Below are 40,774 nucleotides of genomic sequence, written 5' to 3' on the forward strand. Positions count from 1 at the left end.
TTTAAAGGAATTTATTCTTTTTTTCTACCCTTTCCGTAATAATTTTACTATATCTTTTAATAAAAATCATTGCTTTTCTACATTATTTATGCTAGAATGGAAATATAAAAGAGAGAGCCGTTTTAAAGACGGTAGCTCCAGTTAATTGATTATAAAAATAACCATCTAACCTGCTAAAGTTAAAGATGGTTATTTTTTATTGTCTTTTTTTAATGCTACAATACATGCACTAACTACTGAAACAATCAATAGATTTATTCCAATAATCGTCTGTACAATTTCGTAAGCTGACAACTTGCTACTCCTTTCATCCAGATTTCGATACTTATGAGCATAAGCATCATCCCCTTTCATATTGAAGTAGCCACCATCTTTATCGAAAACTAATGTTCTCTAACTTCTCTCTCCAATTTTGATTATATCAAATTAAACTGTGATAATCAACTATTTGTGGATACGCTTTACAGCTAGTATTTTAAATGTTAATTCCAAAAGTAAATTCCAGTTCAAATAAAAAACTGGAATTTAACCTAAAACTATTTTTTAAACTGAAACTTAAGTTGAGACTTCAATGGTGTCATTCCCAGTATCCTAAAAAGAGCTAGATAACAAAATACTAATAGATTTCTTTATTATTTACTACAATTTTTCTAAAAGTCCTTTGATTTTAATTCTTAATTTAAAATTGACCAATAACAACAGCAGTAGCTCTATCTAATGTGATTGAATCCACTGCATCTAATAATTCATTATAGTAAAAACCATCTTCTAAACCTGTTTTATCTGATAATGCGAAAACTTCAATTGTGTATCTATGATCCTTATCAGGTGGTGTGGGTCCAACAAAAATTGAATCAATTTCAGTAAAATCCATCCCCAATAGTGGACTAGAAAAACTATTTTTCCCCTGTTTAATAGAATTTTTATAGTCTAAACTATAGTTTTCAGGAATAATAACCTCATTATCCACTACCTCTATATCAGTGACAAGCCAATGAATCCATGGGAACGAACAAACTGGAATAGCATCATAGTCTATTAATGTAATAGCTACATACTTTGTTCCTTCTGGCAACTCTGTTATCTCAAACGGAAATGAACGTACTGGATTATTCTTAATAACATCACCAGGTTCTGCTTCTTTCCCAAATCGTTTAGGTAAAATATTTTCATTAAAAGGTAAGTTAATCTTCATTTTCAATCTCCTTTACAGATAAAATTAAATAATATATGAATTATATTATAAATTCAATAAACATGTCAAGGGTGAAGGAAATTCGCCAAAAAGCTAGACAAACTTATTAATTCCTCAAATAATAGAGTGATTCTAAAAAAGCTTTTATAAAGTTGTACTTACATATCAATAAACCACTGCGTCTATGAATTCTCATAAAAATTTTGAATCAAACACTTTGTTTTTTCACCTAATCATATCATACTTTTAGACGATTATTGAAAATTTAGGTGATTACTTATATTCTTTACTTTGTACTTCTGAGTTAGTCCCATCAGTGAAATTTCTCCTTGATGTCTAATCAATGACTTTCTTACTACATTTCCTCATATTCAGCATTCTTATCCTTTTCTTTCCATCTAGCACTAGCAACCGCAGCTGAGACAAAACCTAATATTAAGAATGCAGCTATAATAATTTTTATCATAATTGTCCTCCTAAATATTTTTATTAACTTCTAATTTACTCAAATTTTAGAACTTCTTTATTCGTAATGTTTATAACCTTAGTTGCAACATTATCGATAAATTCCATATCGTGACTCACCATAACTAATATACCAGGATATTTCTTTAATATCTTCTCTACCGCTTCTATCGCAACGACATCTAAAAAGTTAGTTATCTCATCTAATAACAGTACATCTGTTTTTCTAAAAAGTAAACTTACGAAATAAAGTTTAACCTTCTCCCCTTTACTTAAAACTGATGTCTTCTTATTAATATCATCACCTCTAAAATTTAGTAAAGCTAGTATATTTCTAAGTTCTATATCATCTAGTGTAGTAGATTCTTTCACGAATTCAAACAGTGTCTTCTCTTCCTCAAAAATATCAAATCTATTTTGTTCAAAATATGCTACTTGCAAAGAACAAGGAATAGACTTTCTCACATATTTCAGAAAAGTAGTCTTCCCTGAACCGTTTTTTCCTTTAATTAAGATTTTATCACCACTAGCAAAAGTAAAACCAGGTGATGTCCAAAGAATTTTACCATCTATTTCACAGCTTTTCGCGTCAATACAAAAACTCTTGTTATGAGTTTCCTTAAATATCTCTAAAAATTCAATATCATATTTATCTTTTAACGGCTTAGGTTTAATATTAGCCTGCAACTTATCTTCTTGTCTTGATATTTTTTTCTGTAATCTCTTTTCGTTTTTTGAAATTTTATTTTTTACACTTATAATTCTATAATCTGATCCACTCATGTTCTTTGGCTTTCCAGATTTTTTCCCCTGTTCCTCTTTCATCTCTTGGATGCTTTTCTTTATCTTCTTAGCTTCTTTATTGTACTTTTGTAATTCAGCTTCATACTCAGTAGTTTCAATTTCTTCTTGAAACTTGTACTCATGATAATTTCCATTAAATTCTCTCACAGTATTATTTTCGATTATCCATAACTTAGTACAAACATTATTTAGAAAATTTCTATCATGACTTGCTATACAAAAAGTCGCTGGAGTTCTTTTTATAAGATTAGCTATTTTGTTAGCATTATTATAATCTAAGTAAGTTGATGGTTCGTCTAGTAAATATAGCTCCACATTAGATAATAAACTACCCCTAATCTTACTTACAACAACTTCTCCTCCACTTTTTTTAAGAAGAGAATTTTCTCCAAATTCTAAAAACTCTGATGAAATATTATTTTTGTCTTTAACTAAATCATCAATATATTTTAACAGAGTTGTCTTTCCTGAACCGTTTTTCCCTATTAAACCAATAATGTCACCAGTATTTATACTCAATTTTTCTATTTTAAATAATATCTTCCCTTGTTTCTCAAACTCTATGTTTTTAATATTTAATATTTGCATACATTAACTCCTTTTTAATAAAATCTCTCTATTAATCTAATGTATCCATGCTCCCACCTCCGAATTGAGTTTTACTAGTGTCTATTTATCTCATATTATATCAAAAATAAAAATAATTGAAAACATTTTCTTAAACTATTCTCTATTTATTAAAATATTTATGCTATAATTGTATTTATAATTAAAAAAGTAATCTGGAGGTTTTTATGATTGAACAAATTATACAAAATGAACTTGATAAATTTTATCCAGAAATGATTGAACTTCGCCGCTATATGCATATGCATCCTGAAGTTTCATTTAACGAAAAAAATACAGCGAGATTCATTAAAGAATATTTAGAAAAAATTGGAATTACTAATATTAAAACAAACGTCGGCTTAAATGGTGTAGTTGCAAGAATAAAAGGACAAGATTCTTCAAAAACAATTTCTTTTCGAGCTGACTTCGATGCTCTACCTATAAATGACGCAAAAGAAACTCCATACAAGTCTACAATCCCCAATGCAATGCATGCTTGTGGTCATGATGGACACACTACAGCATTACTTGCAACGTGTAAAGTATTAATGAATAATCAAAAAGAACTACCACATGATGTTGTAGCAGTTTTCCAATACGGTGAAGAACAAGCTCCAGGTGGAGCAAAACCTATGATAGATGCTGGTTGTTTACAAGGTGTTGATGCAATATTTGGAGCTCATCTTTGGACACCCCTTCCACTTGGAACTTTAGGATATAGTTACAAAGAACTATGTGCCGCTGCTGATAGATTCGAAGTGAAAATTAACACTAAAGAAAATGCAAATATTATTGCTGCAGAATTTGTTAGTATGACTCAACAAATAGTTTCACGATTTTCTAAACCAAGAGAAACACTTGTCATTACTTTAGGAAAACTTGAAAGCTCTGTTAAAGAAGCAAGTATTACTGGTACGATAAGACATTTTAATAAAGAACTTCATAAAATGGTACTAACTAAACTTCAAAATTTATGCAAAACTCTAGAAAATGAATATCCTAGCACTACTATAGAATTTATTTACTACGGGGGATATCCTCCTCTTATAAATCATAAAAAAGGAACAATAGAAATTCAAAAAGCAACTTCTAAAATTCTTCCAGATATTAAGCAGATGGAAATTGAACCACTTATGATTGGAGAAGATTTTGCATATTATGTTGAAGAAGTTCCCGGAGCATTTTTCTTAATCGGTGCAGGAAATTCTACATTCGCTAAATATCCACATCACCACCCAAATTTCGATTTTGAAGAAGAAGTAATGAAACAAACAGTTTCAATATTTTTAACACTAGCATTTGATTCTACCAATGTAATAAAAAATCTTAAGGGGGAACAATAGATATGAATACATATTTAGTTACTATTTATGGTAAAGGTGGACACGGAGCTGAACCTCATGAAGCCATCGATACAACAATTATCGCTGGTGAATTTGTACGAAAAACTACAAAATATAAAAATATAGAAATAATCTCTGTAAAGAGTGGTGATGCTTTTAACGTAATCTCTGGTAAGGCAGAAATTATTTTAAAAACCGATAATTTAGAACAGTTAAAAACAATACTATCTTCACTGCTTATATATTACGGTGAGCAGACTAGATTTGAAATAATAGAAAATTAAAGAGACTGAGGTAACTCGAAATCATGATTTCATAGAAATCTTCAAGTTACCTCAGTCTTTATTTTTTAATGATTTATTTCTGTAATATTTCCTTCACCCTTTTTTGTAATTCCGGTACTACTTCTTTAATAAACCATGGATTTTTATTATGCCAACGAAAATTCAATGGTGACGGGTGAACAATTGGAAAATAACGTGGCAAGTACTGTTTATAATTATATACAGTTTCTGTTAGATTCTGTTTTTTATCATTTCCCAAGTAATAATCTTGCGCATATTTTCCCACAAGAATAATAAGTTCGAGATTAGGCATAAGTTCTAAAACTTTTGAATGCCATTTTTGGGCAAAGTTTTTTCGAGGTGGTAAATCCCCACTCTTACCTTTACCTGGATAATAGAAATCCATTGGAACTACACCTATTAAACCAGATTTATAAAATATTTCATCATCTACTCCCATCCACTCGCGAAGTTTAATCCCACTTTTATCATTGAAGAAGATTTTACTTTCCTGAGCTTTAATACCAGGAGCTTGACCTATGATTAATATTTTAGCTGTGTTTGGAGTAGAAAATAAGGGTTCAATTCCTTTATCCGTGTATTTTTCATTATCACTATCTGCCATTATTTCTTTTTTCAATTGTTCAAAACTATCCATATTTTTCCTCTGAAAATTATTTTCTAATCAATTCAACTACCGCTTCAACTGCCGCTGTTCCTGGGAACATGTCTACTGGTTGAATACGTCTAATTTTATATTTTCTTGTTAAAACTTTTAAATCACGTGCTAATGTAGATGGATTACAGCTCACATAGACAATCTTCTTAGCATCAACCGCTAATAGATTTTTAGCTAATGGTCCAAGACCTACACGCGGTGGATCTACTATTGCTACATCAAAGTTTATTCCTTTTTTCTTCCAACGTAGAACTATTTTATTAGCATCTCCTGCAACATAAGTACAGTTTGTTAAATTATTTAATTTAACATTGTCATTAGCGTCTTCAATCGCAGCTGGAATAATATCTACACCATATACTTCTTTACAGTTACGGCTAACATATTGCCCAATTGTTCCAACTCCACAAAACGCATCTAATACAACATCTGTTTCTTTTAGTGCGGCGAATTCTACTACTTTATCATAAAGTTTTTTAGTTGCTGGCGGATTTAATTGGAAGAATGATTTAGCTGAAAGTTCGTACTTAATATCTCCAATTTTTTCAACGATATAATCTGAACCGTATAAAGTTACACTTTCTGTTCCCATCACTAAATGATCTTTATCATTAGTGATATTTAATATAATACTTTTTACAATTCTTTCACGCTTAAGTTCATTAACGACCTTATCCATGTTTTTAATCTTATCAGTATTCGCTACAAATGTTACTTGAACATCTCCATTATAGAATGAAGTTCTTGTAGAAATGTATTTCACACCATAATTCTTTTTATTTGTAGAGATTTCTACTTTATATTTTCCTAGTAATTTCTTAGCTAAGTTTGTTATTTTATTACCATTCTCATGTAATGCTAAATCTTCATTAATTTCAACTAAATCGTTAGAACCTTCTTTATATAACCCTGCAATAACTCGTCCATTTCTAACAGCTAGTGGAAATTGGTTTTTATTACGATACCCTTCTGTTACAGGACTAGCTAATGTTTTTAGCACTAATTTATCGGGTTTTGGTAGTCTATAATACTTATCAAATGCATCTAATAAAATTGTACGTTTATATTCTAATTGTTTTTCATAACTAACATGAGCTAAGCCGTATGCTCCACTTTCTGCATACTCTCGTTTAATTTCTACTCTATATGGGCTTGGTTCTTTTACTTTGACAAGTTTTCCAATTATATATTTTTGTGTCTCCTCAACTATTTCACAAACAATAACCTCATCAGGTAAAGTACCTTTTACAAAAGTAATTTTCTTTTTATAATACCCTATCCCCTCACCATTAATACCAATTTTTTTAATTGTAAGTAAGACGTTTAATCTTTTTCCGTTTTTATTTTTCATCGTATCCTCATTCATGAAGATAAGCTGAGTAAAAGCAAAACACTCCCACTTCAGCTTATCCAATTCTACTATTATTTTATAGTTTTAATTTCGTTATCTAATTCTTCTACTAATGCAATTAATCTATCAATTTGAGTTAAATCAACTTTTTCAGGTTCAATATTTTCTAACTCACTTGCAAAATCTTCAAATTTCATTTTTAATTCTTCTAAAATATTATTAGGCATAACATTCTCCTTTTTTGTTCTCTATTCCATTATAATATAAATTTATAAAAATTCAACTCATAACACAAAAATTAATAAATTATTTTATAAGTATAATATTTTATATTTATTCAAAATTACTCTATTTTTTTCATTTTAGTGTCAAATAAATTATTATCTGCTAAAAGAACATATTGTTTATGTAAATAATATTAATAGACATTTCAGATATTTTAAGGTACTATTAAGTTAGGAGTGATATATTATGAATTATATAAATTTACAATTATTAAATATTAATATTTCTAGTATTTTTTATTATATAACTTCTATTTTTAATGATATAAATTTTGATATAGTTTTGACAATCTTTTTAGTAATTAATACTTTATTGGCATTTTCAATCGTCTTTTTAGAGTATCAAACTACTACGTCATCTTGGGCATGGATTCTAGTATTATTTTTAATACCATATCTAGGATTCATTCTATATTTAATATTTGGAAGACCTATATATAGGGAGAAAATATTTCCTTGTTCAGATGATGAAAAAATTAGATATCAACAAAACTTGTTAAAGAGAACTGTGCCCTATGAAATTACAATAAATGAACAAGTAATTCATAAACACAGAAATTTAATAGAACTAAATTTTGAAACTGATAAGTCATTTTTATCTAAAAACAATAAAATTCGAATTATTACAGATGGAAAAGAAAAATTCAGATTACTTTTTGAAGATATAAAAAACGCTAAGAGCTACATTCATATTCAATATTATATATTAAGAAAAGATGGCATCGGAAAACAACTTTTCTCCCTTCTTGAACAAAAACTTCTGGAAGGTGTTGATGTATATATTCTTTACGATGATATTGGATCAAGAAAATTAAGTATTTCTTCTTTGAGACAACTCACAAAAAACAATGCTAAAATAAAAAAATTCTTCAAATCAAAATTGCCGCTTATTAACTTTCGTATGAACTATAGAAACCATAGAAAAATTGTTATTATAGACGGTAATATCGGTTATACAGGTGGTTTCAATGTTGGGGACGAATACTTAGGATTGGATAAAAAATTCGGATATTGGCGTGATACTCATCTCCGTATTGAAGGTGAAGCAGTAGGTTCTTTAGAATATCGTTTTATAGATGATTGGAATTCTCAAACAACTAAAAAAACAGAACAACTAAAACTAACCTCAGAACATGTTTCTACACCAGTTAATAATTATTTACCGATTCAACTAGTTTCAAGTGGACCAGATAATAAACTTCAAAAAATAAAATATAGCTATTTATACATGATATCTAGGGCTAAGAAATATATATACATTCAATCACCCTACTTCATCCCCGATGAAAGTGTTATGGATGCACTAAAGATGGCTATATTATCAGGAATAGATGTGAGAATTATAGTACCTAATAAACCTGATCATATATTCGTATATTGGGCTACATACTCATTTATTGGTGAGCTTGCAGAATTAGGGGCACAAACATATATCTATGAAAATGGATTTATTCATACTAAGATGATTATTATAGACGATGAAGTTTCAAGTTTAGGTAGCGCTAACTTCGATTACAGAAGTTTCAAATTAAACTTCGAACTAAACGCATTTATGTATGATGATAAAACTACAAAAGAGTTTAGAGATATTTTCCTAAAAGATATTGAAAAATCTACCCTAGTTTCTTTTTCTGAATATCAAAAGAGAAGTTTACTTATAAAAATCAAAGAAGCGTTCGCAAGATTGATATCACCGATTCTTTAGTTGTTTTATATTAAAAAATATGATATATTAATACATATGTACACATAGGAGGACAAAATTTAATGAAAAAGTTTAAAAAAGCTATTTTGCCTATAGCACTTAGTATCTCTGTTATAGGATTAGCAGGATGCTCTGCTGGAGGAACTAAATATATCTCTAGTAAAGCAGGAGACGTTACAGAAAAAGATATCGTAGAAAGCATTGGAGCTAGCCAACTTTCTAAAACAGCTACAAGTATGATGATCCAAAAAGTACTTTTAGATAAATATAAAAACAAAATTGATCAAAAATCAATCGATGAGCAACTTCAAAAAGCTCAAGAACAATACGGTGGAAAAGATAAATTTGAACAACTTTTAAAACAACAAGGATTTACACTTGATAAATATAAAGATGGATTAAAAGTTAAAGCTGCTCAAACATTATTAATCAATGATTACGCAGGAACTAACGATGATAAACTTAAAGAAAGTTACGAAAAAAATAAACACCAATATCACCTAGCACACATTCTTGTAAGTGTTAAAAGTGAATCAAATCCAAATGGATTAAGTGATGAAGAAGCTAAGAAAAAAGCAGAAGAAGTACTTAAAAAACTTAAAGATGGTGGAGACTTTGCTACACTAGCAAAAGAAAACTCTAATGATACTGCAAATGCCTCTAACGGAGGAGACTTAGGATGGTCTTCTAAAGAAGATAACTCATTCGTTAAGGAATTCAAAGATGCCGCATACGCATTAAGTAAAGATAAAACATCTGATGTTGTAAAAACTTCATTCGGATATCACATTATTAAAGTACTAGATGAAAAAGACTCATCATTCGATGAATTAAAACCAGCATTAGCTGAAAAAGCGGCTGAAGAGGCTGTTAAGAAAGATAGTACAATCGTAAGTAAAGCTCTTAAAAAATTATTTGAAGAGTACAATGTTAAATCAAGTAACAGTGACGTTGAAGCATATATTAAATCTATGCTAGAAGGTACAGCCCCAGCTCATTAATAATTATAATTTAAAGACGACTAAAATCAAAACTTACCTTTAGTCGTCTTTAAGTATATATAAATGAGTAATTCAAAAGTCATTTCTAAACGATACGCCTTCTAATTACCCACTTTTAATTATTTAACTTATGTCATATCTTGCACCTAAGATTTCGATAGCATTTTTTATACGATCTTTTGTCGGCGGATTAATATCATTCAATTCATATTCTATTCCTAATTCTTTATATTTGAATTTCGCCATATCATGATAAGGTAGGACTTCAACACGCTCTACACCATTTAATGTATCGATATACTCACGAAGTTTTTGTAGATAATAATCATCATCAGTCCATTTCGGTACAAGTACATGTCTTATCCACATTTTTGCACCATTATCACTTAAAAAGTTAGTAAATTGAATAATATTTTTATTTGTTCGTTTTGTTAAACGCAAGTGTTGCTCATCGTCTATATGTTTTATATCGACTAAGAATAAATCCGTTAAAGAGATTAATTCTAGTACTTTTTTATTCATAGTTGGAGTGTTAACATAGAAACCACCACAAGTATCAACGCAAGTATTGATTCCTAATTCCTTTAGTTTTCTAAAAAGCTCTAAGATGAAATCAATTTGCAGTAGCGATTCTCCCCCACTTACTGTAACTCCTCCTCCATCACTTGCTTCAAAAAATTCACGATACTTTACTATTTCTTTCGTTAATTGATCTACTGTCATAACTTTAGCATCAGGATTATGCATTTTCCATGTATCTGGATTATGGCAATATTTGCATCTTAGCATGCAACCTTGAAAGAATACCACATATCTAATTCCTGGTCCATCGACATTACCAAATGACTCAACTGAATGTACATTAGCTGTCAATTCTTTTTTCTCTTCTATAGCTATTCCTTCTACTTTTTCCATTTCCATATGCGATTTCCTCCTTTTGCTATTCTATAGTTTTTTTTATCGTATTCTGAAAATATAATTATTTTAATCTAAAAAGTGGAGGCCTTTCGCCTCCACCTTCTTTTAATTATTTACTTAATTACATGAATTGGTGCATTGTACGGCTTAATACATCACGTTGTTGCTCTGGAGTTAAGCTGATTAAACGTACTGCATATCCTGATACACGAATTGTGAAGTTTGGATAATCTTCTGGAGATTCAATAACTTTAAGTAATGTTTCTTTATTAAATACGTTAGTATTTAAGTGGAAACCACCTTTTTTGAAGTATCCGTCCATCATTGCTGTTAAGTTTTTAATTTGATCTTCTTTAGTTTTACCTAATGAATTTGGAGTAAATGCAGCAGTTAAACTGATTCCATCACGGCTGTATTCATAAGGTAATTTAGCTACTGAGCTTAAGCAAGCTAGTGCTCCACTTTGGTCACGTCCGTTCATTGGGTTAGCACCTGGAGAGAATGGTTCTCCTTTACGACGTCCATCTGGAGTGTTACCAGTTTTCTTACCATATACCACGTTTGAAGTAATAGTTAAGATAGAAGTTGTAGTTTCATCTGCACGGTAAGTTTCGTGTTTTTTAAGTTTCGTCATGAACACTTTTAATAATTCAACAGCGATTTCGTCAGCACGGTCATCGTTGTTACCAAATGTTGGGAATTCCCCTTCAACTTTGTAATCTACAGCTAATCCATTTTCGTCTTCAATTGGAGTAACTTTAGCATATTTAATAGCTGATAAACTGTCCACTGCTACTGAGAATCCAGCGATACCAGTTGCCATAAATCTTCTTACGTTAGTGTCGTGTAACGCCATTTCTAAGCTTTCATAAGAATATTTATCGTGCATGTAGTGGATTACGTTTAATGTATTGATGTATAGTTTACATAACCATTCCATGAATACATCAAATTTAGCCCAAACTTCATCGTAGTTTAATACACCACGAAGAGATTCTGTTTTCGGTCCAACTTGCTCACCAGATAATTCATCACGTCCACCATTGATTGTGTATAGTAATGCTTTAGCTAAGTTAGCACGAGCTCCGAAGAATTGCATATCTTTACCAGTAGTCATACCAGATACACAACATGCGATAGATTTATCACAAGTTCCTAGGAAGTCTGCAAGTAACTCATCACTTTCATATTGGATAGCACTGTGGTTAATTGAAGATTCAGAACAATATTCTTTGAATCCTCTTGGTAATTTAGTTGACCAAAGAATTGTTAAGTTTGGCTCTGGAGAGTTACCCATGTTATCTAATGTGTGGATGAAACGGAAGTCTGTTTTTGTTACTAATGATCTTTCAGCGTCTAACATTTCCCCAACAATTAATGTAGCCCAGATTGGGTCTCCTGAGAATAATTGGTTATAGTCTGGAGTACGAGCGAATTTAACACAACGTAGTTTTAATACTAAGTGGTCAATTAATTCTTGAGCTTGAGACTCGTTAATTGTTCCATCTTGTAAATCTCTTTCAATATAAATATCTAAGAATGTAGCAATGTTACCGATAGACATCGCAGCACCATTTTGTTGTTTGATAGCTGCTAAGTATCCGAAGTATAGCCATTGAACAGCTTCTTTAGCGTTTGTAGCTGGCTCAGAAATATCAAATCCGTAGATTTTAGCCATTTCTTTTAATTCACCTAAAGCACGAATTTGTTCGTTAACTTCTTCACGGTCACGGATAACGTGTTCAGTCATAACTCCATCAGCACCGATTTTAGCTAAGTCATCTTTTTTCCAAGCGATAAGTTGATCTACTCCGTATAATGCCACACGACGGTAGTCTCCGATAATACGTCCACGTCCGTATGCATCTGGAAGCCCTGTAATAACACCAGATTTTCTTACTAGACGCATTTCTGGAGTATAAGCATCGAATACACCTTGGTTATGAGTTTTACGGTAGTCAGTGAAGATTTTAATAACTTCTTCATCTACTTCATATCCGTATGCTTTACAGCTGTTAACTGCCATGTTAATACCACCAAAAGTCATTAAAGCGCGTTTAAGTGGTTTTTCTGTTTGTAATCCTACAACTTGTTCTAAATCTTTTTCAATGTACCCTGGTCCGTGAGAAAGAATAGTTGAAGGAATACTAGTATCCATATCTAATGTCCCACCAGCTAAACGTTCTTGACGCATTAAATCATTGAATTTTTCTACTAATTTAGTAGTAGCTTCTGTTGGCCCAGCTAGGAAAGAAGAATCTCCTCTATACTCTGTATAGTTAGACTTAATAAAATCTACTAAGTCTACCTCTGTTTGCCATTTACCACCAACGAATGCTTTTTTTTCTGCAACTGTTGTCATAATTTAGTCACTCCTTAAATTTTTTTTGTATATATTTATTTATTGGTTTTAATTTTTTGTTACACTCATAGTTTACATACAACTCGCTTTTTTAACAATATTTTTTCATATTCTATTTGTGTACATTTTGTGAACTGCAGTACTAGTACAATTTTTTTATTTCTGATAATTTATTTTAAATTTTCATAGAAATTTAAATATTCAAAATGAAAACTTTACTGTAACGATTATGAAAGCGTGATATTTTAAAAACTTCTATTTTAAGAATATTTATTACCCATTATATAACTGTTATTCAACTGAGTAAAAATGATGTAGCTGTTATCATTATAAATATATCAAAAAATAGTATTATTTTATGATAAAATAAATAGATAATCGATACTTTCTATCAATTACCTATTCTAAAAATACTATTTGAATAAACTTAATAAGTCTGCATATCCTTCTTTTTCTAAATCTTCTTTCTTAATAAATCTTATTGACGCACTATTAATACAGTATCTAAGCCCACCTGACTCAGTAGGACCATCAGGAAATACATGCCCTAAGTGTGCATCGCCAACTCTACTCCTTACTTCTATACGCTCAACATAGTGAGAATTATCTTTATAATACTTAGTTACCTCTTTTTCTATTGGTTTAGAAAAGCTTGGCCATCCACAACTAGATTTAAACTTATCTTTTGAAGAAAATAGTGGCTCACCTGTTGTAATATCAACATAAACTCCTTCTTCAAAACTATCCCAATATTGACCTGTAAAAGGAGTCTCCGTTGCACTTTCCATAGTAACTGCATATTCTAAATCAGATAATTCTTTTTTTAATTCATCTTTTGATTTTCTTTCAAATTCTTCTGGATTAATTTTAATTTCTTCACTCATTTTATTTCTCTCCTTTATAACTTATATATTCTTTTAAATTTTCTATAATATGTTTTCCGTCTTTCACCCCTAAATTATACACGTGGTTTAGTTTTTCTGTATCTTTTTCAAGTCGTTTTACAGTAATATCTTCACTAGGTCTTATAACAAATACTTTCCCCTGTTTTTCCAACTCAAGTATCCTTTCAACCGTTTCATTATAATCTTTATATCTATTCTCTAATTTTTCAACTAATTGCGGATATTTTTTATAGAACATTTTAAATTGTATACTTGTTGACTTTTTCTTTCTATATGAAATAGGTCTTGTTAATATAACAATTATTTTATCGTAATTTTGTTTTTCAAAGAAGTCTATCGGTATGCTATTAGCTATTCCCCCATCAAGATACTTTTTCCCCTCTACTTCTATTATTTCCGAAATAAAAGGTAATGCAGAAGTTGCCCTCAAAGTCTCCATTTGCAGATACGGATCATGGATTTTTATAAACTCCGCTTCTCCATTTTCAATATTAGTTACTGTCGCATAAAAATCAGTCTTAGACTCTTTGAACGTTTTATTGTCAAATACATCTAATTGAAAAGGAAGCCTGTAATATGTAAAATCCTTATTAATCAAGTTTCCAGTTTTTATCCAACTTTTTAAACTCATATATCTCTTATCATTTATATAATTAACATTGTAACGAAGTGCTCTTTTAGGTTGTTTAGAAACATAATTCACCCCAAACAGCGTTCCTGCTGAAACACCTACGATATCTGTAACCTCTATATTATTTTCCAAGAACACATCAAGGACACCAGCTGTAAATAGTCCTCTCATTGCTCCACCTTCTAATACTAAACCTACTTTCATTCAATCACACTCCTTTTAAATTGATACTATTATATCATCTTTTATTAATTAGTTTAAATAAATTTACTTGAGAATTAAGTTATGTTAATATGAAAAAACAACATAAATTCAAATGAGGTACTTATGAACATATTAATAATCGGTGGCAATGGCTTTGTAGGTCAAGCATTAATTAAAGAATTTAAGAAATACAAAGTAGAAGTTAGCTATTTATCTAGAAACCAAAATCACTCTATTTCTAAAGATAAAGTAACATGGATACAGGGAGATATTTTCGACCTTGACACTATAATAATTAAAAAATGCTACGATATAGTCATTCATCTAATTGGAACGATTAAAAATAAAAATCTATATTCAAAACTTAATACAGAAAGTGTGGCACAGACAATTAAATTATGTCAAAAACACAATATCAATAAACTCGTCTACTTTTCTGAAAATGGTGGCTTTAAACAATATTTAGAAAGCAAGCTTGCTGGAGAAAGATTAGTGAGAGATTCAAAACTAGATTATCTAATAGTCCGTCCAGGTCTTATGTACGGTAAAGGCAGACTTACCTCTTATTTCAATATATTACCGATTAAATTCTTTTCAAAATTAGGTATAACATTTTTCAAAAATGTGTATCCTCTTCCAGTTGAAAAAGTAACAGAGTCAGTAGTTAAATCTATTCTCGATAATACTGATTCAACTATTATTGAAATAAAAGATATGAAATAATTATATACACCGACTTAAAGGGAGTGACTCAAAAATCGTGATTTCGAAGAAATCGATTTTGTCGAGTCACCCCCGCAAAGTTTATTAGATATCAATAAACCACTGCATCTATGAGTTTTCATATACACTTTGTTAAAATTTAGGACTTTTGGGTTCTCCCCTTAAGTCTATTTTTTATGACATTTGTCATATTACTTCGTGACATTACCTACTAAAAAGACACTCTCCTACTTTGATATAATTTAATTATCAAAGGAGAGGTGATCTAAATGTCATTAAATAATATTATAAAAGTAAAAAATATAACAAAAACAATTAAAGGGAAAAACATCTTAAATAATATTTCTTTTGAAGTGAATTCTGGTGAATGTATTGCTTTAATCGGACCAAATGGAGCTGGTAAGACTACTCTAATGAACTGTCTATTAGGAAATAAATTTATCAACTCAGGTTCAATAAAAATTAATTCTCTAAATCCAGGCAACCAAAAACTAAAAGAATTTCTTAACATACTTCCTCAGGAAAATGTTGTTCCTGAAAAACTAAAAGTAAAAGAACTACTCGATTTCATACAGAAATTATATAAGAATCCCTTAACAAATGAAGAAATCGATGCACTGCTAAGATTTGATGAGTCTCAAAAAGATAATTTTGCTTCTAAATTATCAGGAGGCCAAAAAAGATTATTATCTTTTATTATTACATTAATAGGGCGACCAAAATTAATTTTCTTAGATGAACCAACAGCTGGCATGGATACATCAACACGTATCAGATTTTGGGAAATTGTGAATAACTTAAAAAATAAAGGTTTAACTATTATTTATTCATCACACTACATTGAAGAAGTAGAACATACAGCAGATAGAATCTTAGTTCTAAATAAAGGAAAACTAGTTCGTGATACTACTCCACATGCTATGCGTGCTGAAGAAATTGAAAAATACTTCACACTACCTATAAAATATCTAGATTTATTGAAAGATAGTGATATTATAAATAATTTAGAAATAAAAACAGATAATATTAATTTCTTAACAAAGAAACCAGATGAAATATGGAACATATTACACCAAGCTGGTTGCACGTTTAAAGAAATTGAAATTCAAAATAGAACTTTATTAGATAGTATTTTTGTAACTACAAAAGAAAACGGAGGAGAGAAATAATGAGAAATCTTACCAACTTATTAAACATAGAATTTATATTCATAAAAAGAAACTTAACTAATTTTATTATGGGATTAGGTTTTCCAGTTATCTTCTTTATCCTATTTTCTGGGATGCAGCAATTCGATGATCCTGAAACAAAGGTACGCGTAGTAAAAGATATGCTTATTTCAATGACTGCATTCAGTAGTATAAGTTTCGCTCTTTTTTCTCTTCCTATTTCTATAAAAGAAGATGAAAAAAATAACTATCTGCATATATTAAATAATTCTCCCGTAAAAATATCTGAATACTACCTTGCTCGTTTTATTCGTCTAATAATTACATTTATTATATCAATAGTTGTTGTGTTTGCTGTTGGTCATATCTTTAGAGACGTTAATATGACAGCTCGCGAATGGATTATGTCAGCTGTTCTAATGCTTATTGGAAGTATTACATTTTTAGGTATGGGATTACTTCTATCCCTTATTAAATCAGAAGAAAAACTTTCGTTACTTGCTAATATATTATACCTAGGACTTGCTATGTTAGGTGGACTTTGGTGGCCTGTTTATCTTTTCCCAGAATGGTTGCAAAATATATCTAAACTGACACCAACTTATTATTTATTAGAGTTCGTTAATAAATATATCAAAGAAGATATTTTCTCTTATAAAGCTCTAGCTATACTTCTAGCCTACTCAATTGTATGTATAATTGCTACATTGGTAATAAAAAACAGAAGAGAATCAAAATAATAATAATAATAATATAAGAGTGAGGATAAATTATTCACACTCTTATATTATTGTGGTATTATTAAAGAATAAGGAGGCTGAAATGTATAAAAAATTACTAAATTTATTAAAGGGAAATTATGGATTTTATTTATCATTGGTATTTTTTATATTCGCATTTGTATATGTTATCGATGGAAGTTATCCTAAATATATATTACCCTTAACTATTCTCGCCATTGCTTCATATATAGGAATGTTATATACAAAAAATAAAATTCTTGTTTTTACAGAATGGTTTTATTTAATTGCTTATATCAGTTACATGACCATTGTTTTACATCCAACTAATATTCTATTTAGTTTTTATCTGAGTAATTTGCTCGTTTGGCATTTTCAAGATAAATATTTTACTTATAGGACAATTAGTTTTTTCATAACTATAAATTGTCTAACATTGTATATAATTGCTAATCCAAAAATAAATATTGGAGATAGAATAATCCTATTTATTTTTTCTTCTATGTGTGTTATAACTTATTTTTTCCAAAAATATGCTTATGAAAGATCTAAATTAAAGAATGAACGTTTAAAACACAATGAACATATTAATCTGCTTCTTGCTGAAAATGAAAGAAATAGAATTGGACGCGACTTACATGATAGTATCGGCCATACTTTTGTAATGTTAAAATTAAAAGCAGAACTAGCTGAAAAATATTTAGAAAAAAATAATATTGAAGAAGCCAGAAATGAACTTAAAGAAATCAGTGAAATCAGTAGTTCTTCTATGACAGAAACGCGATCTATAATTAATAAGCTTAAATATAGAAGTATTAATGAAGAATTAAAAGTTATTTCAGATATTATGACCATGGCTGATATTTCATTAGATATCGTTAATAATATGACTGCACTACCATCTCAGCTAGTAGAATGGACTATTACAATGGTACTAAAAGAATTAACGAATAATGTCATTAAACATAGTAATGCTAATAAATGCAATATTGAAATAAATGAATCTAGTAACAACTACACTGTTATTATCTCTGATAACGGTAATGGCTTTGAAAATATTAACGGAACAGAACTTTCTTCTATAAGAGAAAGAATAAAAATAGCTAATGGAGAGATTGAAATAGTTTCAAAAAAATCTCCCACAACTATTAAAGTAACAATCAATAAATAAAAAACAGGAGGACAATATGAAATTACTAATCGCTGAAGATCAAAGTATGTTACGAGACGCAATGGCAACATTATTATCAATGGAAGATAGTATTGAGAGTGTACTTCAAGCTAAAGATGGAAAAGAAGCAATAGATTTAATTTCTACTAATGATATAGATGTAGCTATACTCGATGTAGAAATGCCTGAAGCAACAGGATTAGACGTACTAGAATACATTCGTAATAATAACATACATTGTAAAGTTGTTATTGTGACAACTTTTAAACGTATGGGATATTTTGAACGCGCCATAAAAAATAACGTAGATGCCTACGTCTTAAAAGATCGCTCAATAGATGAACTTATGAAAACAATTAACAACGTCTTAGCAGGCAACAAAGAATACTCACCTGAACTGATGGAAAATATATTCAATAGTCATAATCCATTAACAAATCAAGAAAAAATTATTCTTTTAAAAATTAAAGAAGGATTACCAAATAAAGAGATTGCTAATGAGCTGTTTTTATCCGAAGGAACTATTAGGAATTATATTTCTAACATCCTAACAAAATTAAACTGTAAAAACAGAACAGAAGCTGTAAAAAAATCTACTGAGGAAGGATGGCTTTAGATGACAAGAAAACTTGCTATTAGATTATCATTACTTTCATCAATTATATATATAATCTTAAGTATTTCCTACTTTTCATATAGTATTATAAGTTCATTAGATTCATCTTCACCTAGCGCTGGGGCTGGAATAGGATTTCTACTAGCAATTCTTATTCCCCACTACTTTATGTATCTAATAGCTACTATTTTCAATCTAATGACAGTATTAAAGAAAAATACAAAAAATTATTTAATTGTTATAAATATTATATTGTATATCATTGCTGGCGCATTAGGAATTTATATCGGAATCTTTTTCATAATCTCTATTATTTTCCAAATAATATTCCTTATAGTTGCATGCAAGAAATAAAATAAGAGGCTGCCTCAAAAGTCCTAAATTTTTAAAAAAGTGTATATGATAACTCATAGACGCAGTAGTTTATTGATATCTAAATTCACTTTATAAAAACTTTTTAGATATCTAATAAACTATGCGGGAGTGACTCAACAAAATCGATTTCTCCGAAATCACGATTTTTGAGACACTCCCATTATTCTATTTAACTAAAGAATGGCTTATATCGATTAATTCTTTTATTTTTTCCAATTTGATATTTTTATCTATCACTATGCTAATCCAATGCTTTTTATTCATATGATATGCTGGAAAAATATTTTTATTATCAATAATTTCTAAAATTTTATTCGCAGGATATTTTACATTTAAAATTTTCACCTTAGTTGTAATATCAGTATTTTTATTCAATTTATTATACTCTACGTCCAGAAACAAGGAATACCATTTATTTTTTTCATTTACCATAGCTAATATATCTGGATGTTTTTTAAAAGGATTAACACGATTTCCACCGTATTTATTATTGTAGTAGTCGATGATTTCTAAACTTATTTTTCCTGATTCATCAGCTAAACCTAATATAGAACTTAGTAGTTTCTCTACATGTTCTCTAATATTTTGAACCGTTTCACCTACAGCACTATCTACACTAAATAATGAATAAATCTCATCAAATTCTAAATCATAGACTTCTATTGTTAGTTGATTATTAGCAAATACAATTTCTATTAAAAAGTTACTATCTAAAATTTCTTTTTTATATACTAGTTTGTCCGCTTCTTCCTTAAATCCAAAGCCCTTTAGCTGTTCCTTAGAAAAGTTATATTCCTCTACATCTATAATCTTCATATTTATTATTCAAATCTAGCTCTATCGTGACTTTGGTTCCACTTATCTACTTCTGGTCCTTTTGGCACAATAGTTTTACCTGCTGATACATAATATCCGACCTTAATTGCTTCAAAGTCTGTTGTAGATCCGAATCCTGGTGTTTGATATAAATCTTTTAAGTAGTTGAAAATGTTAGGATATTCCTCAATTCTCTTTTTATTCGCAGAATATAATCCATAATAAACGACATCAAAACGAATCATAGTAGTATAGAAACGAATATCGGTTTCTGTTATCGTATTTCCATGGAAGTATCTTTGATTTGATAAACATTTCTCAAATACATCCATCATATCGAAGAATCTATCGAATGCCTCATCATATTTTTCTTGGCTTTCAGCAAATCCCATTCCATATACACCATCATTAATAGCTACAGCTAATTTTTCATTCCACTCATCAATTTGATCAGCAAGATGTTCAGGATATAAATCTATTCCGTCTTTCTTATGTAGTTTTTTAAAAACTGTCGCAAATTCGTGCAGTAACTCTGCTGATTCTTTTCTAACTACTTTTCCTGTAGTAACATCAACAAGCACTGGTACTGAATATGGTCCTTCATAGTCTGAATCACTATTTAAGTATACATCTTTAATTTTTGATTGTTTTAAAACTGGATCTAGACCATCTTTATCTAAGCTAAATTGCCACCCTTCTTCTCCACGACGATAATCCAATGTTCCTAAACTAATTGTATCATCTAATCCTAGTATCTCTCTTGCTATAACTGCTCTATGTGCATATGGGCAGACTGCAGTCCAAAACAATCTATATCTCCCTTCCTCTATGGGTTGTTCTTCTGTTCCAAATGGTTTACTAAAAAATTTTTTCATGTGATTTTCTCCTTTTTAATTTTCTATAAATTTTTTCGCTTTTTCATAAATATACATAACATTTAAAGTATGTTCTTTTTGATTATTCATAAATTTAAAATCTTTATTATTTATAACTTCAACGAATTTTTTAAACTCAGCAAACATTCTGTGTGAATGAATATTATTATTTTCATTTATAAAATTATCTTTTGTTCGAATACTGTAACTAGGAACTTCATTTGTAGGACCAATAACTTTAATTATACCTTGATCACCTTGAATATTGACATAACTATTATTAAAAGTATCTTTAGCTGCAATGCACACTACTTTAAAGTTATCATATTCTAATAGAAGAATACCAGAAGTATCCACATCATTGACTATATTAGGTGAATAATATACTTTATTAGGTTTACCAAACAATCCAACAACAAAATGAATATTATAAATATTTAAATCACCAAGCACTCCTCCACCTTTACTCTTATCAAAAACAGGAGCTATTACTCCATTTTTAAATGCTTCGTATCTTGAAGAAAATTGAGAAAAATTACACTCAACAAGTCGTATTTCTCCTATATTATCAATATTGTCTTTTATATCAAGATAATTTTTTTGATATTGATTTGTTATTGCTTCTATTAAAATTAATCCTTTGTCTTCAGCAATTTCAAACAATTCTACAGCTTCATCATACTTTAACGTAAAAGGTTTTTCACAAATAACATTTTTACCAGCTTCTAGAGCCTTTTTAGCAACTGTATAATGTAAATTATTTGGAACTGCAACATAAATCGTATCAATCTCTTTATTTTCTAGACAAAGATCAATATCAGTATATATTTCCTTAATATTATATTTAGACTGTAATTCTTTTAAATTTTCAATATTCCTAGCTGTTATAGCTTCTAATTTAATTTCTGGAAGTTCATGAGCAAAAGATAAGAAATCTTTAACTATCATTCCAGAACCAATAATTCCTAATTTCATGTTTCCCTCCAAACTACTCAACATAGTTCTTTAATTATAACTTGTTAACATCTAGCTAGCAACTTTTCTGCATAAAAACTCTTCCTTAAAACTTTCACGCAACAAGAAGATTCTTATCCTTTAGCTTTGTATTCATGTTCCGGATTATTATAATAGTATACCATGTATTTAATTTTCTACCGATTCTTAATTTTCCTCTTTAAATATGTATTACTTTCTCTCCGACTCATTACCTCTCTCATAATAACTACTCAATATCTTCCTAAAAATAGTAAAAAATATTTTCATTATCTTTCATATTTTTTCATTTTTTTGTTGACTTATATGTACTTTATATGATATATATATATATTTCACAATGGAAAGGATTACACTATGACTAAAAAAATACTTGTTACAGGTGGAGCTGGATTTATCGGGTCTCATACTTGTATAGAATTATTAAATAATGGAAATGAAGTAGTTGTCGTTGATAACTTATATAACGCAAATAAAAAGAGTTTAGAAGTAGTTGAACGAGTTACTGGTAAAAAGGTAACGTTTTATGAAGTTGATGTTCGTGATGAAGATAAATTAAATGAAGTTTTCGAAAAAGAAGGAAATATTTATGGAGTTATTCACTACGCTGGATTAAAAGCAGTTGGTGAATCTTGTGAAATCCCATTAGCATATTATGATAATAATATAGCTGGAACTATTACTTTGTTCCGTGTTATGGAAAAACACAACTGTAAAAATATAATTTTTAGTTCATCAGCTACAGTTTATGGGGATCCTCATATATTACCAATTAAAGAAGATTTCCCATTATCTGTAACTAACCCATACGGACGTACTAAATTAATAACTGAAGATATTTTAAAAGATGTTTATAAAGCAGACAACGAATGGAATATTGTTCTCCTTCGTTACTTTAATCCAATCGGAGCACATGAGTGTGGAGATATCGGAGAAGATCCAAAAGGAGTACCAAACAACCTAATTCCTTACATTATGCAAGTAGCTGTAGGTAAATTAGAAAAAGTTCAAGTTTTTGGTAATAATTTTGATACACATGATGGTACTGGAGTACGTGACTACATCCACGTAGTAGATTTAGCTCGCGGTCACGTTTCTGCTCTTAAGAAATTAGAAAAAGATAGTGGCTTAACTATTTATAACTTAGGAACAGGTATTGGTTATTCTGTATTAGATATTATTAAAAGTGCATCAGCTGCTGTTGGGCGTGATTTACCATATGTTATAACTCCACGTCGTGCAGGAGATATCGCTGCATGTTATGCTGATGCTACAAAAGCAAAAGAAGAACTTGGATGGGAAGCTCAATACGATATAAAACGTATGTGTGAAGATTCTTGGAGATGGCAAAGTAAACATCCAAATGGGTTTGCTGATTAATATACTTAAACAAGAAAATAAAAGTCTAAGAGACTGACCTAAAAGTCCTAGAAATAAAAAGTTAATATAAGAGCTTATAGGCGCAACGGGAATGACTCAACAAAATCAATTTTTCCAAAATCATGGTTTTTGAGTCACTCCCTCTTTTTATATAATAACACTTATTGAATTAACCACTCTTCTTATTTCCATAATAAAAAATCATCTAATCTTTACTATACAAAGAATAGATGATTTTTAAATTATTTTATTCTTATATCTTAATCTTAATAGTGAGATTTCGTTTGTTTTGAATTATTTATTTAGAAAAGAGACTCAAACGAGTCTCCTTCCTCATAAATTATGCTTTTTTTCTAGCCTTAATTGTCCCTACTATTATCGGAATTAAGCTAATTAAAACAATAGCAATTACTACTACTGAAAAGTTTTTCTTAACATATGAAATGTTTCCAAAGAAGTACCCTACTGATATAAATAATGTACACCAACAAAGGCCTCCAAAGAAGTCTATCACTCTAAACTTAGAATATTTCATCTTACCAGCTCCTACGATAAATGGAACTATTGTACGAATAATCGGGAAAAATCTAGCTAAGAAAATAGATTTTCCTCCATGTTTTGCTACAAAGTTTTCAGCGTCTTTTATATTGTCATCAGACACGAACTTTTTAAACCATGCTTTACTCTTTAAATAATCAGAGAAGTTTCTTCCAATAAAATAGTTACAGTTATCACCGATTACTGCAGCACTTATACATAAGAATAATAATAAAAAGATGTTATTCCCTGTTGCTGCCCATAATGCTCCACTAGCAAATAATAATGAGTCACCCGGTAAAAACGGCATGAATACAACACCAGTTTCGATAAAGATAATCAAGAAAATTATTCCATACATCCACCATGGACCGTGTTGAATCATTAATTCACCAAGATGCTTGTCAATATGCAATACAAAATCAATTAATAATTTAATTGTTTCCAATGTAATCCTCCTAAAATTAATATTTCCTAATGATTATACCATAGAGAACATACCTTGTCTAATAATCATACAATCAGTAGATTAATCTCTAATAAATTTTTTCATTTCAGCAATGTAGTCCTCATTACTTTCATGTTTTCTAAGATGATTAAGAACTCCGATTGTTGGTTCACTGACATCTTCAAGTTTTCTACGTGTTTGCCATAAAATTTTCACTTCGTCTTCTGTTAGCAATAGATCTTCTTTTCTTGTAGAACTCTTCAAGAAATCAATAGCCGGATAAACTCTTCTCGAAGCTAACTCTGGTGATAAGACAATTTCCATATTCCCTGTTCCTTTGAACTCCTCGAATATTAAATCATCCATTCTAGAACCCGTATTAATTAAGGCAGTTGCGATTATAGTTAAACTTCCTCCACCTTCAACATTTCTCGCTGCTCCAAAGAATGCCTTTGGCTTGTGAAGACTCGATGGATCTACCCCTCCACTTAAGACTTTACCACTACTTGGCTCTACAATATTATATGCACGTGCAAGTCTCGTTATACTATCCATAAGTATAATTACGTCTTGACCAAGTTCTACACGACGTTTTGCATGCTCTATTACTAGCTCAGCAACTTTAATATGATTTTCTGAAGTTTCGTCAAATGTAGAACTTACCACATCTGCACCTCTTACAGATCTTTCCATATCTGTTACTTCTTCTGGTCTTTCATCAATTAAAAGAATAATCAACTTTTTATCAGGATAATTTTTTCTAATTGAATTTGCTATATCTTTTAGCAGTGTTGTTTTACCAACTTTAGGTGGTGCAACAATCAATCCACGTTGTCCGAATCCAATCGGTGCTACCAAATCAACAAATCTTGTAGATAGTTTCTCCTTTGTTGTCTCTAAAACAATCTTCTGATTTGGATAAATTGGTGTTAATGCTTGGAAGTGAGCTCTACCCTTTGCAACCTCTGCATCTACATCATTAACCTTATCTACCTGTAATATACCTGCAAATCTTTCACCTTCACGTGGTTTACGAACTTTACCAAAGACTTCATCACCCTTTTTCAGCTCAAAACGACGAATTTGAGAAGCAGAAATATAAATGTCCGTTTCCCCTTTTTTATAATCAACAGTTCTTAAAAAACCAAAACCATTTTCTGGATGAATATCATCTAAAATTCCAGAAGCATAGTAATGTTCTTCACTTAAAGATTGTTTTTCTAATATTGCTAAAACTAATTCTTTTTTATTTAATGTATAATACCTTGGAACACTAAGTTCTTTCGCTAAAGCAGTAAGTTCTTTTGTATTCATACTTTTATACATTTCATCAAATTTTACGTTACTCATTTTTATCCTTTCTCTGCAGATACCGCAGAAATCCTCTTAAAATATTTAAACAAAAAATTGCCTAATTGAAACTGTCCTTAGGTATATTATTATCATAATTTTTTATCTAAACATACAACTTTAAACGAGAGTAACTTAAAATTCTTATTTTCAAAATCGATTTTAAAAGTTACCCCCGTTCAGTTCATCAAATGTCTAAAACTTCTTATTTTCTTTTTTATCTCTTACTTAGAACAATTACCGCTGATAGAATAAAAGCTGCACCAATTAAATCTATTGTTCCAAATGTCGTTCCTAGTAATAAGAAAGAGAAAATTATAGCAGCAATCGGTTCAAAGCAACCGATAATACTTCCCGTGACTGCACCAATTAACCTAACACCTTCTAAATATAAAGAAAATGACAATATTGTTCCAATTATTACCACTCCAGACATACATATAAAATCAATCAATGTAAAATTATCTGGAACATAATTACTACCTGTAGTAAAATAAACAACTACTCCTGCGATTAATAGTCCCCAAGCCATTATAGGCATTACACCATATTTTGTAGTTAAACTTATTGAAAAAATATTATAACTAGCAAGACCAAATGCAGAAAGTAGTCCCCAAAATAATCCTAATGTAGAAATATTCAATTTGCTAAAATCAAAATGGGTTGCTATTAATACAGTTCCAAATAACGAAACCACTATTGCAATAACCTCCCTTGGTAAAGGCCATCTTCTACCTATAATACAATAATATAGCATTATTATTACTGGACCAATATACTGTATAACCGTTGCCATTCCGGCATTTGTATACTTAATTGTTAGAAAGAAAGTTCCTTGACAGATTAACAGCCCGAAAAAAGAAAAATTTAATAGTTTTAAAATATCTATCTTATTTGAAAATACTCTCATTAAATTGTGTTTATCTTTAAGGAATAGCATAGCCACCATTGCTATTCCGGAGAAGAACAACCTATTAGCTATAATCCACACTGGGTCAATTCTTGATATATTTAATAAATATTCCCCTAATACTCCTGATAATCCCCAACATGTAGCACCTAGTAAGGTGAAAACTATACCTTTTTTCATCGTACTTTGTCCCATAATTACTCTCCTAATGATCAAATAATTTTAGACTAGAACTAACAATCTTATTAGATTTTTCTATTACTTCATCATATTTCTCATCTTTTGATAATAAGATACTAGTGAATAAAGTAATCATATTATTTTGCGCTACCATCATATTTCCACATGTATAGAATTTAGCATCTAATTTATTAGTAATATAGCCAAATGGTGAATACCAAAAACCATACCCTACATTATAATTTTCAGCGAAGAAATTTTTTGCAGCACTTTCTGGATATCCTTTTATTGTTGGCATAGGATATAAAAGACTAAGAGCTTTTATCGCTTTTTGCGAATCCTCAACTTTTGAATTCAAAACAGAATATACATCAAGTTTTTTCCCCATTAGAGTCTTGTCATCATAAACATTAAACTCAGCATCATAATGTTCTTCAAAATTTTCTTTATATTCATTAATGATTTCTTTTTCATCAAACATAATCGAATAATCATTATTAAATAAATTCTCTTTTTTCAGATAAAGATGTGCTTTTAAATCATTATTAGTATAATCTAAAGAGATTAGAGGATTTGTAGTAACGAATAGACTTTTTTTAGATTCAAATGCTATAAAGTACCTATTCTTGCTCAGAAGATATTTTGTTACCGCACCTAAAGAAGTATTATTTTCTAATAATATTAAGTTTTTCCTTGATAAAACTATTCGTTTTAATTCTTCTTTTTCTATTTGAAGAAGGGCTTTCCTAATATTTTCTTGCCAAAGTTCTGGATAAATCTCTCTAACGACATTAATCTGTGGTTCACTAGATATTTCATTTTTATCATCAAGTTTGTTTAAAAACGAAATTCTCTCTGCCCATAATTCAGAAAACTCTTTTTCCTCTTTCATATTAAAGAACAATGTGATATAAACATCATCACCTTTAAAAACCGCGAGGGTACCTGGTACAACAAATGATGTATCACTAAAATCTACCCATTCTTGACTGTTTTTATTATTTCCATCTGAGATTCCACCGTAAATACCGAAGTATTCACAATCATGCTCATCAATTTCTAAAACCGTTACCTGTGCTCTTAACTCTTCGAACCCAGATAGTACACTACTATTATCAAAACTTGTTAAGAAATCATTAGAGTCTAATAACCATGTTGCTTCATAACCTATTCCAATTATAGAAGATTTAGTATCAGGTGTTCTTATAATAAATCTCTCACCTTTTTTCGGTGTGAAAAGACTGATAAACTGATCTTCCGTAAAAGTTTTATTCAGTTTAAATTTTACAACAAGTTTATCATCAAGAACTGTATCACTAAAATCATAATCTATAATTTTCTGATAATCATTCATACTTATTACCTATCCTTTTTTTTCTCCTCATTTTGTAATTTTTCTTCTCGTTCTTTAATTTCTAATCTTTTTTGCCTTTGTTTAATAAGTCTATTTACTTCTTCTTCAGATTTGTAACTAGCATCCTTATCCGTAAAGATAAAAAGATTTTTATGATCATTTAAGATTGACAGAATAGTTTTATTTTCTGAGTCTTCATTCTCAAATAATTCTGCTATGTATTGTCTCTTATCACTACCTAATACAACTACAAATAAATTTCTAGCTGCCATTAGATTCTTATATCCAATACTAATTAATTTATTCCCATTAATTTCCATTCCAGCCTCTTGGAGCTGTGATTTCTCTTCATCTGAAAACTCTACAATATGAAGTTCTTTATTTACTTCATCTGCATAACGATAATCAAGTATTCCTCCATCAGATCCTAGGAATACTACTGCAACATCAATAGGATTTTCAGACAACACTTCACTATAGCTACTCAAGTCTTCTTCACATTCATTACTATCTAATGTTTGAGGATAATAAATATTTTTTGTCTCTACGTCTAGTTTTTTAAATAACTCATGTCTAGCGTATCGATATAATCCAAATCTTTCCTCAATATCGATATCAGCAAATTCTCGTTGTCCTAACATAATTATATGTTTATAACGATATTTCCCCATTTTATTATCATCTATCATTCTGTTTGTGAATTGAGTATTTATTATATTTTCTGGCAAACAGATAACTGCCCCATCTTCTAAATTTTTTTCAAATTCATCATACATTCTATTTAAAACTGCTGTTTCACTATTACAAACTATATATTTCAAGATTTCACCTCCAAATTATAATAAATCATTTAATATTATACCACAATTACTCCCTACTAACAACGTGCTAACATTTTATAATTATGCTATTGTTTTTATGTTAATTCCCAAAGTAAGTGAGCGACTCAAAAATCGTGATTTCGGAGAAACGATTTTGGTCACCCCCGAAAAGTTTATTAGATATCTAAAAAGCTTTTATAAAACGAATTTAGATATCAATAAATCACTGCCTCTATGCGTTCTCAAAAGAACTTTGTTAAATTTTAGGTCTTTTGGGTCAGCCCCTTAACCTGAAACTAATTTTCTAACTGAAACTTAAATTGGGAATTTATCTATTATTTTTAGTTACTCTATTTCAATTAAACTTGAAAGAACATAAGAATATACAAAAGTTCTAATATTATTTAATTTATAATATTCCGCTACCGCTTCTTTATAAATTCTAAGTTGTTCCCTGTGTCTATCTCGTAAAATTTCTTCTCCATTCCTACTAGTCACGTGATCCGTTTTATAATCTACGATAATTGCTTCCTCATCAGAAATTTTAATAAATAAATCGACAACCCCTTGCAGTATAACATCTATATCACTTTCACTATCATCATATAATTCTTTTGCCTTCTTAGCAGTTGTGAATGCTATCTCCGTTTGGCAAAATTCACTTTTAGCTACTAATTTTATTAACTCACTATTAATAAAATTAGTAATCTTTTCTATATCATCTTTATTATTTATATTATCAAATTCTTCTTGAGATAGTATTCTATGTTCTTTTATATTCTGTAGTAAATTATCTGTTTTCTTTAAGCTATCGATGTAACTCACTACATCCGAAATTTCCACTCCTGCTCTCGTATCATTAACTATCTTTTCAAAAAGTTTATGAATGATATTCCCCCTTAAGATCGCCTTACTAGTAGATGTTGATTTTTTTAATGTGGTTAATTCTAAGTATCCTCGTTTTTCTTTTTTATGATTCCACTCATGATCTTTAGTATTAATTTTTTTCAAGGCACTATATGAAGTTTTAGCAGGAAATACTTTATTTTTCACTTCAATCGTGTGATTATCACTTTGTTTGCTTGATTCATCCTGTTGCTTACTTTCAAATTGCTTATAAAATTCTTGCAAATCAAATCCCGAACTATCTTCTACATCTTTTACAAGAGGCTCACTTTCGTAATCTTTAAACAAAGCATCCTTTTCATTTTCAAAAATAAACTCTTCTCCATAATCACTCAGTAGATTATTTAAGATTTTCTCGAAATTATCGTCCTCTATTAAAGCTTGATATAACGGTTTATCTTTAGCTTTCTCATTATTTAATTCTACTCCATTTGGACTCACAAGGTGCAGCGAATTTTCAGCGCGAGTCAGTGCAACATATAAGTTACGTACTTCTTCTTCTCTTTCACGTAATTTTATTAAAATACTATTATATTTAAACAGCTGATTTAATTTTTCTATGTTACTAGAAACTAACCCAAACTTTTGACCTAACTCTTCTACGTTGATACTTAAACCAAAGATTTCTGTGAATAATAGTTCACCTGTATAACCTCTTTTACTAAATGAAGTATCTAAATCGGCCACAAAAACTATCTTATATTCTAATCCTTTTGAAATATGAATTGTAGATAAAGTTACACTATCATTTGGTGTGCGTTTTTTTGTTTCAAATACCTCATCATTTTTTATAATTTTTAATTGATTTACCAAACCGCTTAATTTATTATCTATATTTTGATAATCATTAACAATATCTATAAAGTTTTCATAATAATCTAATTCTTCATCATTTGTATCAATTGTTACTAAATAATTTTTAAAATCTGTATCAATAGCTATACATTCTAATAGATTTGGAAGTGAATTGTTTAAACTAAAATTCAACCATTTTTTTAATAAATTTACAGTATTATAATCTTTTTCCTTTTCACTATTTTGTAATTTTTCAAAAAGATTTTTCCCTTTTGTTATAGATAATTTTAATAATTCATCATTACTGTAATCAAATACCTCAGTATGTAAAATTGCAAGTAAACTAGCATCTCTATTCGTATTATCTAAAAATCTAAGTATATTATACAAAATGTTAAATGCGTTAGATTCAGTAAATCCAACCTTTTCTTTAAAGAATAACGGTATATTGTATTTAGCAAAAACTTCTTTAAAACTAGACATTTTTGTACTATTTCTAACTAAAATAGCATAGTCACTATACTTTTTACCATTTTTTATACCTAATAATATTTCGTAGGCAATATTTTCTATAGATTGTTCTCTATAAGATTTTTTATCTTCTAAAAGTTCACCTGTAAAATAATTAATCTTACCATTAATTAACCTAGTTGGAATAATTTCAGAACTATTCTTTTCTTTTGCTTTCGGATAATATAATGCACTATCTTCTCCATAACTTACCCCAGCATTTTTATTTCCCATAAGTCTATTAAAAATATAATTACTAGATTTTAATATATTAACATCACTTCTAAAGTTTTCTTTTAGAACTATACAAATTCCTTCAGAATCATCTTCAAAAGAATATTCTTGTTTTTCTGAATAATTATCAATTTCTAGTTTTCTATAACTATTATATTTTTGTTCGAATAAATCAGGATTTGATCCTCTAAAGCCGTAGATTGCTTGTTTCACATCACCTACCCTAAAGAAATGCACTCCTTCTCCTTTAATAAGATTTAAGATATACTCTTGAAGGTTATTATTATCTTGATACTCATCAACATATATTTCTAAGAAATAATTTTTATAATACTGAGCCGCTTCACTAGGAACAATTTCCCCATTCTCTTCTCTAGTTAAAGCCTTTATAGCAAGATGATTTAAATCAGAAAAGTCTAAAAAGTTATTCTCACGTTTTCTTTTAATGAAATCATTGTGCAGTTTCTTCAATAAACTTGTAATCGACTTAGCCAATAAATTCATTTTTTCTAAAACTTTAAAATAATTTAAATAATCAACAAGAACCTCATGGACTCCACTTAATAGCCCAGTATCATAAATATTATCTTCAATCTCAAACTGTGTATTAAGCTTACTTATAAGCTCTTTTATCTCTTCAAGTTGTTCTTGATTACTCTTTATAGAAACTTCATCTACATACCTTGCAAGCTTTTCTTTTTTTGTTTCATCTAAATTTACAAGAGACAATATATCTAATGAGCTTTCCTTCTTACTATCTATTAAATACTGTTGTACATACTTGCAGAAATCTATCGCAATATCTATACTTTCTTTTTGTGTTAACTCACTAACTTTATTAAACTTATCTATTATACTATTATCTTCAATTTCAAAATTGTTAGTTACTAAATCGTTTAGTTTTGTAAAATCTTCATCTAGATAATTTTGGAAATTTGGAATATTTAATAATTTATAGTATAAATCAATAATATAAGAGCTAATATTCTGTTTAGAGCCAAATACTGTAAATAATAGGTCAGTCGTATTAGAATCTTCCTGTACTAATTGTTCAAGAACATTTCCTATCGTTTCATTCAATAATCCTCTACTATTCGCAAGTATACTAAAATTAGGTGATAAATATTTAATTTCATCATCAATCTTTTCTTCAACTAGATAATAAAATTTCTTCAGTACATTTAAACAAAAACTATCAATAGTACTTATATAAGCATCATTCATTAACATTCTTTGTTTTCTTAGATATATTAAATCTTTTTCCTTATTAGTAGATAGTAATCGTTCACTGATTTTATTCTCAATTCTTACAATCATATTCTTCGCCGCAGCAGTCGTGAATGTCAGTACTAGTAGACGATCCACATCCCATCTATTAGAAGCTACCTTCCTCGCGATTCTTTCAGAGAGCACTTCAGTTTTACCACTCCCAGCAGCTGCCGCAACAAGAACATCAGCACCGGTAATAGCTATTGCTTGCCATTGCGGGGCTGAATAAGAGTGTTTTCTAGAAGCGGCTATTTTATCAATCTTCTCAATTTTTATCATATAATTATCCTCTAATTTTACATTAATTATCACTATATATTTTAACATACTTTAAGCTTTATGGTATAATATTTTAAAATACTATTATGTTTATTACTAAAATATTTTAAAGGTGAAATGTAATGAATCGAAAAATTTTAGCGCTAGCTCCGATTATTGCGGCTAGTTCAATAATAAGACAAAATAAAAAATTAAAAGTAAGAAAAACTACTCTCAAATTTGATAAACTACCTCAAGCTTTTGACAATTTTAAAATAGCTCAAGTTAGCGACATTCACTGTGATAGGATTGGATATAGTGATTTGTCATTTATAAAAAAAATTAAGGATTTTAAACCGGATATAATTGTTATTACTGGAGATACTCTAGATAGCTATAATAATGATATGGATATTGCTTATAACATTCTAAGTCAATTAGCAATAGTAGCTCCATGTTATTTCGTCTCTGGAAATCACGAATTAAGACTTCCTGAAGAATACAACCAGCTTATAAATAGGATGAAAAAACTTAATATTACGTATATACACAATAGCAATCTATTAATCACAAGAAATAATGAAAGTATTAATTTGGTTGGGGTTGAGGATTATAATTTCTTTAAAAATGAAGATAAGCTAAATCATAGAGCAAACTTCATAAAAACTCTAGAAGAACTTTACTCTCCTAATCACTTTAATATACTTTTATCACATAGACCTGAGAAATTTCCGATTTACGCAGATATAAAATATGAACTTATCTTTTCAGGTCATGCGCACGGCGGTCAATGGAGAATACCATTTGTAGGTGGTATTTTCTCTCCCAGTCAAGGTTTCTTCCCAAAATATACTAATGGAAACTATGTTTTAAAAGATTCAACTTTAATTGTCTCGCAAGGTCTTGGTAACAGCTCATTCCCTATTAGGATTAATAATAGAATAGAGTTAGTTTTAGCAACGTTAAAAAAATAAAATAGAACTAAATTACCGACTCAAAAAGTTAGAACTCAATTCTTTCTTTTTAGAGTCGGTAATTTAATTATATTATTTTACAGCTGAAGTTTTTGGCAATGCTTTTTTAATATTTTTATTCATTGGATTTACTTGTTTTTTAGGTGTTTGCGTAGCAGCTGGAAGTTTATATTCTGGTTTTGAATTAACTAGGGCTTCTCCTGTTTCATATTTTGTATTTAATTTTTTATATTCGGCTTCTGCAGCATCTAGATATTTATTTTCAGCATCGTTTGATTCTTTGGTAGTCGGTGTATCCGTTGGATGATCTTTTGGTATAACTGTTGAAGGCGTTGCTGGTTGTGGGATTCCTTCTGCTTTTACAAACCCTCCTGAAAGTGTTCCAAATGGAACAGCAAGAGCAACTAAAGTTGTTATTAATAATTTTTTAGATTTCATATTGAAAATCTCCTTTATAAATAAATTTTTTCAAATACATTATACTACTACCTTCTGAATTTATCAATTAAAATTCGTTTTTTTACGTAAATAAAAACCTTTAAAATCAACTTTTATAAAGAAAACCAAGTGTTTATTTTTATAATTTTAATATTATTTAATTAGCAAATATCCATAAAGAATCACTTGTATAGCCTATCTAACTATACAAGTGATTCTTTATTTATTAAAAATATAATTTTTCAAATTTTTCTATTTTTTCTTCGAAACCTTGAAGTGCTAATTCTATAGCAGCCGGTTTAGACATATCTACTCCAGCATTCTTTAAAACTTCTATTGGATAATTAGAGCATCCTTTTGAAAGAAATTCATCAATATAAACTTTAGCATTTTTACTATCTTCTAAGATTAGTTTTGATAATGCTTGTGCTGCCGAATATCCAGTAGCATATTGGTATACATAGTAATTGTAATAGAAGTGCGGTACTCTAGACCATTCATATTTTATATCTTCATCATAAGTGAAGACATCCCCGTAGTATTTCTTAACCAAGTTAAAGTACTCAGTATTTAAATAATCAGCCGTAATTGCTCCACCATTTTGAAGGTGTTGGTTAATTTTATGCTCAAATTCTGCAAATTGAGTTTGGCGATATACTGTTGCTGTAAAGCCGCTTAATGCCTGGTTAAGTACACGTAGCATACCATTTTTGTTACCTTCTTTTTCAAATTTATTATAAAGGTACTCAGTTAATAATGCTTCATTACAAGTTGATGCTACCTCAGCAACAAAGATTGAATAATCTCCATAAACATATGGCTGATGTTTTCTAGTATAGTAAGAATGCATAGAGTGCCCAAGTTCATGAATTAAAGTATATACATCATTTAATGTTCCATCAAAATTTAATAGTACAAATGGTTTTGTAGTATATCCACCCCATGAATACGCACCAGATCGTTTCCCTTTATTAGGATAAACATCAATCCAACGTTCCGTGAATGCTTTTCTCATGTCATTAACGTATTCTTCTCCCATCGGCTTAACCGCTTCAAGAACAATATCACGAGCCTCTTCGAATGTGAATTTTAACGGTTCGCCTTTTACCATTGATACTGATCTATCGTATAATCTGAAGTCTTCAAATCCTTTTGCTCTTTTATGTAGACTATAATATTTTTGTAGTGCAGGAATTTTTTCATTTACTACTGATACTAAATTATCATAGACTTCTTCTGGAATTAAGTTATTAGATAATGCATTATTTCTTGTTGATGAATACTTATACACATCTGCATAATATTTTTTTCGTTTTAAATTTCCACCTAATGTAGATGCTAACGTATTATTATGTTTTTTGAAATAATCATACAAGGCATGGAATGTATTTTTTCTAAGTACTCTATCCGTGCTTTCCATATAAGTTCCATAAGTCCCATGAGTTAAAGTATATTTATTTCCATCTTTATCTTCTACTTGTTCAAATCCAACATCAGCATTGTTTAACGCTGAAAAAGTTTCATCACTTGCATTTAGTGCCTCACCAGCCATCGCTATGATTCTTTCTTGTTCTGCATCTAATGTGTGAGGACGTTTTTTATTTAGTTTTTCTAACTCAAACTTATAAACTTTCAGTTCATCTAATTCGTCTACATACCCTAATAGGACATTTTCTTCAATCGAAAGAAGTTCTGGTTTTAAAAATGACCATTCCGCATAAAACTTAGAACTTAAATTCATTGTTTTAGCATATATTTCACCGTATTCAGCATTAGTACTATCCTGATCTTTTCTTAAAAAAGCATAAATAGTTAATTGCTCCATTTTTAAAGACATATCTTCTTCGGCTTTAAATACTTCTAATAGTCCTTTTGCACCTTCTTTAACTTTTCCTCTATAGTTTTTTATTTCTGGAATAAGTTTTTCTACTTCTTTAAATTGGTTCCAAAAATCTTCATTTGTTTTAAACATCGATTCTAAGTCCCAAGTATTTTCAACTTTTTGATCTTTTCTTAGTAATTCAACCATATTTTTTCTCCTTATGTTTATACATATTCTCAATTATATCACATATTTTAATAATTTGGTAATTTATATTTTTAAAATTAAAATAAATTTTCTGAAAATACGATTTAAGCAACTTATTTTCTTTTTATTAAATGATCATATTCCTCATGACCTATAAATATTTCACATTCTTTTTTAAATCCATAACTTTCGTATAACTTTCTCGCTCTATTATTTGATTGTGCAACATTTAAACTTAACTTAGCTTGTCCACTATTAACAAATTCTGTTAATAGTTTATTACCAATACCTTCTCCTCTGGTATCAGAAAAAACAAATAATGTATCTAAATAGAATTCTCCAACTAGTACCTCATCATAATCAAAAATCATCGAATCTTTCTTCAGATTAAAATTACTTACAACTTCTACATACCAAAAATCTTTCATTTTATTGACTTCATCGTAATGATATGTGAAAGAAAATCCTTTAATTTCACCTTCAATTTCATATACTGTACAATTTTTATAACTAAATCTATCATATTCAGATGAGAATACATATTCTAAAATCTTTAAAACTTTCTCTTCCGAATAATCTTTTAAAATATCTATCTCTAATGATTTAATAAAGTCAAATAATCCTTCTACTACTCTAAGATCTCCTTTTATTGCTTTTCTAATCATACAGCCTCCTAAACAATAATATCTTCTATTGCTAATGATGTTCCATTAATTATACGATTCTTATAAGAAATACTCGCTGGTGAGCCCTCGCTCCAAATTCTTTCAAACCATAATTTGAATTTTTCTATATCAAAATCAACTTTCACTAACTCAACAAATAATTCACCTATCTCTCGTGAAATAATCGCCTTTTCATGCTTACTTTTGGCTATTCTAGTAAATAGACCAAATGTTTGTCCCTGTATATTCGCCATTCCAGCTGCACCATTATTAATAACAATATTTCTTCCATTATCATATACAACTGGTAAACATGTGTGAGTTGTTGCTAATATATCTATATCATTCTCTTTAAACCAATTGTCTAATTCTTTCTTTCTAGATTCTAATTTTAAATTATCATTTGAACATCCCCAGCCAGACATACTTTTTTCATCACCATGAGTGATTGCAATCTTTTTGCCAAAAAAATCTAATACTAAAGTTTTTGATCGCTCTTTTACATCATTAAGAATTTGATCACCTTTAATATTTTCTTTCATCATATTATGAATAATATTTGATCGTTCTACCACACCATTACTGACATCCTCGGGATAATTACAGCCACATCCTAAAGATGATGTATTATTTAACAATTCAAATTCAACATTTCCTAGAAGTTTTATGCTGTCTTCAGATAACTCCTCAATCTTCAAAAAATCTTCCTTTTCGACATCAAACCAATGCATATCACCATTAAAAACTACCTTCGCATTTTCATCTTGTGCCATCTTATTGATAATTTCTAAAGCGTATCTATTTCCGTATAATCCTCCAACAATATAAATAACATCAGATTCTATCATTTTTACATCTGCTGCCCAATTCTTTTGAAGAATATACTCTAATGAACAATTTCTACCTTTTTCCATATAACTCTCTCCAAATTAAAAATAAAAGTAAGGAGTGCAAATCTTTACTTTTATTATATTATATTTATTTGTTTTTTGCGAACATTCCTGGTACTACATAGCCAATAGTACATAAAATTAATCCGTATAAATTAACTCCTAGCAGTAGTGCATTCTTACCTGTACCAATAGCCCAACTTGTAGGAATTAAGTTAATAGTTAGTAGTATTCCTAAAATAATTCCAATCCAAAAACTTAAGTGGAATCCTAATTTTGTTGGTTTAACAAAACCGTGTAATAAGAAAATCGGTGCTAGTCCAATTACCATTGTTCCACTAATCGTTGTAGCTTTAAGAATATCTGTTCCCATAATCATTGGAAGATTGCCTATAATTGCAAATGCAATCATAAATAAAACTGCTACTTTTTTCGGATTTTTTAATCCTCTATTAGACATTTCTGGTAAATCCTTAGCCGTTAACTTACCTAAACTTGCAAATGTAGAGTCAAGAGTAGAACCTGCTGCAGATACCATTACTACTATCATAGCAAAATACCCTACAACACCTAAAGTTTTACCTAAAGCTGCTGGCACATTACTACTTACTTCCATCCCAATTAATTTCGCATGAATTCCGATAAAACTAAAGATTAAAATAGAGAAAAATCCTAGTATACCAGATACGAAAAATGCACGAAGCATAGTCTTCTCACTTGCGATAAACCCTCTATCTGTTAATACTGGATCGTGGAATGGATAACTAAATAATTGTAAAATCGTAACAAGTAACATATCCACACCTGCATTCATCGCCCAATTCCCTGATGTCACAAAATCACTAAGGTTGTGCTGCGGTAAGATTAAAGTAACTACCCAACCAACAAAGAATATAAAAATAACAGCTTGGATAACATCAGTTATGATTGAACTTCTTAATCCACCAAGTACAGTATAACCTAAAGTTATAGCTGTAAATAAAATTGCAGAGATGATAAATTCTTTACTACCTGCTTTTCCATAATATCCACCTACTACAGAAGTATTACTCCATACTTCATTAAATAAACGAATAAGTATCGCTGCTGAAAATGCAACAGAAGCTGCTTTTCCATAATTTGAAGTTAAGAAACTTACTAACCCTTTTGCTTGATACTTCGTTCTTAGTCTATAAATTGCTAGTCCACAAATAGGAATACAAAGCCAATATGTTGCATAAGCTAATCCACCTACGAATCCATATTGAGCTCCTAAATTTGCAGCATTTGTTACAGATTTAGCAAAAATCCAACTTATAAAAATACTTAACATAAGCATCATCTCAGTAGGTTTTTCACCTCTATTGCCATCACCTCTAAAGAATCCAGCCTCTGTTACCTTCTTTGGTGATAATAAAAACATTACCACTCCATAAACTATTAAAAATCCCCAAAATAGATATCCTGTCATATCATTCATTTCCTATATAAATTCTCCTTATTATTTTAATCTAATACTACTTCACCGACATTAACGTATCTTGCAAATGAAGGTTCATAGTTTCGCACTTTAAAACCTAACTCTTCTAATATTACCGCAACGTACGAAGCACGAACTCCAGTAGTGCAATAAGTAACCTGTAGTTTATTTTTATCTAAGCCTTTATTAGTAACATATTTTTCTAATGCTTCTCTAGATTTTAAGAATCCATTACTATCAACCAGTAAATTAAATGGTAGAGAAATTGCACCAGGAATATGACCTGCTTTATTCTCCCCATAAATTACACGACCATTATATTCAACTTCTAACCTAGTATCAATAATTTGAACATCTGTATTACCTATTTTTGATAATAATTCATCTGTGTAAATAGCTTTTTCATTTTGAGTTGCTTCGCTACGAACTACATCGCTAACATCAATTCTGTCAGACGATGGTTCATAATTTTTATTAAATCCTAATTTCTCAACTTGGTTAAACCCACCATCAATGAACTTAACATTATCAAATCCTGCATAACTAAATGTATACAGAACTCTAGCTTCATCTCCAAATCCTTGTTCAGGCATAGTAAAACCATAAACTAGTACTTCAGATTCATCTGTAATTCCTAGTTTAGAGAAAATTTGTTGATAATTCTCTTTAGATAATAATTTTCCTAAATCTTCTCCCCCAAATTCTCCAAGTAAACTTATATCAGTCCAATCAACAACGATTGCTTTGTCATACATTAAAGAACCTTCTTCAAGCATTCCTCCACGTGCATCTATTACAACGACATTGCTATTTGTTCTATTATTTAATAAATACTCAGCATCAACCAACTTTTTAAAATCAAATTGTGTCATAACTATTCCTCCTTTCTGACTATATATATGATTAATTATATCACAGCTTTTAATTAAAAAATATAATTTTGCTTTCTAAATATAATAAAATTATTACATTTTTAAAACAACTAAGTATATATAAATTTAATAAATAATATTTTTTACAAATCGTAAACACAACTATTTACAACCGTAAATAATCGTGTTATAATAAATCGGAATTGTTTTGAATTGAATATAAGGAGAAAATACATGAACAAGAAAAAAATGATAATTACTGGTGCCTGTGGTTCAT

36 protein-coding genes are annotated in these 40,774 nt (G+C 29.5%); 11 read left to right on the forward strand and 25 right to left on the reverse strand.

Going from position 1 to position 40,774, the window contains the following annotated elements:
- Positions 1–189: 189 nt before the first annotated feature.
- The 3 genes from RWQ74_RS04525 to RWQ74_RS04535 all read right to left on the reverse strand — a co-directional run bounded on the left by RWQ74_RS04525 (position 190) and on the right by RWQ74_RS04535 (position 3,052).
- Positions 190–354 carry a hypothetical protein gene (locus RWQ74_RS04525; protein WP_314397103.1) on the reverse strand — a complete coding sequence of 55 codons (165 nt, stop codon included), beginning with the start codon at positions 352–354 and terminating at the stop codon, positions 190–192.
- Positions 355–679: 325 nt separating this feature from the next.
- Positions 680–1,195: a YbhB/YbcL family Raf kinase inhibitor-like protein gene (locus RWQ74_RS04530; RefSeq protein WP_274459964.1), complete on the reverse strand. Its 516-nt coding sequence runs from the start codon at positions 1,193–1,195 to the stop codon at positions 680–682.
- Between the two features lie 501 nt (positions 1,196–1,696).
- Complete coding sequence (locus tag RWQ74_RS04535) at positions 1,697–3,052, reverse strand: ATP-binding cassette domain-containing protein (protein ID WP_314397104.1); 1,356 nt, start codon at positions 3,050–3,052, stop codon at positions 1,697–1,699.
- A 206-nt stretch (positions 3,053–3,258) separates the two neighbouring features.
- Between RWQ74_RS04535 and RWQ74_RS04540 the strand changes: the two genes are divergently transcribed.
- Both RWQ74_RS04540 and RWQ74_RS04545 read left to right on the forward strand, forming a co-directional pair.
- On the forward strand, positions 3,259–4,416 hold the full coding sequence (locus RWQ74_RS04540; RefSeq protein WP_314397105.1) for an amidohydrolase: 1,158 nt from the start codon (positions 3,259–3,261) through the stop codon (positions 4,414–4,416).
- A gap of 2 nt (positions 4,417–4,418) precedes the next feature.
- Positions 4,419–4,700: a peptidase dimerization domain-containing protein gene (locus RWQ74_RS04545; RefSeq protein WP_314397106.1), complete on the forward strand. Its 282-nt coding sequence runs from the start codon at positions 4,419–4,421 to the stop codon at positions 4,698–4,700.
- A gap of 73 nt (positions 4,701–4,773) precedes the next feature.
- On the opposite strand, the gene RWQ74_RS04550 is transcribed toward RWQ74_RS04545, so the two are convergent.
- From RWQ74_RS04550 to RWQ74_RS04560, 3 genes are all read right to left on the reverse strand, one after another.
- On the reverse strand, positions 4,774–5,358 hold the full coding sequence (locus RWQ74_RS04550; RefSeq protein WP_314397107.1) for a uracil-DNA glycosylase family protein: 585 nt from the start codon (positions 5,356–5,358) through the stop codon (positions 4,774–4,776).
- 16 nt (positions 5,359–5,374) lie between these two features.
- Positions 5,375–6,730, reverse strand: coding sequence for a 23S rRNA (uracil(1939)-C(5))-methyltransferase RlmD (rlmD, locus tag RWQ74_RS04555; protein WP_314397108.1), 1,356 nt, complete (start codon positions 6,728–6,730; stop codon positions 5,375–5,377).
- A gap of 71 nt (positions 6,731–6,801) precedes the next feature.
- Entirely contained in the window at positions 6,802–6,957 is a 156-nt protein-coding gene (locus tag RWQ74_RS04560; RefSeq protein WP_314086359.1) for an SE1561 family protein, read from the reverse strand.
- A 244-nt stretch (positions 6,958–7,201) separates the two neighbouring features.
- Between RWQ74_RS04560 and cls the strand changes: the two genes are divergently transcribed.
- Together cls and RWQ74_RS04570 are read left to right on the forward strand one after the other, a co-directional pair.
- On the forward strand, positions 7,202–8,719 hold the full coding sequence (gene cls / locus RWQ74_RS04565; RefSeq protein ID WP_314397109.1) for a cardiolipin synthase: 1,518 nt from the start codon (positions 7,202–7,204) through the stop codon (positions 8,717–8,719).
- Positions 8,720–8,781: 62 nt separating this feature from the next.
- Positions 8,782–9,720: a peptidylprolyl isomerase gene (locus tag RWQ74_RS04570; protein WP_314397110.1), complete on the forward strand. Its 939-nt coding sequence runs from the start codon at positions 8,782–8,784 to the stop codon at positions 9,718–9,720.
- A 123-nt stretch (positions 9,721–9,843) separates the two neighbouring features.
- Here the strand turns inward: RWQ74_RS04570 and pflA are convergent, their stop codons facing one another.
- The 4 genes from pflA to RWQ74_RS04590 all read right to left on the reverse strand — a co-directional run bounded on the left by pflA (position 9,844) and on the right by RWQ74_RS04590 (position 14,740).
- A complete protein-coding gene (gene pflA, locus RWQ74_RS04575) occupies positions 9,844–10,641 on the reverse strand; it encodes a pyruvate formate-lyase-activating protein (RefSeq protein WP_314397111.1) in 798 nt (265 codons plus the stop codon).
- A 118-nt stretch (positions 10,642–10,759) separates the two neighbouring features.
- On the reverse strand, positions 10,760–13,000 hold the full coding sequence (pflB, locus tag RWQ74_RS04580) for a formate C-acetyltransferase (RefSeq protein WP_314397112.1): 2,241 nt from the start codon (positions 12,998–13,000) through the stop codon (positions 10,760–10,762).
- Positions 13,001–13,413: 413 nt separating this feature from the next.
- Positions 13,414–13,884: a peptide-methionine (R)-S-oxide reductase MsrB gene (gene msrB / locus RWQ74_RS04585; protein ID WP_314397113.1), complete on the reverse strand. Its 471-nt coding sequence runs from the start codon at positions 13,882–13,884 to the stop codon at positions 13,414–13,416.
- A gap of 1 nt (position 13,885) precedes the next feature.
- On the reverse strand, positions 13,886–14,740 hold the full coding sequence (locus RWQ74_RS04590; protein WP_314397114.1) for a patatin family protein: 855 nt from the start codon (positions 14,738–14,740) through the stop codon (positions 13,886–13,888).
- Positions 14,741–14,863: 123 nt separating this feature from the next.
- Between RWQ74_RS04590 and RWQ74_RS04595 the strand changes: the two genes are divergently transcribed.
- From RWQ74_RS04595 to RWQ74_RS04615, 5 genes are all read left to right on the forward strand, one after another.
- Positions 14,864–15,463 (forward strand): NAD(P)-dependent oxidoreductase, encoded by a 600-nt coding sequence (locus tag RWQ74_RS04595; protein ID WP_314397115.1) that lies wholly within the window; start codon positions 14,864–14,866, stop codon positions 15,461–15,463.
- A gap of 269 nt (positions 15,464–15,732) precedes the next feature.
- Complete coding sequence (locus tag RWQ74_RS04600; protein ID WP_314397116.1) at positions 15,733–16,632, forward strand: ABC transporter ATP-binding protein; 900 nt, start codon at positions 15,733–15,735, stop codon at positions 16,630–16,632.
- The gene (locus RWQ74_RS04605; RefSeq protein ID WP_314397117.1) at positions 16,632–17,372 is read left to right on the forward strand and encodes an ABC transporter permease; all 741 of its coding nucleotides are present in this window, start codon (positions 16,632–16,634) and stop codon (positions 17,370–17,372) included. The genes RWQ74_RS04600 and RWQ74_RS04605 overlap by 1 nt, the downstream gene beginning before the upstream one ends.
- Positions 17,373–17,874: 502 nt before the next feature.
- Entirely contained in the window at positions 17,875–18,543 is a 669-nt protein-coding gene (locus RWQ74_RS04610; RefSeq protein ID WP_314397118.1) for a histidine kinase, read from the forward strand.
- A 16-nt stretch (positions 18,544–18,559) separates the two neighbouring features.
- Positions 18,560–19,159, forward strand: coding sequence for a response regulator transcription factor (locus RWQ74_RS04615; RefSeq protein WP_314397119.1), 600 nt, complete (start codon positions 18,560–18,562; stop codon positions 19,157–19,159).
- Positions 19,160–19,699: 540 nt separating this feature from the next.
- Here the strand turns inward: RWQ74_RS04615 and RWQ74_RS04620 are convergent.
- From RWQ74_RS04620 to RWQ74_RS04630, 3 genes are read right to left on the reverse strand one after another with little or no spacing between them, the layout of a single operon-like run.
- Positions 19,700–20,350 carry an MmcQ/YjbR family DNA-binding protein gene (locus RWQ74_RS04620; protein WP_314397120.1) on the reverse strand — a complete coding sequence of 217 codons (651 nt, stop codon included), beginning with the start codon at positions 20,348–20,350 and terminating at the stop codon, positions 19,700–19,702.
- A gap of 5 nt (positions 20,351–20,355) precedes the next feature.
- Positions 20,356–21,225, reverse strand: coding sequence for a glutathione S-transferase C-terminal domain-containing protein (locus RWQ74_RS04625; RefSeq protein WP_314397121.1), 870 nt, complete (start codon positions 21,223–21,225; stop codon positions 20,356–20,358).
- 15 nt (positions 21,226–21,240) lie between these two features.
- Positions 21,241–22,200 carry a Gfo/Idh/MocA family oxidoreductase gene (locus tag RWQ74_RS04630; protein ID WP_314397122.1) on the reverse strand — a complete coding sequence of 320 codons (960 nt, stop codon included), beginning with the start codon at positions 22,198–22,200 and terminating at the stop codon, positions 21,241–21,243.
- A 375-nt stretch (positions 22,201–22,575) separates the two neighbouring features.
- Here RWQ74_RS04630 and galE point away from each other — a divergent pair, with 375 nt between their 5' ends.
- On the forward strand, positions 22,576–23,598 hold the full coding sequence (galE, locus tag RWQ74_RS04635) for a UDP-glucose 4-epimerase GalE (protein WP_314397123.1): 1,023 nt from the start codon (positions 22,576–22,578) through the stop codon (positions 23,596–23,598).
- A 340-nt stretch (positions 23,599–23,938) separates the two neighbouring features.
- Here galE and RWQ74_RS04640 read toward each other — a convergent pair whose 3' ends face one another.
- From RWQ74_RS04640 to RWQ74_RS04665, 6 genes are all read right to left on the reverse strand, one after another.
- Complete coding sequence (locus RWQ74_RS04640; RefSeq protein ID WP_314397124.1) at positions 23,939–24,583, reverse strand: VTT domain-containing protein; 645 nt, start codon at positions 24,581–24,583, stop codon at positions 23,939–23,941.
- Between the two features lie 81 nt (positions 24,584–24,664).
- On the reverse strand, positions 24,665–25,933 hold the full coding sequence (rho, locus tag RWQ74_RS04645; RefSeq protein WP_314397125.1) for a transcription termination factor Rho: 1,269 nt from the start codon (positions 25,931–25,933) through the stop codon (positions 24,665–24,667).
- Positions 25,934–26,150: 217 nt separating this feature from the next.
- Positions 26,151–27,038, reverse strand: a complete 888-nt coding sequence (locus RWQ74_RS04650) for a DMT family transporter (protein ID WP_314397126.1) — start codon at positions 27,036–27,038, stop codon at positions 26,151–26,153.
- 10 nt (positions 27,039–27,048) lie between these two features.
- Positions 27,049–28,377, reverse strand: a complete 1,329-nt coding sequence (locus tag RWQ74_RS04655; protein WP_314397127.1) for a hypothetical protein — start codon at positions 28,375–28,377, stop codon at positions 27,049–27,051.
- A gap of 5 nt (positions 28,378–28,382) precedes the next feature.
- A complete protein-coding gene (locus RWQ74_RS04660) occupies positions 28,383–29,198 on the reverse strand; it encodes a glucosamine-6-phosphate isomerase (protein ID WP_314397128.1) in 816 nt (271 codons plus the stop codon).
- 345 nt (positions 29,199–29,543) lie between these two features.
- Positions 29,544–33,191 carry a UvrD-helicase domain-containing protein gene (locus tag RWQ74_RS04665; RefSeq protein WP_314397129.1) on the reverse strand — a complete coding sequence of 1,216 codons (3,648 nt, stop codon included), beginning with the start codon at positions 33,189–33,191 and terminating at the stop codon, positions 29,544–29,546.
- A gap of 122 nt (positions 33,192–33,313) precedes the next feature.
- Between RWQ74_RS04665 and RWQ74_RS04670 the strand changes: the two genes are divergently transcribed.
- Complete coding sequence (locus RWQ74_RS04670) at positions 33,314–34,144, forward strand: metallophosphoesterase (protein WP_314397130.1); 831 nt, start codon at positions 33,314–33,316, stop codon at positions 34,142–34,144.
- 72 nt (positions 34,145–34,216) lie between these two features.
- On the opposite strand, the gene RWQ74_RS04675 is transcribed toward RWQ74_RS04670, so the two are convergent.
- The 6 genes from RWQ74_RS04675 to RWQ74_RS04700 all read right to left on the reverse strand — a co-directional run bounded on the left by RWQ74_RS04675 (position 34,217) and on the right by RWQ74_RS04700 (position 40,497).
- Entirely contained in the window at positions 34,217–34,582 is a 366-nt protein-coding gene (locus RWQ74_RS04675; RefSeq protein WP_314397131.1) for a hypothetical protein, read from the reverse strand.
- A gap of 226 nt (positions 34,583–34,808) precedes the next feature.
- The gene (gene pepF / locus RWQ74_RS04680; RefSeq protein ID WP_314397132.1) at positions 34,809–36,611 is read right to left on the reverse strand and encodes an oligoendopeptidase F; all 1,803 of its coding nucleotides are present in this window, start codon (positions 36,609–36,611) and stop codon (positions 34,809–34,811) included.
- A gap of 113 nt (positions 36,612–36,724) precedes the next feature.
- A complete protein-coding gene (locus tag RWQ74_RS04685; protein ID WP_314397133.1) occupies positions 36,725–37,276 on the reverse strand; it encodes a GNAT family N-acetyltransferase in 552 nt (183 codons plus the stop codon).
- An 8-nt stretch (positions 37,277–37,284) separates the two neighbouring features.
- Positions 37,285–38,190, reverse strand: coding sequence for a calcineurin phosphoesterase (locus RWQ74_RS04690; protein ID WP_314397134.1), 906 nt, complete (start codon positions 38,188–38,190; stop codon positions 37,285–37,287).
- A gap of 64 nt (positions 38,191–38,254) precedes the next feature.
- A complete protein-coding gene (locus tag RWQ74_RS04695; RefSeq protein ID WP_314397135.1) occupies positions 38,255–39,625 on the reverse strand; it encodes a sodium:solute symporter in 1,371 nt (456 codons plus the stop codon).
- A 26-nt stretch (positions 39,626–39,651) separates the two neighbouring features.
- A complete protein-coding gene (locus tag RWQ74_RS04700) occupies positions 39,652–40,497 on the reverse strand; it encodes a rhodanese-like domain-containing protein (RefSeq protein WP_314397136.1) in 846 nt (281 codons plus the stop codon).
- Between the last annotated feature and the right edge of the window lie 277 nt (positions 40,498–40,774).

Origin of the sequence: uncultured Gemella sp. (assembly GCF_963525165.1) — a bacterium.
Classification (GTDB): domain Bacteria; phylum Bacillota; class Bacilli; order Staphylococcales; family Gemellaceae; genus Gemella.

Bases quoted from the DNA above. Each gene is read 5' to 3' on its own strand.
- RWQ74_RS04525 (WP_314397103.1), bottom strand. From the start codon at position 354: ATGAAAGGGGATGATGCTTATGCTCATAAGTATCGAAATCTGGATGAA.
- RWQ74_RS04530 (WP_274459964.1), bottom strand. From the start codon at position 1,195: ATGAAGATTAACTTACCTTTTAATGAAAATATTTTACCTAAACGATTT.
- RWQ74_RS04535 (WP_314397104.1), bottom strand. From the start codon at position 3,052: ATGCAAATATTAAATATTAAAAACATAGAGTTTGAGAAACAAGGGAAG.
- RWQ74_RS04540 (WP_314397105.1), top strand. From the start codon at position 3,259: ATGATTGAACAAATTATACAAAATGAACTTGATAAATTTTATCCAGAA.
- RWQ74_RS04545 (WP_314397106.1), top strand. From the start codon at position 4,419: ATGAATACATATTTAGTTACTATTTATGGTAAAGGTGGACACGGAGCT.
- RWQ74_RS04550 (WP_314397107.1), bottom strand. From the start codon at position 5,358: ATGGATAGTTTTGAACAATTGAAAAAAGAAATAATGGCAGATAGTGAT.
- rlmD (WP_314397108.1), bottom strand. From the start codon at position 6,730: ATGAAAAATAAAAACGGAAAAAGATTAAACGTCTTACTTACAATTAAA.
- RWQ74_RS04560 (WP_314086359.1), bottom strand. From the start codon at position 6,957: ATGCCTAATAATATTTTAGAAGAATTAAAAATGAAATTTGAAGATTTT.
- cls (WP_314397109.1), top strand. From the start codon at position 7,202: ATGAATTATATAAATTTACAATTATTAAATATTAATATTTCTAGTATT.
- RWQ74_RS04570 (WP_314397110.1), top strand. From the start codon at position 8,782: ATGAAAAAGTTTAAAAAAGCTATTTTGCCTATAGCACTTAGTATCTCT.
- pflA (WP_314397111.1), bottom strand. From the start codon at position 10,641: ATGGAAATGGAAAAAGTAGAAGGAATAGCTATAGAAGAGAAAAAAGAA.
- pflB (WP_314397112.1), bottom strand. From the start codon at position 13,000: ATGACAACAGTTGCAGAAAAAAAAGCATTCGTTGGTGGTAAATGGCAA.
- msrB (WP_314397113.1), bottom strand. From the start codon at position 13,884: ATGAGTGAAGAAATTAAAATTAATCCAGAAGAATTTGAAAGAAAATCA.
- RWQ74_RS04590 (WP_314397114.1), bottom strand. From the start codon at position 14,740: ATGAAAGTAGGTTTAGTATTAGAAGGTGGAGCAATGAGAGGACTATTT.
- RWQ74_RS04595 (WP_314397115.1), top strand. From the start codon at position 14,864: ATGAACATATTAATAATCGGTGGCAATGGCTTTGTAGGTCAAGCATTA.
- RWQ74_RS04600 (WP_314397116.1), top strand. From the start codon at position 15,733: ATGTCATTAAATAATATTATAAAAGTAAAAAATATAACAAAAACAATT.
- RWQ74_RS04605 (WP_314397117.1), top strand. From the start codon at position 16,632: ATGAGAAATCTTACCAACTTATTAAACATAGAATTTATATTCATAAAA.
- RWQ74_RS04610 (WP_314397118.1), top strand. From the start codon at position 17,875: ATGTGTGTTATAACTTATTTTTTCCAAAAATATGCTTATGAAAGATCT.
- RWQ74_RS04615 (WP_314397119.1), top strand. From the start codon at position 18,560: ATGAAATTACTAATCGCTGAAGATCAAAGTATGTTACGAGACGCAATG.
- RWQ74_RS04620 (WP_314397120.1), bottom strand. From the start codon at position 20,350: ATGAAGATTATAGATGTAGAGGAATATAACTTTTCTAAGGAACAGCTA.
- RWQ74_RS04625 (WP_314397121.1), bottom strand. From the start codon at position 21,225: ATGAAAAAATTTTTTAGTAAACCATTTGGAACAGAAGAACAACCCATA.
- RWQ74_RS04630 (WP_314397122.1), bottom strand. From the start codon at position 22,200: ATGAAATTAGGAATTATTGGTTCTGGAATGATAGTTAAAGATTTCTTA.
- galE (WP_314397123.1), top strand. From the start codon at position 22,576: ATGACTAAAAAAATACTTGTTACAGGTGGAGCTGGATTTATCGGGTCT.
- rho (WP_314397125.1), bottom strand. From the start codon at position 25,933: ATGAGTAACGTAAAATTTGATGAAATGTATAAAAGTATGAATACAAAA.
- RWQ74_RS04650 (WP_314397126.1), bottom strand. From the start codon at position 27,038: ATGGGACAAAGTACGATGAAAAAAGGTATAGTTTTCACCTTACTAGGT.
- RWQ74_RS04655 (WP_314397127.1), bottom strand. From the start codon at position 28,377: ATGAATGATTATCAGAAAATTATAGATTATGATTTTAGTGATACAGTT.
- RWQ74_RS04665 (WP_314397129.1), bottom strand. From the start codon at position 33,191: ATGATAAAAATTGAGAAGATTGATAAAATAGCCGCTTCTAGAAAACAC.
- RWQ74_RS04670 (WP_314397130.1), top strand. From the start codon at position 33,314: ATGAATCGAAAAATTTTAGCGCTAGCTCCGATTATTGCGGCTAGTTCA.
- RWQ74_RS04675 (WP_314397131.1), bottom strand. From the start codon at position 34,582: ATGAAATCTAAAAAATTATTAATAACAACTTTAGTTGCTCTTGCTGTT.
- pepF (WP_314397132.1), bottom strand. From the start codon at position 36,611: ATGGTTGAATTACTAAGAAAAGATCAAAAAGTTGAAAATACTTGGGAC.
- RWQ74_RS04685 (WP_314397133.1), bottom strand. From the start codon at position 37,276: ATGATTAGAAAAGCAATAAAAGGAGATCTTAGAGTAGTAGAAGGATTA.
- RWQ74_RS04690 (WP_314397134.1), bottom strand. From the start codon at position 38,190: ATGGAAAAAGGTAGAAATTGTTCATTAGAGTATATTCTTCAAAAGAAT.
- RWQ74_RS04695 (WP_314397135.1), bottom strand. From the start codon at position 39,625: ATGAATGATATGACAGGATATCTATTTTGGGGATTTTTAATAGTTTAT.
- RWQ74_RS04700 (WP_314397136.1), bottom strand. From the start codon at position 40,497: ATGACACAATTTGATTTTAAAAAGTTGGTTGATGCTGAGTATTTATTA.